This is a genomic window from Brevibacterium sp. UMB1308A (assembly GCF_030230605.1).
Lineage (GTDB): Bacteria > Actinomycetota > Actinomycetes > Actinomycetales > Brevibacteriaceae > Brevibacterium.
Genome location: NZ_JASPDO010000021.1, coordinates 1 through 50,145 on the forward strand (window position 1 = coordinate 1; position 50,145 = coordinate 50,145).

Annotated in this window: 43 protein-coding genes and 1 tRNA gene; 25 read left to right on the forward strand and 19 right to left on the reverse strand. The window is 58.2% G+C overall.

What is annotated here, in order from left to right; genetic code table 11:
• Positions 1-80: 80 nt before the first annotated feature.
• The gene (locus QP868_RS09200) at positions 81-1,514 is read right to left on the reverse strand and encodes a purine-cytosine permease family protein (RefSeq protein ID WP_284926269.1); all 1,434 of its coding nucleotides are present in this window, start codon (positions 1,512-1,514) and stop codon (positions 81-83) included.
• Positions 1,515-2,565: 1,051 nt separating this feature from the next.
• Positions 2,566-2,649 (reverse strand) — tRNA-Leu (locus QP868_RS09205).
• 323 nt (positions 2,650-2,972) lie between these two features.
• Between QP868_RS09205 and QP868_RS09210 the strand changes: the two genes are divergently transcribed.
• From QP868_RS09210 to pknB, 7 genes are all read left to right on the forward strand, one after another.
• Positions 2,973-3,860, forward strand: coding sequence for a DUF3662 and FHA domain-containing protein (locus tag QP868_RS09210; RefSeq protein ID WP_284926270.1), 888 nt, complete (start codon positions 2,973-2,975; stop codon positions 3,858-3,860).
• A complete protein-coding gene (locus QP868_RS09215) occupies positions 3,857-4,387 on the forward strand; it encodes an FHA domain-containing protein FhaB/FipA (RefSeq protein ID WP_284926271.1) in 531 nt (176 codons plus the stop codon). The genes QP868_RS09210 and QP868_RS09215 overlap by 4 nt, the downstream gene beginning before the upstream one ends.
• Positions 4,384-6,063 carry a PP2C family protein-serine/threonine phosphatase gene (locus QP868_RS09220; protein ID WP_284926272.1) on the forward strand — a complete coding sequence of 560 codons (1,680 nt, stop codon included), beginning with the start codon at positions 4,384-4,386 and terminating at the stop codon, positions 6,061-6,063. The genes QP868_RS09215 and QP868_RS09220 overlap by 4 nt, the downstream gene beginning before the upstream one ends.
• Positions 6,060-7,652 carry an FtsW/RodA/SpoVE family cell cycle protein gene (locus QP868_RS09225; protein ID WP_284926273.1) on the forward strand — a complete coding sequence of 531 codons (1,593 nt, stop codon included), beginning with the start codon at positions 6,060-6,062 and terminating at the stop codon, positions 7,650-7,652. The genes QP868_RS09220 and QP868_RS09225 overlap by 4 nt, the downstream gene beginning before the upstream one ends.
• Complete coding sequence (locus tag QP868_RS09230) at positions 7,649-9,118, forward strand: peptidoglycan D,D-transpeptidase FtsI family protein (protein ID WP_284926274.1); 1,470 nt, start codon at positions 7,649-7,651, stop codon at positions 9,116-9,118. The genes QP868_RS09225 and QP868_RS09230 overlap by 4 nt, the downstream gene beginning before the upstream one ends.
• Positions 9,115-10,740, forward strand: a complete 1,626-nt coding sequence (locus QP868_RS09235) for a protein kinase domain-containing protein (RefSeq protein WP_284926275.1) — start codon at positions 9,115-9,117, stop codon at positions 10,738-10,740. The genes QP868_RS09230 and QP868_RS09235 overlap by 4 nt, the downstream gene beginning before the upstream one ends.
• A 78-nt stretch (positions 10,741-10,818) precedes the next feature.
• The gene (gene pknB / locus QP868_RS09240) at positions 10,819-12,690 is read left to right on the forward strand and encodes a Stk1 family PASTA domain-containing Ser/Thr kinase (RefSeq protein WP_284926276.1); all 1,872 of its coding nucleotides are present in this window, start codon (positions 10,819-10,821) and stop codon (positions 12,688-12,690) included.
• Between the two features lie 104 nt (positions 12,691-12,794).
• Here pknB and QP868_RS09245 read toward each other — a convergent pair whose 3' ends face one another.
• Genes QP868_RS09245 through QP868_RS09255 form a run of 3 tightly spaced genes read right to left on the reverse strand, consistent with a single transcriptional unit; the run spans position 12,795 to position 14,865 of the window.
• Positions 12,795-13,445: an anthranilate synthase component II gene (locus QP868_RS09245; protein WP_284926277.1), complete on the reverse strand. Its 651-nt coding sequence runs from the start codon at positions 13,443-13,445 to the stop codon at positions 12,795-12,797.
• Positions 13,442-13,642, reverse strand: coding sequence for a hypothetical protein (locus QP868_RS09250; protein ID WP_005886075.1), 201 nt, complete (start codon positions 13,640-13,642; stop codon positions 13,442-13,444). Before QP868_RS09250 ends, QP868_RS09245 begins: the two co-directional genes overlap by 4 nt.
• Positions 13,642-14,865: a class E sortase gene (locus tag QP868_RS09255; RefSeq protein WP_284926278.1), complete on the reverse strand. Its 1,224-nt coding sequence runs from the start codon at positions 14,863-14,865 to the stop codon at positions 13,642-13,644. Before QP868_RS09255 ends, QP868_RS09250 begins: the two co-directional genes overlap by 1 nt.
• Positions 14,866-15,043: 178 nt before the next feature.
• Between QP868_RS09255 and QP868_RS09260 the strand changes: the two genes are divergently transcribed.
• Entirely contained in the window at positions 15,044-15,748 is a 705-nt protein-coding gene (locus QP868_RS09260; protein WP_284926279.1) for a cell division protein CrgA, read from the forward strand.
• A 24-nt stretch (positions 15,749-15,772) separates the two neighbouring features.
• Positions 15,773-16,432: a membrane protein YczE gene (gene yczE, locus QP868_RS09265; protein ID WP_284926280.1), complete on the forward strand. Its 660-nt coding sequence runs from the start codon at positions 15,773-15,775 to the stop codon at positions 16,430-16,432.
• 74 nt (positions 16,433-16,506) lie between these two features.
• Here the strand turns inward: yczE and QP868_RS09270 are convergent, their stop codons facing one another.
• Both QP868_RS09270 and QP868_RS09275 read right to left on the reverse strand, forming a co-directional pair.
• The gene (locus QP868_RS09270) at positions 16,507-17,313 is read right to left on the reverse strand and encodes a rhomboid family intramembrane serine protease (protein ID WP_284926281.1); all 807 of its coding nucleotides are present in this window, start codon (positions 17,311-17,313) and stop codon (positions 16,507-16,509) included.
• A gap of 9 nt (positions 17,314-17,322) precedes the next feature.
• On the reverse strand, positions 17,323-17,856 hold the full coding sequence (locus QP868_RS09275) for a peptidylprolyl isomerase (protein ID WP_284926282.1): 534 nt from the start codon (positions 17,854-17,856) through the stop codon (positions 17,323-17,325).
• Between the two features lie 25 nt (positions 17,857-17,881).
• Between QP868_RS09275 and QP868_RS09280 the strand changes: the two genes are divergently transcribed.
• The 7 genes from QP868_RS09280 (at position 17,882) to QP868_RS09310 (ending at position 25,995) form a co-directional block, all read left to right on the forward strand.
• A complete protein-coding gene (locus tag QP868_RS09280) occupies positions 17,882-18,091 on the forward strand; it encodes a hypothetical protein (protein ID WP_284926283.1) in 210 nt (69 codons plus the stop codon).
• Between the two features lie 36 nt (positions 18,092-18,127).
• A complete protein-coding gene (locus tag QP868_RS09285; protein WP_284926284.1) occupies positions 18,128-19,009 on the forward strand; it encodes a hypothetical protein in 882 nt (293 codons plus the stop codon).
• A gap of 695 nt (positions 19,010-19,704) precedes the next feature.
• Positions 19,705-21,615 (forward strand): acyl-CoA dehydrogenase, encoded by a 1,911-nt coding sequence (locus QP868_RS09290; protein ID WP_284926285.1) that lies wholly within the window; start codon positions 19,705-19,707, stop codon positions 21,613-21,615.
• Between the two features lie 118 nt (positions 21,616-21,733).
• Positions 21,734-22,507 carry a DUF5058 family protein gene (locus QP868_RS09295; RefSeq protein WP_284926286.1) on the forward strand — a complete coding sequence of 258 codons (774 nt, stop codon included), beginning with the start codon at positions 21,734-21,736 and terminating at the stop codon, positions 22,505-22,507.
• A gap of 13 nt (positions 22,508-22,520) precedes the next feature.
• The gene (locus QP868_RS09300) at positions 22,521-23,231 is read left to right on the forward strand and encodes a hypothetical protein (RefSeq protein WP_284926287.1); all 711 of its coding nucleotides are present in this window, start codon (positions 22,521-22,523) and stop codon (positions 23,229-23,231) included.
• A 67-nt stretch (positions 23,232-23,298) separates the two neighbouring features.
• The gene (locus tag QP868_RS09305) at positions 23,299-24,534 is read left to right on the forward strand and encodes an amidohydrolase (protein WP_284926288.1); all 1,236 of its coding nucleotides are present in this window, start codon (positions 23,299-23,301) and stop codon (positions 24,532-24,534) included.
• A gap of 39 nt (positions 24,535-24,573) precedes the next feature.
• Positions 24,574-25,995 (forward strand): amidase, encoded by a 1,422-nt coding sequence (locus tag QP868_RS09310; protein ID WP_284926289.1) that lies wholly within the window; start codon positions 24,574-24,576, stop codon positions 25,993-25,995.
• Positions 25,996-26,275: 280 nt separating this feature from the next.
• Here QP868_RS09310 and QP868_RS09315 read toward each other — a convergent pair whose 3' ends face one another.
• On the reverse strand, positions 26,276-27,457 hold the full coding sequence (locus QP868_RS09315) for a phosphotransferase family protein (RefSeq protein ID WP_284926290.1): 1,182 nt from the start codon (positions 27,455-27,457) through the stop codon (positions 26,276-26,278).
• Complete coding sequence (locus QP868_RS09320; protein WP_284926291.1) at positions 27,454-28,254, reverse strand: SDR family oxidoreductase; 801 nt, start codon at positions 28,252-28,254, stop codon at positions 27,454-27,456. The genes QP868_RS09315 and QP868_RS09320 overlap by 4 nt, the downstream gene beginning before the upstream one ends.
• Before the next feature lie 240 nt (positions 28,255-28,494).
• Here QP868_RS09320 and QP868_RS09325 point away from each other — a divergent pair, with 240 nt between their 5' ends.
• From QP868_RS09325 to QP868_RS09335, 3 genes are all read left to right on the forward strand, one after another.
• Entirely contained in the window at positions 28,495-29,127 is a 633-nt protein-coding gene (locus QP868_RS09325; RefSeq protein ID WP_284926292.1) for a TetR/AcrR family transcriptional regulator, read from the forward strand.
• A 249-nt stretch (positions 29,128-29,376) separates the two neighbouring features.
• Positions 29,377-29,616, forward strand: a complete 240-nt coding sequence (locus QP868_RS09330; RefSeq protein ID WP_284926293.1) for a type II toxin-antitoxin system Phd/YefM family antitoxin — start codon at positions 29,377-29,379, stop codon at positions 29,614-29,616.
• A 201-nt stretch (positions 29,617-29,817) separates the two neighbouring features.
• Positions 29,818-30,639, forward strand: coding sequence for a crotonase/enoyl-CoA hydratase family protein (locus QP868_RS09335; protein ID WP_284926294.1), 822 nt, complete (start codon positions 29,818-29,820; stop codon positions 30,637-30,639).
• Between the two features lie 79 nt (positions 30,640-30,718).
• Here the strand turns inward: QP868_RS09335 and efeB are convergent, their stop codons facing one another.
• The 8 genes from efeB to QP868_RS09375 form a co-directional block, all read right to left on the reverse strand.
• A complete protein-coding gene (efeB, locus tag QP868_RS09340; RefSeq protein ID WP_284926295.1) occupies positions 30,719-32,026 on the reverse strand; it encodes an iron uptake transporter deferrochelatase/peroxidase subunit in 1,308 nt (435 codons plus the stop codon).
• Positions 32,026-33,276, reverse strand: a complete 1,251-nt coding sequence (gene efeO / locus QP868_RS09345) for an iron uptake system protein EfeO (RefSeq protein ID WP_284926296.1) — start codon at positions 33,274-33,276, stop codon at positions 32,026-32,028. Before efeO ends, efeB begins: the two co-directional genes overlap by 1 nt.
• 45 nt (positions 33,277-33,321) lie before the next feature.
• Positions 33,322-34,326: an iron uptake transporter permease EfeU gene (gene efeU / locus QP868_RS09350; RefSeq protein WP_284926297.1), complete on the reverse strand. Its 1,005-nt coding sequence runs from the start codon at positions 34,324-34,326 to the stop codon at positions 33,322-33,324.
• 252 nt (positions 34,327-34,578) lie between these two features.
• Positions 34,579-35,385 (reverse strand): amino acid ABC transporter ATP-binding protein, encoded by an 807-nt coding sequence (locus QP868_RS09355; RefSeq protein WP_284926298.1) that lies wholly within the window; start codon positions 35,383-35,385, stop codon positions 34,579-34,581.
• On the reverse strand, positions 35,378-36,304 hold the full coding sequence (locus tag QP868_RS09360; RefSeq protein WP_284926310.1) for an amino acid ABC transporter permease: 927 nt from the start codon (positions 36,302-36,304) through the stop codon (positions 35,378-35,380). Before QP868_RS09360 ends, QP868_RS09355 begins: the two co-directional genes overlap by 8 nt.
• On the reverse strand, positions 36,304-37,245 hold the full coding sequence (locus QP868_RS09365) for an ABC transporter substrate-binding protein (protein WP_284926299.1): 942 nt from the start codon (positions 37,243-37,245) through the stop codon (positions 36,304-36,306). The genes QP868_RS09360 and QP868_RS09365 overlap by 1 nt, the downstream gene beginning before the upstream one ends.
• A gap of 23 nt (positions 37,246-37,268) precedes the next feature.
• Positions 37,269-38,102 (reverse strand): nitrilase-related carbon-nitrogen hydrolase, encoded by an 834-nt coding sequence (locus tag QP868_RS09370; protein WP_284926300.1) that lies wholly within the window; start codon positions 38,100-38,102, stop codon positions 37,269-37,271.
• A complete protein-coding gene (locus tag QP868_RS09375) occupies positions 38,102-38,950 on the reverse strand; it encodes a substrate-binding domain-containing protein (protein ID WP_284926301.1) in 849 nt (282 codons plus the stop codon). Before QP868_RS09375 ends, QP868_RS09370 begins: the two co-directional genes overlap by 1 nt.
• Before the next feature lie 205 nt (positions 38,951-39,155).
• On the opposite strand from QP868_RS09375, the gene QP868_RS09380 reads away from it, so the two are divergent.
• Positions 39,156-40,538: an aminotransferase-like domain-containing protein gene (locus tag QP868_RS09380; RefSeq protein ID WP_284926302.1), complete on the forward strand. Its 1,383-nt coding sequence runs from the start codon at positions 39,156-39,158 to the stop codon at positions 40,536-40,538.
• Positions 40,539-40,720: 182 nt separating this feature from the next.
• On the forward strand, positions 40,721-41,656 hold the full coding sequence (locus QP868_RS09385; protein ID WP_284926303.1) for a 3-hydroxyacyl-CoA dehydrogenase NAD-binding domain-containing protein: 936 nt from the start codon (positions 40,721-40,723) through the stop codon (positions 41,654-41,656).
• 17 nt (positions 41,657-41,673) lie between these two features.
• Here the strand turns inward: QP868_RS09385 and QP868_RS09390 are convergent, their stop codons facing one another.
• Complete coding sequence (locus QP868_RS09390) at positions 41,674-45,336, reverse strand: bifunctional proline dehydrogenase/L-glutamate gamma-semialdehyde dehydrogenase (protein WP_284926304.1); 3,663 nt, start codon at positions 45,334-45,336, stop codon at positions 41,674-41,676.
• A gap of 385 nt (positions 45,337-45,721) precedes the next feature.
• Between QP868_RS09390 and QP868_RS09395 the strand changes: the two genes are divergently transcribed.
• From QP868_RS09395 to QP868_RS09410, 4 genes are all read left to right on the forward strand, one after another.
• A complete protein-coding gene (locus QP868_RS09395; protein ID WP_284926305.1) occupies positions 45,722-46,483 on the forward strand; it encodes an SDR family NAD(P)-dependent oxidoreductase in 762 nt (253 codons plus the stop codon).
• 165 nt (positions 46,484-46,648) lie between these two features.
• Positions 46,649-48,013: a magnesium transporter gene (mgtE, locus tag QP868_RS09400; RefSeq protein ID WP_284926306.1), complete on the forward strand. Its 1,365-nt coding sequence runs from the start codon at positions 46,649-46,651 to the stop codon at positions 48,011-48,013.
• Positions 48,014-48,065: 52 nt separating this feature from the next.
• On the forward strand, positions 48,066-49,106 hold the full coding sequence (locus QP868_RS09405) for a threonine aldolase family protein (protein ID WP_284926307.1): 1,041 nt from the start codon (positions 48,066-48,068) through the stop codon (positions 49,104-49,106).
• A 7-nt stretch (positions 49,107-49,113) separates the two neighbouring features.
• On the forward strand, positions 49,114-49,527 hold the full coding sequence (locus tag QP868_RS09410) for a hypothetical protein (protein WP_284926308.1): 414 nt from the start codon (positions 49,114-49,116) through the stop codon (positions 49,525-49,527).
• 104 nt (positions 49,528-49,631) lie between these two features.
• On the opposite strand, the gene QP868_RS09415 is transcribed toward QP868_RS09410, so the two are convergent.
• The gene (locus QP868_RS09415) at positions 49,632-49,976 is read right to left on the reverse strand and encodes a YceI family protein (RefSeq protein ID WP_284926309.1); all 345 of its coding nucleotides are present in this window, start codon (positions 49,974-49,976) and stop codon (positions 49,632-49,634) included.
• Positions 49,977-50,145: the final 169 nt, after the last annotated feature.

The following is a 50,145-nucleotide window of genomic DNA, read 5'->3' on the forward strand; positions in this document are numbered from 1 at the left end:
CAAAGCGAGCGAAACTGCGCGTTATATTGCGCAGTTTCGCTCGCTTTGCGCCGTTGGGCTTAGTTCCACGCCGAGGTGGTTCAGTCCGCCTCGGGATAAATTGTGTGAGCGGGTGCGACGTTGGTCTTCTTAGCCCACGGGTAGTAGATCGCCGTGGTGACAATGATGCCAATGATCCAGGAGACATCCGCGCCACCGAGCACCTCCACCAGGGGACCCGTGTAGATCGTCTGATCCATAAACGGAATCTGCACCGCAACACCCACTACGTACGCAACCAAGGCGCCGACGTTCCAATCCCCGTAACGACCTCGGCGGTCATACAACGCAGGAATATCAAAGCGGTCCTTGGACACAAAGTAGTAGTCCACCAGGTTCACCACGCTCCACGGCGTGAACACCATGAGTAGCGCCAGAACAAAGTTCTTGAAGTTGGCCAAGAAGTCAGCGGACGCGAGCAAGGCCACCACAATGGTCAGCGCAACAATCGTGACGACGAAGATCGCGCGGGCAACCTTGGTGACACTCACTCGGTTACGGAACGACGTGACAATCGTCAGCACGCACATGAACGCGCCGTACGCGTTGAGGGTGTTCACCGTGAGCTTGCCCAACAGGATCACAATAAAAATGAGCAAAGCCAGCACTCCACCACCGGCCAGGTCACCAATAAAGCCAACCTGGTTGTCCAGAAATGCATCGCCGCCCTGTGACATCGCCGTTGCCGCGATCAGGACACCCAGGGTCATGGACCACTGCGAACCAATGACCGAACCGCCGAACGTGAACCAGAAGGTGGCTCGGCGCGGGGTGCTTTCAGGCAGGTAGCGCGAATAGTCCGCCACATACGGGCCGTAGGTGAGCTGCCATCCCGCCGACAGCGCCACGACACTCAGGAACACTGGCGCGCTGAACTCGCTGTTAGCGAGGACGGCAGGAACGTCGACAGTGATCACCACGATTGCAGTGAGGTACAGGAAGCCAAGCAAACCAGTGACAGATGAAATACGCCCCAGCACGTGAATGTACTTGTACCCCAGAAGGGCAATAATTGCCGTCAGAATACCGAAGATGACGATACCCACCCAGCTGAACTCTTTAGCGGTGATCCCCAAGATTCCGTTGACGGCTTGTCCTGACAGCACCGCACCCGTAGACGCGAAGCCGATGTACATGAGCACAACCAGCACCAGCGGGAAGATCGCTCCGATCACACCGAACTGTGCGCGCGAGGAAATCATCTGCGGCAAACCGAGCGTGGGGCCCTGCGCCGAGTGCAACGCCATGATGGTTCCACCCAAGATGTTCCCAACGAGCAGGGCGATGATGGCCCATAGAGCGTCGGACTTGAACACGGCAATTGCGAGCGCGCCATCGACGATCGCGGTGATCTGCGTGTTCGAACCAAACCACAGGGTGAACTGTGAAAACGCGGTTCCGTGCCGCTCATTTGGAGGGACCCAGTCAATGGTGCGGTTTTCAACGAGACCGCTCGTGGACTTTGAGTCTGCCATGAGCACTCCTCACTGTGTTGGGTTGGTATTTGGGTTGCAGCCCGAACTGTTGTTGAGACTGGATTTGGTCCTGTATTGAGCTGTTACTGCACGCGCATTTACGCGGTAGGAACGGTCAATGCTAGCACGTGACCCGGCTCACAAACCGCGATTTCTAGGGGCTCCGGAGAGTAACTTTTGTCCAGCACAAGAAACTATCCACGGTGGCGGACAGAAGTTATTGGGGTGGTTAGGAGTGAGCGGTTTTGCATGTTAGAGCGGGCCCCCGAGGTGGGAACCAGCGCACGTGAGCTTACTCCCCTGCCCGAGGTGGGAGAAAGTTGCGGGAGGGCCAAAACCCTACTGCAACGCTTCCGCACCGGCGGACTCGAAGCACTCCAACCACGCTCCACATCACTCATGAAGCTAAAATAGCGACATACCCTACGGAAACACATCCTCTGGCGGCCCAGCCGTTAGGCACCGTAGCGTTAGGACATTACATGGGTCCCCCGGTTTAAATCGTGGGACCCATTGTCATATCGCAAGGCCACCGTCACATGGAGAGCCAACCCCAGACGAAACGGCGCAAAGCGAGCGAAAACCAGCCGCACTTTCACCCCGCAGGCGCAACGCCGTCGCACGCGCACAAGAACCGTTTACCCAACACAGCTCAATCCAATGTGATGACTAAACACCCATTTTGTTCGTTTTGGTCACGTTTTCGGCCATAAAACGGCTAGTTACCCAACACAGCAAACGAAAGACAGCTCACGCGTGGTGGGTAACCCGCGGTAACCGCATTAACACGCAGGGCATCCCCCACCTCGGCCCCCTAGAACACTTTTGGATACAGTCCAATTTTTGGACTGTATCCAAATAACCCCAAAACACCCCTAACACGTGACGCACGCCACAGTTTTAGGCCCTTTTGGCTACACTCGAGCCCCAAAATCGAACTCGACTGTAGCCAAATGATGCGTCCCGCGACTAACACCAGACGAAACAGCGTAACCGCATGTGAATACAAAAAACTCGGGGCCCCACCCAAAGGTGAGACCCCGAAAAAACGTGCGCGAGGGGGGACTTGAACCCCCACGATCTTGCGATCACTGGCACCTGAAGCCAGCGCGTCTACCAATTCCGCCACTCGCGCGAGCGACAAGGCATAACTGTACACGTTCAGGCTACGAACAACAAAATCCAGTGCTTTATGCAACTAACCCGCTACCATAAGCATTTGAAGTACAGGTGGAAGTACAGGTGATTACGCCATGCGGGAGCATGCGCACACACCACTGACAGCACAGGCTACTGAGTGAACAACGTGAACAAAACCGCATGTCACATCCAACCGTGTCGCGGTTATACTGTTCGCCCAGCAGTTACTACTACGCAATTAATGCAGTTAATGCAGTTACAACGTGTGGCAGAAACAGCTAACGGCACACAGCCTGACAGCGAACAGGGGGAGCGAACGTGGGCGTACTAGACCGATTCGAAAAAGGTATCGAACGCGTCGTCAACCAAACCTTCGCAAAAGCTTTCCGCTCCCAGGTTGAACCCGTTGAGCTCGCCGGCGCGCTGAAGAAGGAAGCTGACACGCACGCCGCTGTGGTGTCTCGCGGACGCACCCTCACCTCGAACAACTACGTAATTGAGCTTGCCGCCAGCGACTTCGAACGCCTCGACTCCTTGAGCGAAGAACTCACCGCTGACCTGCGCCAAGTGGTTGGCGAGCACGCGATTGAACAGGGTTACAGCTTCGTGGGCCCGGTGACCGTCACGCTCGAACCGGCAGAAGACCTGGACACCGGCATCTACCGCGTCCGCGCCTCTACCCGCCGCCCTGACGGCACCTTGGCTGCGCAACCTTCCGGCCGAGGTGGTTACGACCCACCCAGCCGCTCCAACCCGATCGTGCCAGAGGCTTATGAAAGCGCGCAGAACGCCCACCGCACCGGCGCCAACCCGGTGGTGGCCTCCGCTGCCTCAGCGCAAGCCGCACCCGCCTCGGGAGTCCCAGCCAACCCTGCCCGAGGTGGCGGCAACCCCGTACGGGGCCGCACCGCCCCGCGTTTCGGGGTCAAAGTCAACGGACAGTTCACTCCGCTGAGGCAGGGAACTACTGTGTTCGGGCGCAGTTCGCAGTCAGCTGACTTCGTGTTGGACGACCCAGGGATTTCTCGCCGTCACTTCGAAATCACCATCGACGGTACGCATGCGACTGCCACTGACCTCGGCTCCACCAACGGCACCCTGCACAATGGCCACCGCATCACCTCCATCACGCTCACTGATGGCGTGACTCTCACCGCGGGCGATACTTCGGTAACGTTCTGTTCCATGGAGATGGGACGTCGATGACCGAATTTACCGTTGTCGCGCTACGGTTCGGCCTGTTTATTGCCATGTGGGTGTTCGTGTTCATGGTGGCAGGCGTGCTGAGTCGCGACCTGTTCGGCCCGCGCAAAGTCAAGGCGGGCAAGCGCCGCAAGCGAGCCAAAGCGCAACAGTCTGCCCCGGCGACCCAGCAGCCCGTAGGCGCAGGCGCCGCAGCAGGCACCGCCGCCCCAGACGCCCACCACCAAGCCTCTGATTTCGCAAGCGAACTGGTGGTCACCTCGGGCCCTCTTTCTGGAACGGTTATTGCATTAGGCGATGCGCCCATTACGCTGGGACGTAGCCGCGAGAACACTCTGGTCCTCGATGACGACTTCGCTAGTGGTTTTCATGCCAAGATCGGCCCGGACGGCCGAGGCGGTTGGTACGTGGAGGACCTGGGTTCAACGAACGGCACGTTCATGGGGCAACACCAACTTGAGGCGCCCACCTCGCTGGGAGTACACATGCCGGTGACTATCGGTAACACCACGGTGGAGTTACGTTCGTGACCGATTTTGTATTCAACAGCGCTGTACGGTCCAATGTGGGTCTGGTCAGGAAGAACAACCAAGACTCCGGTTATGCGGGCCGTAACTTTCTTCTCATCGCTGATGGCATGGGTGGTCACGCGGGTGGCGATGTCGCGTCTGCAATTGCGGTCGCCCGCCTAGCTTCACTGGACCACGGGGACCACACTGGCGAAAGCCTGGACTCCCTGCGCTCCACCATTTTGGACGCGAACGACCGTATTGCGCGCGCAGTTGAGGACGAACCTCAGCTGGGTGGCATGGGAACGACCGTCACTGCACTGTTGCGGTGTAACGACCGTTTGGCCCTGGCACACATCGGTGACTCGCGGGCGTACCTGTTGCGGGACGATTCGTTTTCGCAGATGACCACCGACCACACGTTTGTGCAGATGCTGGTCGACGAGGGTCGCATCACCCCTGAAGAAGCCGAATACCACCCGCAGCGCTCTGTTGTGATGCGCGTTTTGGGTGACGTGGGAGCCTCTCCTGAGCTTGACATGTCCGTGCGTGAGGCGCGCATTGGCGACCGATGGATGCTGTGTTCCGACGGTCTCACCGGGTTCGCTGACCTCGACGTCATCGAAGAGGCTTTGCGTTCGATCGACGACCCTGGCGAGTGCGCGGAAAAACTGGTCAACATGGCGCTCGAAGGCGGGGGTGCTGACAACATCACGGTGGTGATCGGCGATGTTGTTGACGCGACCGACCTCACGGATGAAGATCTGGATGCCCCCGGCCAGTTTGGCGGTTCGGTTGAGATCAACCCGCAGTTCGCGCAGCTGGGCACGGTCGACAACGACACGCAGCCCGTCGACGGCACCCAGCCGGTTGAGGATTTAGAAACTGAGGCGTTGCCTCAGGTGGATGAGGACACCGCCGAGGTGGTTTCCAACTCCCGTGACGACGAGACCCCCGCGGACGGCGCCTCCGATGCCGGGGCGGGCACCGCGACTAACTCTGAGAAGGCAAGTGACGGCGCTGATGAGGAAACCGCCGAGGCGGTTTCGGCTACCGCTGTTGGGGCGGCTGCGAGTTCGGCCGCAGCCGTTGCTGGTGACAGTAAGCGGGGCGGTCGGGGAAAAGCGCGAGCGACCAAGAGTCGCAAGCGTAAGGATCTTGGCGCTGACACTGACGATTTTGATGAGTTCTCTGACGAGGAACCTCGCCGTCGTTGGATTCCCTGGGCGATCGCTGGGGCGGTCATTGTTTTGCTTATCGTGGCCGGGTTTGCCGGGAAAGCGTTTATTCAGTCGCAGTATTACGTGACGGAAGAAAACGGCAAGGTCGCTGTTTATCAGGGGGTTTCGCAGAACCTGGGGCCGTTTGAACTGTCGAACCTGAACGAGACCACGGACATCGAAGTCCAGTACCTTCCTGCGTACACGCAGAGCAGATTGAAAGAAACGATCCCTGCGTCCAGTCACGACGAAGCCCAGAAGATCGTTGAGAATCTGCGTTCTGCAGCAGATAAGACTCGCCAGCAAAGCGTTAGCGGTGGCGCAACGGACGGCAACAGCACCGACCCTGCACCTTCTGCGCCAGGCGAGCCTGGAAACAGCCCTGAAAACAACCCTGAGCAGCAGCCGGGCCAACCTGACCAGCCGAACCAACCTCAGCAACCCGCGCAACAAGCCGAACAGGGTGAAAACCCATGAGTGTTGCCACGTGGAATGTTGACGCAGGTGAGGAACAGGGCACGTATCGAAACGCAAACGCCCAGTCACCTCAAACCAAAGGCCCGCGCACGTATCGCATTGCAGAACTTTTCCTGATTCTGCTCGCTATTGCCGTGTCCGCAGGTGCGTACGCACTGGTGGGCTTGGGAACCGACAAACAGATTCCAGCCAACGTTATCGAGTACTCAGTGTGGTTGGCCGCGTTGAGCATCATTCTTCACGCGGTCACCTGGTGGCGTGCCAAGTACGCCGACCCGGTGATCGTCCCTATCGCAGTGCTTCTCAACGGCCTGGGTTTGGCCATGATCTTTAGGCTTGACCAGGCAAAAAACACGCACGTGGCTGTCAACCAGCTCATCTGGATGACGCTGGGGGTGCTTTTGGCCACTGCCACCGTCATCTTCGTGCGCGACCACCGCATTTTGCGCCGCTGGACGTACACGTTTGGCCTGGCTGCGCTGTTGCTTCTGCTCCTCCCCCTGATTCCGGGGCTTGGAAAGACCATTAACGGTGCACGCATTTGGATTCACCTAGGCCCGTTCAGTTTTCAACCTGGTGAGCTGGCCAAAATTTTCCTGGCCATTTTCTTCGCAGGCTACCTTGTAACTTTCCGCGACCAGCTCACCGCCGCGGGCAAAAAGTTCCTGGGTCTGAGCTTCCCCCGTTTGCGCGACACCGGCCCCATCGCAATCGCTTGGGTCGCGTCAGTTGGAATCTTGGTGTTCCAGCGTGACCTGGGAACGTCGCTGTTGTTCTTTGGACTCTTCGTGGCCATGCTCTACATCGCTACGAACAAGAAGTCGTGGATCCTCATTGGCCTGACGCTTTTTGTTGCCGGTGCAGTCGTCGCCTCACAAATGTTTTCGCACGTCAACCAGCGTCTGAGCGGTTGGCTCAACGCGTTGAGCCCAGAGGAGTACAACAAGTCACCAGGTGGGTCGTACCAACTGGTCCAAGGCTTGTTCGGTATGGCTAAGGGTGGACTGGTGGGCACCGGTCTGGGCGAAGGACGCCCCAACGTGGTGCCGTACGCCGAATCCGACTTCATCTACGCCTCCCTTGGCGAAGAACTGGGCCTCATTGGGCTTTTCGTCATCCTCATTCTGTACGTCATTTTGTTCCAGCGTGGCTTCAAAACCGCGTCCGAACTTCGCGACGGATTCGGCACCCTACTTCTCGCAGGCCTTTCGTTCACGGTCGCGTTGCAGACGTTCATCGTGGTGGGTGGTGTGACGCGCCTCATCCCGCTCACGGGTCTGACCACACCATTCTTGGCCGCCGGTGGTTCTTCCCTGGTTGCCAACTGGATCATCATTGGGCTGTTTTTGCGCGCCTCGGACAACGCCCGTCGCCCTGCGGAAGAGCTCGCTACGGGTGTTTTGCGGGTTGCGCCTTCCCGTGAGTCAGAAAGTAAGTCTCGCAAGGGTACTGGGGGTTCCAACGCCGAGGCGGCCCCCACTTCCAGCGCTCGTTCTGCTTCCGCTGATGAAGAGGCCCAGACTGTCCAGACTGACCAAGCTGGGTCGGAAGCACCCACCACCGTTTTGAACCAGAAGGAGGTCGAATGAATAAGCCGCTCAAGCACGTCGCTGTCGTGGGCTTTGTGATGTTCGCGTTCCTGTTTGGTTCCACCAGCTACGTTCAATACTTCTCAGCAGAGTCACTGAATGAGAACCCCCTGAATAACCGCACAGTTCTTGAGGAACTGTCACGCAACCGTGGCCCCATCCTGGTGGATGGTGAGCCCGTGGCTCTTTCAACCCCCGTTGACGATCAGTACAAGTTCCAACGGACTTACGGATCCGACAACCTCCCAGCCAAAATGTACAGCCCCGTAACAGGTTTCTTTTCGATCACCTCGGGCGCCACCGGACTTGAACGCACGGAAGGCAGCCTGCTGGCTGGAACTGACGACAAACTCTTCTACGACCGGGTATCCGGCTGGCTCACCGGGCAGGAACCCACGGGTGCCGCCGTCGAACTGACCCTCAACCCCAAGGCTCAGCGCGCCGCGTACCAGGCGCTGGAAGGCCAGAAGGGTGCGGCCGTGGCTATGAACCCTAAGACTGGTGAGGTTCTGGCAATGGTGTCCACGCCTGGGTTCAACCCCAACGACATGGCGACGCACAACCGCAAGGACGCCGAGGCGGCGTACAAGTCGGCGCTGAAAGACCCGGACAAACCGCTGTATAACCGCGCAATCGGGGGTAACTTGTACCCGCCAGGAAGCGTGTTCAAGCTGGTGACAGCCGCAGCCGCGATCGAATCAGGCGATTACAACGAAGACACTGAAATCGACGCGCCAAACGCGCTGAAACTACCCCAGACCACTCACACCATCAAGAACGCGGGTGGTTCCACGTGTGCCGACGGGAAGAAGGCCACCCTCAAGCACGCGATCATGAAATCGTGCAACACTCCCATCGCCAAACTGGGCATGGACTTAGGTGCTGACGCGATGAACAAACAGGCCGAAAAGTTTGGTTTTGGCGACAACTTCACCATGCCGTTGCGAGTCAGCGCATCGACCTTCCCCGAATCGCCAAACGAACCAGAACTCGCACAGTCAGCAATTGGACAGTTCGAAGTGAAAACCACACCCCTACAGGTGTGCATGGTGACCGCGGCGATCGCTAACGGTGGCACAGAAATGCGCCCCAACCTGATCTCCGAAGTTCGCAATGCGCGCACCCTAGAAACCATTGAGAAGCCACGTCCGCGCGAATACTCGCGTCCGATCTCCAAAGACACGGCACGTCAACTCTCCGACATGATGGTCGACGTTGTGGATAAAGGAACCGGTACGGCCGCGCAGATATCGGGCGTGAAGGTAGCCGGGAAAACTGGAACGGCCCAGCACGCACAAGGAGCGGCACCGCACGCGTGGTTCACTGGTTTCGCTCCAGCGGATGATCCTCAAGTGGCTGTCGCAGTCGTCGTGGAATCCGGTGGAAATGCGGGGAACCAAGCCTCCGGCGGTCGAGTAGCGGGACCAATTGCGAAGAAAATCATGGAAGCGGTGGTGAACGAATGAGGCCTCAAAAGGGTACTCGTCTGGGCAGCAGGTACGAGCTCACCGGACGGATCGCCGTCGGTGGAATGGGCGAAGTCTGGCGCGGCAAAGACACCGTGTTAGACCGTGAAGTCGCCGCGAAAATCATGAAGGAAGAGTACCGGACCGAACCGGGCTTCCTGGCACGCTTTAAGTCCGAAGCCCGCTCGATGGGTTCGGTTTCGCACCCTGGAATCGCCGCCGTGTACGACTACGGCGAAGAGGACGGAGCACCGTACTTGGTCATGGAGTACGTGCCCGGTGAAGCGCTTTCCACGATCCTGGAACGTAACGGCGGGTTGCCCGAAGGTGATGCGCTCGAAATCGTGGCACAGGCTGCCGAAGCCTTGAACGCCGCGCACAACGCCGGGGTTGTTCACCGTGACATCAAGCCGGGAAACCTGCTCATCACCCCTGACTTCAAAGTCAAAATCACTGACTTTGGGATTGCCCGCGTAGCCGACCAAGCGCCCCTGACCAAGACCGGTCAGGTCATGGGAACGGCCCAGTACCTGGCCCCAGAACAGGCCACAGGTAAAGGGTCCCGCCCGCAGTCTGACCTGTACTCGCTTGGTGTCATCCTGTATGAAGCCCTGGCTGGAGTGCGCCCATTTACCGGCGAATCACAAGTTGAAATCGCAATCGCCCAGGTCAACCGCAAACACCCACCGCTTCCGCAGTCGGTGTCAGAACCTGTGCGCCGACTGGTTGACGCAACCCTGTCGAAGAAACCTGAAGGACGCCCAGAAAGCGGAAAAGCTCTAGCAACCGCAGCGCGTGCCCTCATCGCCGGTGACGTCGCTGCAGCCGAAGCAGCCGTGCCGCAGATGAACCCGCGGCCAGAAACGGCCTCGGAAGCGGTCACCCGCGTATTCAACCAACCCGCACCCACACAAGCCACCCAGGTACTCCCCCAAACCGCGGTCAACCCGGTGGTGGAAGACCCGGAGGCGGGCACCTCGGACGTGGAAGAACCCCAAAAGAAATCCAAGGGTGCAGCCATTGCGATTGTTGTTTTGTCGATCCTGGCAATTGCAGCGATCGCATGGGCCGTGTGGCAATTTGCGAAGACAGACGAAGAACCAAACCCTGAAGCGACTGCCACCGCAACGCCTACGGAAGAAAACAAAACCGTCACCATCAACCCCGACGACTACGTGGGCCAAACAGCAACCACTGCTGAACGCAACCTTGAAAACCTGGGGCTGAAGGTCAAACACGTGGACGTGGAATCCTCAGAGCCCTCCGGACGCGTGGTGAGCGTGCGCGAAGGCAACCAGGGATACACGTTCGAAGAAGGCGACACCGTCACAATCGAAGTCTCCACCGGCCCCAGCGAACCGGAACCCAAACCAGAACCCACGCAAAAACAGAAGCCCAAGCCCACGAAACAGGCGCCAGGTGACGGAAGCGACTCTGGCGATGACAACTCCGGCGACGACGGAAGTGGCGACGGTGACGGAAGTGGCGGCGTTGACAGCACCGACCCGGGCGGCGGCCAGGACGAAGGTGGCTCAGGTAACTCCGGTGACTCTGGTGACGGCAACGGGTCCGGCGGCAACGACAATGCGCCTAAACCTGAAAAGACAGCAGGTGGAAACTAGGCGTGGTCAACAGGTTAAACGTTAATGAACATGACACAGTAAAGTTGAACATTCACAAAGCGTGGTTAGGAGGTCAGTGTGAACGCCGAGCGAATTCTGTCGGGTAGATATGAGATCAAAGAGCTACTCGGCCGTGGAGGCATGGCAGAAGTACACGCTGGGTGGGACACCCGGCTGGGTCGCCGTGTCGCGATCAAACTGCTGCGCTCCGACTTGGCACGTGACCCTTCATTCCACGAACGCATCAAGCGGGAAGCCCAATCGGCAGCCCGTCTGAACCACCCGGGCATTGTAGGTGTCTACGACTCGGGTGAAGAAACCTTCACTGAAAGTGGCGGCGGGGAAGTTCAAGTTCCCTTCATCGTGATGGAGTTTGTCGAAGGGCAGACCCTCCGCGAAGTCATCACACAGCACGGACCACTCACCACGCAAGAATCTCTAGACGTGGTCGCGGGGATACTAGCACCGCTGGACTACTCCCACCGCAAGGGAATTGTTCACCGTGACATCAAGCCCGCCAACGTCATGCTCACTCCCGAAGGTGACATCAAGGTCATGGACTTTGGGATTGCGCGTGCACTGGAGGACACCAGTTCACTGACCCAAACCCAATCTGTTGTGGGTACCGCGCAATACCTGTCACCCGAACAAGCAAAGGGTGAAGTGGTTGATGCACGGTCAGACCTGTACTCAACCGCGTGCGTTCTGTACGAACTACTCACCGGGCGGCCACCGTTTGTGGGTGATTCGCAGCTGGCCGTTGCGTATCAGCACGTTGGGGAAACCCCCAAGGCTCCGTCTGAGCTCAACCACAACTTAAGCCCTGCTGTTGACCGCCTGCTCATGCACGCGCTTCAAAAGGAGCGTGACGACCGGTACCAAGACGCGTTCACATTCCGTGAAGACGTCCTGTGTGCCCGTGACGGTCGCCCTATGAGCATCGACAGCGAAGCGACCACGCAGCTGATGAACCAACCGTACGCCTCAGAAACGGCTACGCGAGTCATGGCCACTCCAGCTGAACATCAGCCGGAGTACGGTTCCGGGCCGGCACACGCCTCCCAGTCAGGGACAGAGCCAGGAATTATGACCTCGGCGGTGGCTACCGTGCAAGAGGAAGAACCGGACCCTGAGCGCGACCGCAAGAGGCGCGGGCTCATGTGGACCGGTATCGCCATGATTGTTTTGGTGCTGGCAGGTTTGGCGTTCTGGGTCTACCAAGCGTCGAAACCGCCAGAGATTGTCACCGTGCAGCTGGCTGACCTTTCCGACAAGTCGGTTGAGGAAGCTAAAACGTACCTGCAACAAAACAACCTGGTGGCTAAAGAGGAAGAGGTAGCCGACAACGACGTTAAAGAAGGAAACGTTGTCAGCACTGATCCTGGCCCGGGCACCGAGGTGCCTGAAGGCGAGACGGTCGTTCTCAAGGTTTCAACCGGGCCCGAGGACGTTAAGATTCCTGACCTCAAGGGCATGAGTGAGGCTCAAGCCCGGCAGGAGCTGGAAAAAGTGGGACTCAACGCTGGGTCTAACATTGAAGAGAATTCGCCCGATGAAGACAAGGGCACAGTTCTCAGCACTGAACCCAAGAAGGGCTCAACCGTGAAGGCTGGGTCCACCGTGGACCTGGTGCTGTCCAGCGGAAAGGTCGAAGTACCCGACGTTATTGGCATGACCAAGGACGACGCCTGTGGTGCGCTTGAAGACAAGAAGACGCAACTGAAGTGTGACGTCAAGGAAGTCGAAACAAGTGACCACACTGAAGGTGAAGTGTTTGAGCAGTCGCTGCAGGGCGGTTCCACGGCCGATCAGCACTCGACGGTGACGATCCGCGTCGCTAAGGCGCCACCACCGCCATCACCAGAGCCGTCGCAGGCACCGGAGCCATCACGCCCGCCGTTCTTCCCACCAGCACCGTCAGAAAACGACGTGCAGCAGAGGATTCCGTAGAGGGCTTGGGCTGATTAGCCCGGACGAAACGGCGCAAAGCGAGCGATACGGCGCGTTATAACGCGTAGTTTCGCTCGCTTTGCGCCGTTTGGGCTAAGTAACTGTTACTTGTTCAGCGACGCAGTTGCAACAGGCGACCGGCCCGTGGCCTTAGCTGGTGCATCGGCAAGCCCACACCTAGCCAAGAAGTTCCCCACCATGAGGTAACCGTCCTCCGTACGAACGGACTCGGGGTGGAACTGTACCCCGGCCAACGGTGCGTGACGGTGCTCAATAGCCATGATGACCCCGTCATCGGTGTGCGCGGCCGCTTCAAAAAGATCGTCGGGAAGTGTGCTGTCGACAATCGCCAAAGAGTGATACCGGGTCGCAGTCAACGGGTTCCTGCACCCGGCAAAAATGCCAGACTCATTGTGCCGAACAAGCGACGTCTTCCCATGCATCAGAACAGGTGAGTGCGCAACGGTGGCGCCGAACACCTCGGCTAGGGCTTGGTGCCCCAAACACACGCCGAACATGGGCAGCGAGTGCGCCTCACACCAACGGATCACCTGCGGGCACACACCCGAATCTGCCGGAGTACCCGGGCCGGGCGACACCAGGACCCCGTCGAACTGGGGCAGGTAGTCGTCCAGCTGGTCAGCGTCCACGTCATCATTGCGAATAACCGTGGTGGTAGCACCCAGTTCCTGCACATACCCCACGAGCGTGTACACAAAACTGTCGTAGTTGTCGATCACCAAAATGTGCGTCATGAGCCCAGTCCCGTCAAACCTTGCGCTGGGGCGAACGCGCCTTCTTCAACCGTGGCGTCGTTAAACGGCATGTACGGCGCGATCACGGGAAACACGTACTGCATGAGCACGAACACGATCCCAGCAATCAGAATCAGTGAAATCAAAGTTTTAACGAACCAGTTACCTGGCAGAATCCGCCATATTAGTTCATACATCACTGACCTCCAGCCTTCTTAAACGCCGCAGAATCCTTAATGGCATCGGGTGGCCCTTCAGATGCAGGGCGCCATTCGGTGAGCTCGGCGTAGATCACGTAACGCTCCCGCGCCGAAAACATGGGGTTACACGCCGTCAACGTCATGAGCCGTTCTTTACCCTTGTATTCCGGGAATCCGGGAACTGGGGCGAGCACCTCGGTCTGATCAGGCAAAATGATGTCGAAGTTACGCATGGTGTACGTGTAAAAGCCTTCTTGGGTCTGAATGACCACCGGGTCGCCGGGGCGCATTTCAGCGATCAAGTTCAACGGCTTTCCGTACGTCACTCGGTGCCCAGCCATCGCGAAGTTGCCCACTTCACCGGGCCGCGCGCTCGACGGGTAGTGGCCCATTCCCATGCGGTTCAGAACGGGTTCGAGCTGCACACCTTCAGCAATGGTGCGGTAGTAGTCGTCGCCAAAACGTGGCACGTACATGATCCCGAACGCCTGGTTCTCTTCTGGCGTCTTTGCGATCACGGGTGTGTCAGGGTCGTCAGGGGTCTTGTCGCGTGGGTTGTCTTTCCACTGTGTGACCAGGTTCGATGCGAGGTTTTCGTTGTCGCGGTTGGCTTCGATGTCAGTCCACCACAGCTGCCACACCACGAATAGGATCATGATCAGCCCAGCTGTGATGCACAGTTCGCCGAACGTGCGGATCGTCCCACGCACAACGCCTAGGGGTTGCCGTTCGGGTTTCTGGTTCCTGCGGTGTTGGGCGTGCGCCGCCTGGTCCTGCGCGCGTTTTTGGGCGCGAGTGGGCAGGGGCTCGTCCTGGGGGCGCTGCCCCGCCTGGTCCTGGGGGCGCGCCTGCACGGCTTGGAACGGCTGCGTTTGGTCAATGTCCCCCTGTATGCCGGGTTGCGCGCCTGGCTGGGAGTTGTGCTGCGCGCCCGGCTGGGCGTTGTAAGAGTTGTTAGCGGCCGCCGAGGTGGCATTAGGCTCCGCTGGCCGAATGAACGGCCGCGAAGCAGCAGGCGCCTGGTAAGCCGTTTGTGGGAACGTCACCGGCGAGAACTGTTGGGTGGGTTGGTCGGATTCGGGTGCGGGCCCACCGACTCCACCAGCCTCGGCCCCACTGGTCCCACCAGAGGCGGGTTGCGTCGCTTGACGGGCTTGCTCAGCTTCTGCTCGGGCACGCTCCATTTCGCGACGTTCCCTGCGGGTTCTGGGCTGTTCCACGAACACCTCACCATGCCTGTTGACTGGCATTTAGACGACCAAACGGGCACCCGGCACAACGAACGCCGAGTTTCTCACCATATATATTACGGTCTACCCTTAGAAGTCGGTGTAAACATGCGGTAATTCGACTCGTAGCAAGTACAATCTTTGAGGACTTAACGAAAAGAGGAGAATCGTGGCTAAGCCCAACCGAGTGCAAAGGACTTCGCGAAACAAGGCAACCCAGGCTTCGAGGGATGCCCAGGCAAAGGACTCTGCGAAGCAACCGGTCGATTCCTCCGTCGCTGAGGACACTGAAAACGTAGAGACCGCCGAGGTGGGAGACACCGAGGCCGAGCCTGCAACCGACGCTGACAAGGACTCAGCGGCTGGTAAGGGTTCCGAGGCTGGTAGCACGGCCGTAGGTGCCAAGGACGCCACGGAGAAGGACGACGCAAAGTCGGGAACGACCTCGGCGAAAAAAGAAACCTCTTCCAAGAAGGACTCACCTTCGAAGGACGCCAAGTCCGAGTCCGCTAAGGGCTCCAAGAGCAACAAGGCTGGCAAGGACGAAAAAGGCGGCAAGGAAACTAAGAGTGGCAAGAGCGAATCCGCGAAAAGTTCTGCCAAGCGCACCTCGAGGTCGGGCAACCCAGCTAAGCGCGCCTCGGGACGCAAAACCTCCACCTACTCCTCTGCCGACCACGGCAAGGTCAACCGCCCCAACCCGCGCTGGTTCCTGCCAGTCATGTTGGGGATCCTGTTGCTGGGTCTGGCGTGGCTCGTGGTGTTCTACATTTCGACTGGCAAGTGGCCGGTCGAGGCGTGGGGTAACTGGAACCTGCTGGTTGGGTTCGGGATCATGGTCGTGGGTCTTGGCATGTCGACTAGATGGCGATGACTCGCTGAGCTTATACTGCCCCTCGTGGGAGCTTCCGGAAAAAACTTCAGATTGCTAGCAAGCGCACCGATGTGGGTGCGCTTGCTCGCGTTGTACGGCGGACTCGTATTGTACGGGTTGTCGTGCAGGTTGTTGCTGCAGTCGGACCTAGGGAACATGCCGTGGGACGTGTTGCACCAGGGGCTTTCGAAGATGCTTGGGTTCAGCGTTGGGACGTGCACCGTCATGGTGTCGATCGTGGTGATGTTGCTGTGGATCCCTATTCGCAAGCACCTGCGCGTGGGGCTGGGCACCATTTCAAACGCGCTTCTGGTGGGCGTTTTTATTGACCTGTGGGGGCTTGTTATTCCGGTGGCGCCAAACCTGGTGTGGGCAGTGGTGCTCATGGTTGCAGGAATCGTGGTGAATGCGTTGGCGACCGCACTGTATATTGTGCCCAACTTTGGGCCGGGGCCACGCGACGGCCTCATGACGGGCCTGGTCAGTGCCACAGGCCGGCCGGTGTTCTTGGTGCGTTCAGTTCTTGAGATTCTGGTTATGGTCCTGGGATTCTTCATGGGCGGGCGGCTGTTCGTGGGGACGATCCTGTACGCGTTCTTCGTTGGGCCGTTGACTCAGATCTTCTTGCGTATGGGCGAACGGCTGATTGGTCCTGCCAGCCCGTTTGACTCCGATGATGCTTAAGGCTGAAGGACTTTAAGCAGCCGACCAAACGGCTCAAAGCGAGCGAAAAGGCGCATTATATTGCGTAGTTTCGCTCACTTAGCGCCGTTTGGCTTCATCGTCCACAGCCTGATCGCGCCCAGAACAAACCCGACGATCAATCCGCCGAGGTGAGCTTCCCACGCAATGTTCGGCTCAACGAACAGCATGAGCACGTTCAACAGCACGAACCCCGCGACGCCACCCCAGTTGCGGTCCAAACGCTTGGACGGCACCAGTAGCACGCCCACAAGCCCAAAAACTGCACCAGATGCACCCACATACAGCGCGAACGGGTGCGCAATTCCTTCCGTGGCCAACAGCCACACCATCGCCGAACCGCCCACCCCGGACAACACATACGTCACCGCGAAGAACACCGATCCCAGCGCGCGTTCCAAGAACGTGCCAAAGATCAACAGCCCCATCATGTTAAACAGCACGTGCGTGGGGCTGGGCTGGGAGTGAACCAGCATCGTGGTAGCGAACCGCCACGGCTCGTCCAAGGCCCACAGCGGCACAAACGCCAGCCGCTCCTGCACATGCCAGCCGGGAACAAACTGGGTCAACCACACCAGGACCGTCACTGCGGCGATTGTCACGGTGACAGGGCTTTTGCGTAGCGCCTCGACCGCTGGTGAGCGCCGGGTGGTGCCGTTGTGCGTGTGGTTCGGTTGGGTGTCAGCGGGCCACTCCCGAGGTGTCTGCCCGCTCCCAGCCGAACCCACCTCGGGGTTTTGAGCGTCAGGGGGACCCACCTCGGGATGATCTATGCCGCCGTGCCCCACCTCGGGCGAATTATGCGAAAACGAAGACCGCCCACCAATGGTGGGCGGCTCGTTGTGATCCGGATGTTCAGTCACAAGTGCGGTTTACTTGATGATTTCAACCGACTCGATGACAACAGGTTCCTGCGGACGGTCCATGGCGCCGGTGGGGGTCGCTTCGATGTCGGCGACAACCTTAGCGGACTCTTCGTCAGCAACCTCACCGAAAATGGTGTGCTTACCGTTGAGCCATTCGGTAGGAACCGTGGTGATGAAGAACTGCGAACCGTTGGTGCCCTTTCCACCGCGAGTTCCAGCGTTAGCCATAGCCAGCAGGCCAGGCTTGGTGAACTGAAGTTCAGGGTGGATTTCGTCGTCAAACATGTATCCAGGGCCACCAGTTCCCTGACCCAGCGGGCAGCCACCCTGGATCATGAACTGCTTAATGATGCGGTGGAAGCCCAAGCCGTCATAGTAACGGGTGGGGTTGGTGCGGCCAGCGTCGTCCTTGTATTCGCGGGTGCCTTCGGCAAGTTCCACGAAGTTCGCGACGGTTTTTGGCGCGTGGTTTCCGAAAAGGTTGAGTTTGATGTCGCCCTTGTTGGTGTGCAGGATCGCCTGCTGCGTTGCAATACTCATAGATTCATTGTGTCATGACGCGCCTGTGGCCTTGTCAAGTTTCATTCAGGGTTCCGTGGTGGGGGTTGGGTGCTGGGCGGTGCAAGGTGCGGGGGCCGGTGACGGGGACGGCGGGCGCGCAACACCTCGGCCAGCGCGGTTGGCGCGGGACACCTCGGCGCAGCACGCATACAGCAAAGACTCAGTCTCAGAAGGCCTGCTCAGGTGGCACTGCACACTCAAACACGTAGGATAAAGGTAACGAGTTTTTATTCTCGAGCTTGGGAGGGCCATGTTTAAAAAATCGCCGGCTAAAAAAGTAGCAAAGAAGTCAACCGCAACCGCAAAATCATTTTTGGAAGAGGTTAGTGACGTGGCATCGCAGATTGGTAATACGGTTCGAGAAGGTTCCGCACAGGCACTCGAGGCCACTGGCCCTGGCCTGGAGCGCGCCAACGAGTTCATTCACGACATCACCGACGCAGCTGGCCCCAAGCTGAGCCAGACAAGCGACCGTCTGCACGAGGTTGCCGACCGGGTTCGCGCCCAGGCTGGCCCGCGTCTGCAGGAACTGTCGGAGCAGGGTCGCGACCGTGCAGCTCAGGCAAGCGAACGCGTAAGCGAGTACTCCACCAAGGCAGCTTCTGACGCAAGCAAGCGTTTCGCTGACACGTCTTCGCAGGTAGCTGGCCTGCTGGCTTCCGCGTCTGCTCCTAAGGGAGTGGAAGAGTTCGTGGGTCGCGTGACCGGCGACAAGAAGGCCATCAAGAAGGCTCAGAAGGCTGCGGCTAAGCGCGCTAAGGAACTTTCGAAGCAGGCGTCGAAGACGTCGAAGGAACTGGCCAAGTCCAACAAGAAGAGCAACGGTTGGAACTGGGTCGTGTGGGTTCTGGCGCTGGGCGCGATTGGTGCCATTGGATACTTCGTATGGAAGAAGCTCCAGCCAGTGAACGACCCATGGTCAGAGCCACTGCCAGGCAACCGTCCAGCCGACGCTCGCCCGCTGGGTTCACACGACGCTGAAGAGTCCACCGCGACCGCTCCCATTGTGACCGAAGTAGAAGTTCCAGAAGGTCACGGCGACGACGAGAAGGACGCTGACGCCGAGGTCGTCGCTTCTGACCTTGAAGACGTCAAGGACGCTGACGCTTCGGGAACCCCAGGCAAGCACTGAGCGTGACGGGCTTGAGCGCTGGCGCGGGCATGAGCTTGGGCGCATTTCAGCGCCTGCCTCTCACACAGCCTTAGGTTTCCCAGCTCAATCAATAGCGCTCCAGTCAGCGCAGAGCTTGGGTGACTAGCCCTGGCATGACTAGCTCTTAAACACTGACCGGCCGTGTGCATGTGTTGCACGCGGCCGGTTTTGTGTGCTGGATCCGCTTTCCGGATGAAGTGCTCCGGGCTCTTTAGCCAAGGCCAAACCACGCAAAGTGAGCGAAACTACGCAATATAACGCGCCGTCTTGCTCACTTTGCGTCGTCTCACCTGGCCGCTCCAGTCCTATGATCGATTCGCGCAGCACCGTTTGGCTACACTCCAGTTGGATTTTGTGCGTCGAGTGTAGCCAAAATCCTCCACAATCGTGACGCGGGTCACTAAATCGGGGTGAAATGAGGTCGTTTCGCTACAGTCGAAAAGTTGGACTGTAGCCAAACGACTTTCCGAGCAGGAAGCCAGCCCGAGGTGGCCCCGTGCTCAACCCAAACTCCTTTACACCTCGGGCAACTGAACCAAGCCCAAACCGCGCAAAGTGAGCAAGACTACGCAATATAACGCGCCGTTTTGCTCACTTTGCGTCGTCTCACCCAGCACCACCTGCAAAAACTGTAGGATGACCCCATACTTAACAATCGATCGCAAAGGAGCGACATGTCCAAATCCGTGATCTTCAACGAACGCGACGCAGAGTTTCTCTTGTACGAATGGCTCAAAGTCGATGAGCTCACCCAGCGCAACAGGTTCAAGGAGCACTCACGTGAAACGTTCGACGGAATACTGGACGTGGCAAAGCAGATCGCGCTGGAGCACTTCGAACCACACTTCCAAAAGCTCGACGCGAACGAACCGCGCATGAACGCAGACGGGAAAGTCGAACTTATCGACGACGTGAAGCGCGCACTCGACGCGTTTTCCGCAGCAGACCTGATGTCAGCAGCCATGGATGAAAAGGTGGGAGGGTTCCAACTCCCTATGACCGTTGCTCGCGCGGTGTACATGTGGTTCCAGGCTGCGAACGCGTCAACCTACGCCTACGCCGGGCTGACAACCGCAGCCGCCCAGACCCTCTACCAGCACGGGTCGCAGGAGCTGATCGACCGGTTCGTTCCGCACATGGCTTCGGGCCGCTTCTTTGGCGTGATGGCGCTGTCCGAACCAGAAGTCGGTTCGTCCCTGGGCGACCTCACCACACGTGGCGAACCGCAACCGGACGGCACGTATCGACTTTTCGGCACCAAGATGTGGATTTCGGGTGGTGACCAGGAGATCTCGGAAAACATCGTGGCCCTAGTGCTGGCCCGTCACGCAGGTGACAACGCGCAGCCTGGGCCAAAGGGCTTGAGCCTGTTCGCGGTGCCCAAGTTCATCACTGACGACAACGGTGATCTGGGCGAACGCAACGCGATCACCCTGGTGGGGCTCAACCACAAAATGGGTAACCGCGGAACCACGAACACGCTCCTGGAGTTCGGCGACGACAAACACCGGCCGGTAAACGCGCAAGGTGAGCCCACCTCGGGCGCGGTGGGATACCTCATTGGGCGCGAAGGCGAGGGCCTGGCACTGATGTTCCACATGATGAACGAGGCGCGGGTGTTCGTGGGTGCAGCGGCGGCTTCGGTGGGGCAGCGCTCGCACCTGACGGCCGTGCGGTACGCGGGCGAGCGGCGCCAGGGCCGCCTCCCGCAGGACAAGGGGCAGGGTGGGCCCATGGTGCCTATCGTGGAGCACGCGGATGTGCGGCGAATGTTGCTGGCGTCGAAGTCCTACGCCGAGGTGTCAGTCGCCCTGGTCATGTTCTGCTCCCGGTTGCAGGATGAGGCGCAGACGGCGGAGCGTGAGGAGGACCGTGAGGCGGCAGCGCTACTGCTTGATGTGCTGACGCCTATCGCTAAATCGTTCCCGTCGCAGTACGCGGTTAAGGCGTCTGACCTAGCCATTCAGGTGCATGGTGGATACGGGTACACGCGGGATTTCCCGGTGGAGCAGTTGTATCGGGACAATCGGCTCAATCCGATTCACGAAGGTACGCACGGCATCCAGGCCAACGACCTGTTAGGCCGCAAAGTGGCCATGCGTGGCGGGGCCGGGCTGGATCTGCTGGTCAGGCGCATTGCGCAGACGTGCGAGGCGGCAGGTGGTGGGGCGGGTGAGGCTGCGGCCGGGGCCGGGGCCGGGGCCGACACCCAAGCGTGGGCAGCCAAACTACGCGCCGCGGTTGAGCGGGCAGTTCAGGTGACGCGCACAGTCCACGGCCGTGACAGCGCCAATGCTGCACTGAAGGATGCGGCGCTGTACTTGGAGGCGATGGGGCACATCGTTGCGGCATGGCTGTGGCTGGACATGGTGAACACGATTGACAGCGCCAGGGCTGGTGAAGGCGCTGGTGAGGGTGGCGTCGCCTCCAGTGCTGGAGCCGGAAGCGACGCCACGTTCTATGCAGGGAAGCGAGCGGCGGCGCAGTACTTCTTCGAGTATGAACTCCCCCATGCGTTGACACTGCTCGATGTGATGGAGAACGCGTCGGACGTGTTGCTCGACGTAGACCCCAAGAGCCTGTAGCGCTAAGGGTTATAACCCTAGGTCAGCCTCAAATTTTACCGTCCACCATGTGGCCTCCGCTCCCCTAACGTATAAGTCGTTGCTACTGTGACTTAAATCGCAATGGAGCGGAGGGTACATGCACCACCAAACGAACTATGGGTTTCTTGCATCCAGTAGTTCACAGAACGCTGGACCAAGTGTCACCGAAATCGCCAACAACCCCATTCTGTGGGTTCTGGCGTGCTCTGTACTTTTCGTCATCCTAGTGCAGTCGGCGATCTACATGCGCGCGGTTCGCCGAAATGCTGAAGCGGCTGACATGACGCAGGCTGAAGTTTCAAAAGCGTTCCGAGCCGGTGGTGTTGCAGCTATCGGACCATCGCTGGCAGTCGTTTTGGTTGCTGTAGCGCTTCTCCCTTTGTTCGGCACGCCTCCCGTTTTGGTCAGGATTGGTCTGATTGGTTCTGCCGGCACCGAGGTCGCATCCGCGTCCGTGGCGGCAAACACCGCAGGAGCCGAATTGGGAGGACATGGCTATGACGCCAGCACATTCGTGATCGCGCTGGCCGCCATGAGCCTTTCAGGAGCTGGGTGGATGATTGCCACCCTAATTCTGACGCCTATCTTTCAGAAAAGTGAGGCGACGTTGCAGAAAGTAAATCCTGCGCTGATGACTATCGTTCCAAGCGCAGCTCTTCTTGCGGCTTTTGCCAGCCTTGCAATTACTGAAATCCCTAAATCCAACGTGCATTTCGTGACTGTTATTGCTTCTGCTGCTGTTATGGGGCTGTGTTTGTGGATCGCTAAAGCACTAAACCAAACATGGTTACGTGAATGGGGTCTGGGGTTCGCTATTCTCGTTGGTCTCTCAGTCGCGTACTTCGCCCACTACAACGGGTTGAACGGCTAGGAGGAGGACGATCATGTCACATACACCATCGCACGCCGCTTACCAGAAGACCACCTTCATCTGGGGTAACCTCACCCTCGCAATTGGCCTGCTCATTTCCACGTCGTTGCCGTTTTACCTGATGTATTTCGCAGACGTTAATGTCACTTGGCCACAGATCCTCAAAGCATTTCTGGCTGTTTTCGCCGTTTACGGGGTTTTCTACGTGGTAGAGCCTCTTACTTACTACCCGATCCTAGGGCCAGCTGGAATGTACCAGGCATTCATGATCGGCAACATTGCAAACAAATTGTTGCCATCTGCCATCGTTGCCCAGGCAGCTATCAATGAGAAGCCCGGATCGCGCAAAGCGTCTTACGCAGCAACAGCTGCCATATGTGGCGCTGCTTTCATCCACGTGATCAGCATGCTCCTGCTCGTCGGAGTTTTGGGAACCTGGCTGGTCACGGTTATTCCTGACCACATCACCGATATAGCTCGGCTGTATATCATTCCCGCAATCTTGGGCGGTGTAGCGGTTCAATTAATTGCCACAGTAAAACAACTACGCGCAACGTTGATCGCTTTGGCGTGCTCCGCGTTTGTGGTCTTTGGACTCACTGTCTGGATTCCTGCCCTAAAAGCTGGCGCAGTGGGTATCGCAGTGCTCATGACCATTGTTCTCACCTGGTTTCTTCGTAAACGTGACGATTCCGCGAACATGAACGCAGCCACAATTAACTAACTTCTAATCACTCAAAACACTTCATTCACTCGCGTGCATTGCACGCCAACTGACACAAGGAGAAGACATGCCAGCAACGACCTCGGCCATTATGAGTCAGGTTCCGGAGTTCGCAGACTATTTTGTGGAACTCTACAAAGAGTTTCACCAACACCCAGAGCTATCGATGCGGGAAACGTGGACAGTAGAACGCATCGAACAGGAGTTGAAGTCCTACGGCCTCGAAGCCACCCGCGTGGGCGGAACTGGCACGGTAACGATGATCGAAAACGGGGACGGGCCTACCATCGGGTTCCGCGCCGACACTGATGGTCTCCCCATGGTTGAGAAAACGGGCGTGGATTGGGCGTCAACCGTAACCACCTCGGACACGGACGGAAACAAGGTGGGTGTCATGCACGGATGTGGCCATGACACCCACATCACGTGTGCACTACTCCTAGCAAAGCTCATGCACGAAAACCGTGACGATTGGGCGGGCACACTCATCATTATTTTCCAACCCGGTGAAGAAATCGGAGCAGGTGCCAACGCAATGGTCGAAGACGGCCTGTGGGAAAAATTCCCCAAACCAGAAGCCATTTTCGGTCAGCACATTTGGCCCGGACTGGCCGATGAAGTTACCTTGTCCCACGGCACCGCAATGTCCATGGCAGACTCACTCAAGGTCACCGTGCACGGCAAACAGGCTCACGGGTCGCAACCAGAAAACGCAATTGACCCAATTGTGCTTGGGGCACACATGGTCACGCGACTACAGACCGTGGTTTCCCGGGAAGTCGCAGGCTCAGACATGGTGGTGCTCACAGTGGGCACGTTCAATGCAGGCACAAAAGAGAACATCATTCCCGAAACTGCAACATTCAAACTGAACATTCGCACACAGGACGAAGCCGTCCGTGAACGCGTGCTAGAAGCAGTGGACCGCATTCTGAAAGGCGAAGCGATTGCCTCGGGGGCACCGGAACCAACAGTTGAGCCGATGTACCGTTTCCCCCGTTGCGATAACGACGTGCAACTGGCAAAAGACCTTGAACAGAGCTTCCGCGAATCGCTAGGCGAAGACAAGGTCAACGTCAGCGGGCCAGCTACCGGGTCTGAAGACTTTGGCATTTTGGGCGACTCCGTTGACGTGCCATACGTGTTTTGGTTCTGGGGCGCGTACTCGGACGCAAAATACAAAGGTCCCGGCGGTGTTGCAGGAAACCACTCACCGTTCTTTGTCACAGATGTACCAGAGCAGTCCTTAACAACTGGAATCAAAGCCGGTCTCACCGCAGTTCTATCCCGATTGGGCAAGTGAACTGCGCGCAAAAGACCCCACTAGAACCCAAGAAAACCCATGGATACCTATACCTACACCTCACTCCGCGACACCGCCCAGGCACTGAACCGCAAAGAGGTCAGCGCAACGGAGCTGGTGAACGCGCATTTCGCTCGGATTGACGCGATCAACCCCCAGGTCAACGCCGTGGTGACGCTCGATCAAGACCGCGCACGCCAAACCGCACAACAGATCGACAACGACCGCGCCTCGGGCAAAACCTTGCCCCCGCTCGCAGGTGTCCCCATGACCCACAAGGACACTCACGAAGTGGCGGGCATGCGCACAACCTGGGGCTCCCCCATCTACAAGGACTACGTTTCTCACGCCGATGACCTCATCATCGCCCGCATGCGCGATGCCGGCATCATTCCCACCGGGAAGACCAACGTGCCAGAATTCGCCGCCGGCGCTCACACGTTCAATCCCGTTTTTGGCACAACGGTGAACCCGTACAACACGGCGAAGTCGGCGGCCGGTTCGTCAGGTGGTGCGGCCGTGGTGATCGCGGCAGGGGTTCAGGCAGCCGGCGACGGGTCTGACATGGGCGGATCGTTGCGCTTCCCTGCGTCGTTTAACAACATCGCGGGCCTGCGCCCATCGAACGGATGGCTCCCGCACCTAGCCCCCAAGAACCCGTACGGCTGGATTGCCCAGTCGGGCTTCATGGCTCGCGAGGTGGCCGACATTGCCCTTCTCATGAAGCTCACCTCGGGCCCGCACCCTGCCGGTCCTGTGGCTGTTCCGCCCGGGTCCTCGACGGCATGGGATGACGCCTTCACGGCAGAAAACCTCACAGGCGTGCGCGTCGGATTCTCCACTGATCTGGGCGGCCGGGTGCAGGTTGATGCGCAGGTGCGCCAGGTTATTGACGCCCAGGCCGAGGTGTTCGCAGGCTTGGGCGCTCACGTCACCGATGCGTGCCCTGATTTGGATGTGGCTCGCCGTTTGTTCAGGCTTGAGCGAGCATTTGAGTTCGCTTTTGGATTCCGTGAAGCCTATGAATTGCACGGCGACTTAATGAAGGAATCGCTACGCACCAACATCGAAGCCGGTTTGGCAATGACACCTGACGAGCACTTTGAGCGCGTGCGTTTGCGCGGTCTCATGTGGCCTGCCCTTGCGGAGTTCTTTGACACGCATGACGTGTTCGTGTGTACGACGTCTCAGGTTCTGCCATTTGATGCTTCGGAGGAGTTCCCCACGCGCATCAATGGTGAAGCTATGGAGGACTATTTGTCGTGGATGGAGTCAGCCACGTTGATTTCTGCAACTGGTTGCCCCGCTATCAGTGTTCCTGCCGGGTTCAGCGCGGATGGTTTGCCGGTTGGTGTGCAGATCGTGGGACGCCCTGGGGCTGATGCACATGTTCTGCGAGTTGCGGCTGCCTATGAGGCTGCGACGAAACACGCGTGGCACCACCCGCAGCTGCAGGTGTAACACCACAAACATCACGCCCGCCTAAGCCCGAAGGCCACATGCATTTTGGCTACAGTCCAGAAATTGGACTGTATCCAAAATGCCCCTTTTCACCCTAAATTAGTGATCCACGCCATACTTTTTGGCAGTTTTGGCTACACTCGGGCCTCAAAATCGAACTGGACTGTATCCAAACGACTTTCTAAGCAAAGAGCTCCGCACGATTTAGCCAAACCCACACAGCGCAAAGTGAGCGAGACTACGCAATATAACGCGTAGTCTCACTCACTTTGCGCAGTACTTACACCCACTCAAGCCCGCGGACGGCCAGCTGCGGAACTCCTTGCTCCAACCTCGGCGCAAAATCGTCACCGGGACGTTCGCCAGCCTTCCACCGGGTGAACATCGCCTCGAGGAACACGCACGACTTGAACAGCGCCAATGCCTTATACCAGTCGATCCGGGACAGGTCAGGGGCGCTGCCTGACACCTCGGCGACCTCAGCGCTATAGCGCTCCACCACCTGGTCTGGGGACAGATACCCTTCCGAAGTGGTCACCCGCGACAGCTCCATGACAGTCATCTCTCGGCCGCCGGGTTGCCCGGCACCGGGCTCAGCATAGGTCGCGAGGAAGTACCCCAGGTCGGCCAGCGGATCACCCAGCGTGGCCATCTCCCAGTCCAGGATCGCCATGACGTCCGGCGCCCCAACTGGCCGCACCATCACATTGCCCAGCCGGTAGTCCCCGTGCACAACGGCGTGGCTTTGTGAGGTGGGGATGTCGGCGGCAAGGCGACGGCCCAGCTCAACCACATCGGGCACCTCGCGCTTGGAGTTGACCTCCCACAGGCGCGTAAACGTGGCCACCTGACGCTCCAGGTATCCCTCCGGCTTACCCAAGCGAGCCACATCGGGGTCTTCCACGTCCACCGAATGCAGTTTCACCAGCGAATCCACGAACGACTCCATGACGTGCGCGCGATCCGCAGGCGTGGTGACGTTCGCGGGCTCGGAGGAATCGATGACGAACCCATCCAGGAACTCCATGATGTAGAAGTTCACGCCCAGGATCGACTCGTCTTCACCCACCGCCAAAATCTTTGGCACCGGGACGCCCTGCGCGGCGACGGCCTGCTGCACGCGCGCCTCGCGCACCATGTTGTGCGTGCCCTTGGGCAGTGGCGGACGGGGCCCGCGCCGCAACACGAACTTCTCCCCACCGCGCGACAACACGAACGTGATGTTGGACTGCCCGCCGCCCACGCGCTCCCACTCGACGGGGCCTGCACCCAGGCCATGTTCGTCCAAGAACGCTTCGATCCGGTCTAGCACCAGCACTGGGGCGGCGGATCCGGTGGGGACGCCGTCAAAGGTGGGAACGACCTCGGCCGAGGTGGCACCAGGCTTCTCCGAGGTGTCCGCCTTTTGTGCAGATTGGTTGGCTGCTGGCGTGTTCTGCGGGTTTGAGGTGGTGTCGCTCATGCTGTGCCTCCTGCTGCGGTGAGGCCGCCGTCGACCAGCAGCACCTGTGCGGTGATCCAGCTGGCGTTGTCAGAGACGAGGAATGCGACGGCTTGGGCGATGTCGGCCGGTACTCCCAGGCGGGCCATGGGGTAGGCGCTTGCGACTTCTTCTTCTTTGCCTTCGTAGAGGGCTTTTGCGAAGTCGGTTTTGACCACGGCGGGGGCGACTGCGTTGACGCGGATGTCGGGCCCAAGCTCCACGGCAAGTGTGCGGGTCAGGTGCGATACAGCCGCCTTGGTGACACCGTAGAAACCGATTCCGGGCGGAGGCGTTTCACCGGCGACGGACGACAGGTTCACAACTGAGCCCTTGCGCTCGCGGAACTTCAGGTCCGGGTGCTTCAGCGCCGCCTGCACCCACGCCAGTTGCGCGAGCACGTTGACTTCGAAGATTTTGCTGGCGGCACCCAGGTCCAAGTCTTCAAGCTTGCCGTAGATCGGGTTGATGCCAGCGTTGTTGATGAGGATGTCCAGACCGCCGAACTCTTTAGCGGCGGTGTCAAGAACCTGGGCACGGTGTTCGGGGTCGTGGGCTTTTCCGGCGATTCCCAGGGCGGAGCCTCGCGGCATTGTGCTCACGGCCGCGTCAAGGTTTTCTTGGCCGCGCGCAGTGATGATGACGCGAGCGCCCTGTGAGACCAGTTCCTGCGCGATCGCCAAACCAATTCCGCGGCTACCGCCTGTAACGACCGCGACCTTCCCGGCCAGAGCGTTTGAGTCGCCTGCAGCGCTTGAGCCGTTTGAAGCGTTGTCCATTGCAAATCTCCCTTGTTTTGCTGTGCCTGGCGTGGGTGCGCCCGCGGGGGTGGGTGCGGAAACACTCCACTCCAGCTACACTGATCGACCAGACACTACACCGATCGATCGCTCGGTGTCCTTCAAATACTTATACTCTGACCATTAGGGCGATTCCTTGTCAACCGACGATTACCAGTCAAACACCTCGGAACCACCCCGCAGAGTCCCACTCACAGTTACACTCCGATCGAGAAATGCATGAATACCGAAGCCAGCCCCAACAAAGCCAACCCACCCGCCATGTGGCGCGACTACAGTGACAACCCGTGGACCCCAGTACAGGGGGCGGCGCTTAGGTGCTTTGCACGGGCTGGCTACCACGGCACGTCGATTCGCAGCATCGCGACGGAAGCGAACCTGTCCGTGCCTGGGTTGTATCATCACTGGCCATCCAAACAGGCAATCTTGCAAGCACTCCTTGCTCAGGGCATGGAAGAGCTGTGGTGGCGCACCGAGCTTGCACGCGAAGAAGCTGGGGACGATCCGTTGGCCCAGTTCACCAACGTCATGAACTGCATGCTGTGGTTCCACACCGTGCGCAAAGACGAATCACTGGTCAACGCTTCAGAAATCAGGTCATTGGATGCTGAAGGTTTAGCGGCGCACCGGAAAGATCGTTTACGGCAGCAGAAGCAGATCGACGACATTGTGGTCGCCGGAGCCAAGGCAGGAGTGTTCACCACACCTTACCCGCTCGATGCGTCACGAGCCGTGGTGTCTATGTGCGTTTCGGTTGCCTCGTGGTTCCAGCCCGACGGCGAACTGACCGCAGCCCAAGTTGTGGACCGCTACACGGATTTATGCCTACGCACCGTGGGGGCCGTTCGGTAAGTCGGTGAGCACACCGGGGGCTTAAGTGAAGCTTCACGGTGGTTTTGTCTACAACCCAACGCGCTTTGCCCGGAGAGGTGTAGAGTAACTCGCCGATTTTGGGCCAAAAACGTGAACAAAACGAACAAAAGTGGTGTTTACTCTACACGCCGGTTCGAGGTTTGTAGAGTAATGTGGCTCCGCGTCGATCGTCGCTGAAAGAGTTACTGCATAATTGGTTGCACAGCGATCTGTTTGAGGAGCACCCACATGAAAGCGATGAGCTATACGGAATCACGCGCAAACTTCGCAAAGGTTCTAGACGCCGTCGTCAACGACCGCGTAGAAACGATCATCACGCGTTCCGGCCACGAGCCCGTCGTGATCGTTTCCCTCACTGAGTACGAATCGTTACGTGAAACTGCGCATTTGCTTGGAACACCGGCCAATGCCCGCCGCCTACTTGACTCAGTCGAAAGGCTTGAAGAGCGCGACCAGGCGAAGGCATGACCTGACCGAATGACATGAGTCGGCACACCGTTGACACGCGCGGCTGATTCGCGAACCCTAGCCGGGCCCTCACAAACTGGCCCACACCTCGGCACCAAACCCGCGTCACCCCATACACTCTGTGAGACAGCGCACACAAAAATAGCTCGGGGCGCAACTCACCGCATAGGCTGGACGAAACCCTCGATCGAAGGAGATCCAATGACCCAGAACGAAAACCCAGCGACCACCTCGGCAGACGCCCCTGCAACCAACGCAGAAAACCAGGTAGTCCTCACCGAGGTCGTTGACAACGTCCTCGTCATCACCCTGAACCGTCCCGAGGCCAAGAACGCCGTCAACAAGGACGTGGCCCAGGGTGTCGCCGCCGCGATTGACCGCTTCAACGACGATGACGCACTGGCTGTGGCCGTGATTACGGGGGCTGGTGGGACGTTCTGTTCGGGCATGGACCTCAAGGCGTTCGTGCGCGGGGAGTCCCCGTCCGTTGAGGGTCGCGGGTTTGCAGGCCTGACCGAGGCGCCCCCAGCCAAGCCGCTCATCGCAGCTGTCGAAGGGTTCGCGTTGGCGGGCGGGTTTGAGACCATGCTGGCGTGCGACCTCGTGGTGGCCGCGGATAACGCTAAGTTCGGGCTTCCCGAGGTGAAGCGCGGTCTGGTTGCTGCGGCAGGTGGCGTGTATACGCTTCCGGAACGCACGCACCGGGCGATCGCAATGGAGATGGCACTGACCGGTGACCTCTACCCCACCGAGTTTGTGGCCGGTCACGGGCTGATCAACCGGGTTGTTCCCGCAGGTCAGGCACTGGAAGGTGCGCTTGAACTGGCTCGTACGATCGCGGCTAACGGGCCGTTGGCGGTGCGCACGTCCAAGCAGATCATCGTGGAATCCGCTGACTGGGCAAGCGACGAAAAATCGGCCAAGCAGGAACCACTCACACGCGACGTGTTCAACTCGCACGACGCGATCGAAGGATCAAAGGCGTTCGCTGAAAAGCGTGCACCTCGCTGGACTGGTAAGTAAAGGCATTGCCGACAGGCGGGCTGACGGGCAGGGACCCGCAGCCCGCCCCAACAGGCAAGCCCTTCGCCAAGCATCGCCCCTACGCTTCCAGAAGCGACTGCCCCACATACCCGTCTGAGCCCGCTCCCGGCGGAATCAAGAACACGCCAGAACCTGTGGTCTTGAGGTATTCCACAAACATTTCGTCGCGTGACATATTGCTGTGCACGTGCGCGAACCGACCGGGGTCGTTGACGAACGCAATGAAGAACAGTCCTGCGTTCAAGCGACCCTGGTCGTCGTTTCCGTCGACAAAGTTATAGCCGCGACGCAACATGCGGATACCCCCGTTGTTGTCTGGGTGTACGCGCGCCACGTGGGAAGTCTCTTCCACTAACGTGCGACCTCGGCTGTCGAGTTTATGGAAGTCCACGGGCGTGAACTCGTCTCCACCGGAAAGCGGGGCACCGTCGTGTTTGAACCGCCCGGTGACGCGCTCCTGTTCGGCGAGTTGGAGCGTGTCCCACACTTCGATGGTCATGTTGATACGCCTGGCAACCAGGTAACTACCACCGTGAGCCCAGGCAGGACCGGAGTTGATCCACACGTGCTCGTCCAGTGCTGCCGTGTCCTCCGCTTTAATGTTTGCCGTTCCGTCCTTTTGCCCAAAGAGATTTCGCGGAGTCTCCTGACTACGGGTGGTCGAGGATGTGCGCCCAAACCCCAGCTGCGACCACTTGATGCGGGTCTTGCCCACGCCTATCCGCGTGAGGTTTCGGATCGCGTGAACTGCCACCTGCGGGTCGTCCGCGCACGCTTGGATGCACAGATCACCGTCGGAGCGTTTAGGGTCTAGGAAATCATTGGTCATGACGGGTAGATCAATGAATTCTTTTGGCATGTGTTTGTGCAGGCCAAAGCGGTCTTTGCCATTAGCGGTGACAAACAGCGAGCGCCCAAACCCAAACGTCAGCGTGAGGCCGGCGGGGTCCAGACCGAATGCTTCACCTGTGTCATCGGGTGGAAAGTTGGGGCCGCCCCCAAAAGCACCGCGCGCTGAAACCTCGCCACCTATGACCAAGCGACGCGCGGCTTCGGTCCACTCTTCGAGGAGTTCAATCAGGTCTTCACGCGTGGCCCCGTCTGTGAGGTCAAAGGCCGCGAAGTGCATGCGGTCTTGTGCTTCGGTGGTGATTCCTGCCTGGTGATCACCTTCGAACGGGAAAGTCTTTGGCGCCGAGGTGGTGGGCACCTGTGCGCGTTCGCGTCCCCACGCGAACCCGGACACCCCTCCCAGAGCGAGCCCGGCCGCGCCGGCGCCCATGGCGCCGAGCAACCCGCGGCGGCCCACACCTCGGGCAGACTCTGGTGTTTCCTCTTCACCATTTTGTTCCTGGTGTTCGACCATTACTTGATCTCCAAAACCGTTCCAGTCAGCTTGGACAGCGGTTCGCGCAGTTCGTCGATCTGGTGGGTGAGTTCGGCCTGCTGTTCGGCGGTGACGGTGTCGTAACTGACGAAGCCTTCGTCCAGGTTGCCGTATTCGCCCAGCAGCTTGTTGAGCTCGCCGTACTCTTGCTCGATGTCTTTGACTAGTTGCTCACCTTCGGAGCCTTTACGTTCTGCAATGGGCTTGACCAGGTCAAACGCAATCTTCGAGCCTTCTACGTTGGCAGCGAAGTCGTAGAGGTCGGTGTGTGACCACCAGTCTTCTTCACCTGTCACCTTGCTGACGGCAACTTCTTCGAGCAGGCCGGAAGCTCCGTTGGCAACGGTTGCAATGTTGATCTGCTGGTCTTCGATGAAGTTGTCCGCGTCCACGGTTTCGCGCAACTTGTGCACATCTTTTTTGAGGGTGTCCGCGATTCGTTTCCGGTCTTCGGGGCTGGACGTCTTCCACCCGTCGAATGCATCAGCACCATCTGCGTTCTTGTCGCCCTTCTTGGGTGGGAAGAGGTCTTTTTCCATTCGGTGGAAGCCCAACCATTCGGTGAAGGTGGGGTCGTCCTTTTTCAGAATGTCGGCTTCGGCCAGGTAGTCGACTTCGCGGTAGTCGATGCGGGGGTCCAGCACACCCAAAGCCTCAGCAATCGGTTCGATGCGTTCGTAGTGTGTGCGGGTTGTGGCGTACAGTTTCCGCGCTTGTTCGTCATCTCCCTTTGCGTAGGCGTCAGCGAATTCGCCCACTTTTGGTTCAAGTTCGGCGACTTCGTTCTTCACGAACGCGATGTAGTCCTTTACCGCTTTGTCGAACAGTTCTTTGTCTTCGCCGGAGACTTCGACGGGTTCGCCGGTGACGGTAAATTTAGCTTCGCCAACGTTCTCACCGCGCAGTCCGGGTTTGCACGCGGTGAAGTAGGTGCCGGGTTGCAGCGAAACTGACAGTGTAGCTTCTGAACCGGGCGCAATGTTTTCCTTTTCGGCGACAATCCGCAGTCCGTCTTCACCCAGCAGATAAAACTCGGTGACGATGTCTCCCTCGTTTTTAATGGTGAATTCGCGGGTTCCCGACTCAGCCGTGTCGGCTGACACTGCGCATTCTGTGTTCGTTGCTTTTACGTTGAGTGCGCCGTCGGTTGCGTTGGGTTCACACGCGGCTAGGGCTGTGACAGCGAGTGCTAGAACAGGCACTGCAGACATGCGGGCAATCTTTTTCATGGTTGTCTCCTTGCTGGTTAAAACGGGTGTGGATGGTGCGCCCATTTAGGGGGTGGGGGCTGGTTGAGGGTTGGTGCCCGAGGTGTCCGCCACCGGACGCGTGTGTGGATCCTCATGCGCACTGGCGGTTGCCACCTTCGCCGAGGTGGTGTGCTTGTTTTCGCGGGCTCGTCGAATAAATCTGGGAATCACAAGGGCCATGTAGACGAACCATGCGAGCACTTCGAGCCAAGACATTTGCGGAACGAAACCGACTGTTCCTTTGAGGAAGGTGGCGAGCACGCCGGACGGGTCGATCACATCGGAGACGTTGAATGCCCAACCGAACGGAAAGGCGGCTCCCCAGAACGGGTAGGTGAAGAATCCGGTGAGAACTTCGCCGGTGCGTGGGTGTGTGGGGGTGATGGGCGCTCCTGAAAATGGCCCGGGGAGCACTGCGGCTTCTTGCAGGTCATGGATGCCGTATGCCAGCACTCCGCCGGCGACCACGATGAGGGCCGCTCCGGACCACGTGAAGAAGGTACTCAGGTTGAATCGAATGAGTCCTTTGAAGAGTGCCCAACCGAGCACGACCGCAAGAGTGACTCCAACGAACGCTCCAATGATAGCCAGTGGGTTGTTGACCCACCCCCACAAAATGATGGTGGTTTCGATTCCTTCGCGGGCTACGGAAACGAATGCAACAGCGAAGACTGCGAAGCCTACGCTCATGCGACGAGCGCGTGCCTTTTCGATGTCACCTTCGAGTGCGGCCCTCATTTTCTTGCCTGCGCTCATCATCCAGAAGATCATTCCGGTGATCATGATGACTGCCAGGATCGACATTGATCCGCCGATGATTTCCTGGGTCTTAAATGACAAGCGAGAGTGCCCAAACGTGCTGACTGCGCCTATTACTGCGGTGAGTACGACAGCAATGGCCACTCCGCTCCACATGTGGCGGATGGTTTCGCGGCGGCCGAGTTTGCCAAGGTATGCAATCAGGATGCCGATAATGAGCGAGGCTTCGAGGCCTTCGCGCAGCCCAATTAAAAGTGACGCTAGAAACATTGAGATCCGAACTCGTGATTGTGAGTGTACGAGTCCGGGGACTCGCAACAGCAAGTATTTAGTTAAGGTTGGCCTTTCTTATTTAGGTAAGGCTCACCTACAATACCATGAAATTTCTGCGCCCTTCGCTTACACGTTTCAGGACGTAGATTGGGAGTATCCCTGGCGAGGCGATGCGTGCGGTAGGTAAACACGCTAAAGGGCGCCATGGTGTTTACCATGGCGCCCTTCACTATTGCTCAGATGTTCCCGTTATAAGAACCGCTTCAGGAACTCTCTTGTCCGTGCATGTTGCGGATTGTCAATAACTTCCTCTGGGGGTCCTTGCTCAACGATTACGCCACCGTCGATAAAGACCACGCGGTCAGCTGCTTCACGCGCGAACGCTATTTCGTGAGTCACAACTACCATCGTTAGGCCACCCTCTGCCAGAGCGCGCATCGTGCTTAGCACCTCGCCGACTAGCTCGGGGTCAAGCGCAGACGTCGGCTCATCGAACAACACGAGAGCAGGATCCATTGCTAAAGCTCTTGCAATGGCTACACGCTGTTGTTGACCACCAGAAAGTTGCTCAGGGTAAGCATCCTCACGCCCTGCTAAGCCCACCATTTCAAGAAGTTCTGAAGCCCGCTTGTTTGCGCTACTTCGCTTCTGCCCTAGTACACCCACAGGGCCCTCAGTAATGTTTTGAGCGACTGTCATGTGCGAGAACAGATTGAACTGTTGAAACACCATGCCAATACGGGCACGTCGCCGGGCTAGTTCACGTGGCGAAAGTTCGTGAAGACGACCGTTTTTGACCGTATAACCGACGTCTTCACCATTGACAAGGATTCTTCCCCCGTCTGGTTGCTCGAGAAGATTTATGCAACGGAGAAACGTAGACTTACCTGACCCAGAAGGGCCAAGTATGACTACGGACTCACCTTCAGCCACTTCAAGGTCAATCCCCTTGAGAACTGTTGCATCACCAAAACTCTTCTGCACATTAATGGCAGCAAGAACAGGGGAACCATCGCCAGAGCGGGTAGCTTCACGTGATTTCATGCTGTTAGGCATCGACCGTTTTCTCCTTGTTCCTACTAAAGATACGACCGAATGAAGATTGCCAGCCTGACGCGGACTTCGGCAGATCCGATTTACCATAGTGGCGCTCAATGTAGTGTTGACCAACGTTCAAAATAGACGTCACCACTAAGTACCAAATACACGCCACAATAAGTAACGGAATTGTCTGGAACGTGCGGTTGTAAATTGCTTGCGCCGAATACAGCAGGTCTGCAAGAGCAATGACGCTCACTAGTGCCGTACTCTTCACCATAGAAATCACTTGATTGCCTGTAGGTGGAATAATGAACCGCATCGCTTGGGGCAATATGATCCGCCTAAAGCTCCTGAACGGCGACATCCCTAAAGCAGCGGCAGCCTCACGTTGGCCCTTCTTAACCGACAGCAACCCACCGCGAATAATCTCAGCCATCAGAGCAGCTTCATTCAACCCCAAGCAAAGAATTGCAGCTAGAAACGCCGTGACAATTCTATTGGTAGGAGCTTCGACAAATGTTGGACCCCCAAAAGGCACACCAATAGCAAGAACGGGGAAGAGCGCCGAAAGGTTGTAGAAAAAGATCAACTGAATCAGCGTTGGAGTCCCGCGAAAGAACCAAATGTAAAAAGCAGCGAGTGGCTTCAGCACCGGATTATTGGACATTCTGCAAAGAGCAAGAAGAATTCCAAGCAGGATACCTATAGTCATCGCAATTACGGTCAGAAGTAACGTCACTCCCAGACCGCGCATGATCGACTTCTCGAAGAGGTACAACGCGACAATATCCCAACCGAAATTTGGGGTTGTAAACAGTAGGTATACAACTTGAGCCGCGAGAATCAATGCAACGAGAGCCCCAACAATCTGCCAAGGATGTTGCTTTTTTCGAGCGTTACTGATGTCCAGGGTCGTCGACTTGTCAGTCATCATCACTTCGCCAAGTTAATGCCGGGAGTGTCGAGCTTGTTTCCGTCGAGATCCCACTTGTCCATGATTGCGTCATACGTGCCGTTTTCGTGAAGTTCTTTAAGACACTCCAAGATGACGTCAGTGAGCTCAGAATCTTTCGGAACCATGATGCCTTGGTATAGGTCATCAAAGCCGTTTTGGGACTCTGTTCCTACAAGTTCGAGCTTTCCGTCCGACTCATTGACGAAGTAAGTGAGTGGTGCGCGTGATGAAAAGAAAGCATCTGCGCGACCGGACTGCACGGAAAGAATAGCGCTCGGCTGGTCCTTGTAGGACTGAACTTCGAGTTTTTCCTTTCCGTCACTCTCACACTTCGACGCCTGCTCTTTGATCACGGCTTCTGCCGATCCGCCAGCCTGCACAGCGACCTTGGTGCCACAAGTAGTGTCTAGACCGTCGATTTCATGCGGATTACCTTTTGGAACCGCAAAAACCACATACTCCTGAACCCAGTCGATAAACGTTGCTTGCTCTTGACGCTCCGGGAAATCGCCGGTTGGACCGATACTCAGATCGTAACGGCCAGCCTCCATACCTGTAAGTACGCTCGCTAGCCCGTCAATCGTTTTGTGCTTGATCTGCACATCGAGCATTTGACCCAAAGCCTCTGCCAAGTCAGCACTTGCCCCGGTTACCTTGTTTTCGCCATCCACAATTGTGTAGGGCGGGAATGACCCGGTATTCACTGACGTAATCGAACCCGCCTCCAAGATATCCTCAGGAAGCTGATTGCGAAGCTCTTCGTTCACTTCTTGCTTCTGAATTTCACCACCCGTGTTCTTGTCCGTATCAGACGAATTCACCTTTGATTCATCGACTGTGCAGCCAGCTACTACAGCTAGTGCGGCAACTACCGAGAGTGCCTTCCAGATCGATTTACGTGGCTTCGTGTTTGTAGTCACGGCTTGCTCCCTTCCCTGGTTGCCTAGTTACGGCAATTGTTTTTAATAGGTGTGAAACGTAAAGAAAAGCGTCGGTGTTCAAGCACAGGAAGCTTGGTGCGGACGTCTTGCAGATGCTGTTTGCGAAGATCTGCTACGGCAAGACTCGTTACCTCTGTGCATGCAGCGAGTGACGAACCTAAGGGGTCGACGATCTTCGAATTTCCGACACAGGAAGGACCTGATTCGTCTGAGGCCACAACAAAAACTGTTGCGTCGAGTGCTCTGGCTGACACAAGGGTCGCCCACTGAAATTCTTTGGTTCGTCCAACTGCCCAGGCGGCGGGTAGAGCGATAACCTCTGCGCCACGATCTGCTAGGTCTCGAGCCTGCTCTGGAAAACGAACGTCGTAGCATGTCATCAGCCCAACCGAGAAGCCGTCCACCGTGATAATTGGTGCAAGTTGATCACCTGGCTGGACGTTGTCAGACTCAACTGCCCCAAAAGCGTCGTACAGGTGTAGTTTCCGGTAGACGTCGATTATCTGCCCGTCACGGAGAACCACCAGGGTGTTGAAAGGTCGTTCTTCATCTGAACGTTCATGCACACCAAAGACAACTGTCACACGCTTGTTACGGCTGTGATCACGCATCGCAGCGACGAAGGGACCTTCAAGTGGTTGTGCTGCTTCTCGAATTTTTTCTTTTCGATCAATGAATCTCGTCATAATACCTTCAGGCAAGACGAGAAGTTGAACACCGTTGCTTTCAGCTTCATCAATAAGTCGGCCAGCTACTGAAGCATTGGTTTCCCAGTCCTCCACTACTGGAAACTGCCCAACAGCAGCACGCAATACTTCGTTATTCCGTGACGTCATTAATCTCCACACTCCCCATCTAGTGCAAACGGAAAAAGTTCGGATAGAGACGGAACTTGCCCGACTAATCCCTGTTCCTGCATATGACAGATGAAGTCAGCCAACATGCGCTCATTTGCCTTCAGCCCTATTGGGCTAGCATCCGAAATGCCAGTGCCGTCGAAGAGATCAATTGCCTGGTTAAGCCACGGTGTAACATCTTGGAGTTTGCGATGACGCTTTGACGCTATTTGTGCTGACTCGCTGAACATCCGGCCGAGTTCACGAGGCACATCCGGTGAAGTCTTCAGCAGTTGCGCGCGAACTCCGAGGATATGTATTCCGGGAATGTACTGCTTCTCTTCGAGGAACTGCTTTTCTGCTTCAACAACATCGTTAAAAAGCAAACGCATTTGACTATTTGGCGAAGAAAAGTTGGGTGGCAAGAACGGGGTGAAAACTGCATCGAGTTCGCCATCGGCTAATGCATCCACCATAGGTTTTTCATCCGAGACCACAGAGAAACGTGCGTCTGGCACCACACCATCGAAGCGGTCGACAATTGGGTGATCAGCTGTCAGCCTGCCAACAGTCCATCGAATTTCAGCAAGGTCCACGTTTGCTTCCGTGAGAAGCGCGCGCGTCCATGTGTTTCCTGAGTCTGGCCAGCCGGTGACACCGATGCGTGCACCTTCTAAATCACGCAGACTGTATAAGTCCGACGCTGAACTCACGATCATGCACCTGTGGCGGAATCCGCGCATCACAAAGATTGGCAATCCAACTATGCTGTCATCGCCTTCAGCTCTGCGGCGCACATACTTGCTCAACGAAGTCTCGCCAGCATCAAACTGCGAGTCAGTCCACAAGTTTGGAGTTTGCTCCAACCTGGCCAGGTTCACTGCGTGCCCCATAGTCGGTCGCACATCGCCCAGCGCGATCGGAAAAACGTGGTCCCATTGACGAGTACCAACCGTTACCAAACTCAACCATCGCTCCTTTCATCGAGCGCTCGCGCATAAACGTGATTGGGACAACATTAAGTTCAGCACGTCAGAAAAACAATGATTAATATTGTTTCTGAACAAAGGAGTGCATTGGATGCAAGAACAAGACGACATCACAGCTATCGAAATTGCCAATTCACTCGTGGAAGCATCTGCTAGTGGCATTTCGGCAACTGTCGTGAAACTTATCCGCAGTGGAAAAATCACCACGGGCACGCGCCTCCCGAAAGTACGTGACTTGGCGCGTGAGTTGCACGTAAGTAGTGCGACCGTATCGGCAGCCTGGAAAAATCTGCGCTCGCGGGGTTACATCGATGGAACCGGGAGACAGGGGTCCTGGGTATCCTCCGCGGCTCCCCGGATCGGCCCACGCAGGTTTGACTTCTTATCGAACTATCTTCCAGACGGCGCGGTTGACATGACTTATGCAAGCCCCGACCCACACCTTTTGCCTGATTTACGTCAAGCGTTTTCATACGCTTTAAATATTGATCCTGAACTCCACAGTTATACGCGACAAGCCATTACCCCAGCTCTTCAAAGAGCTATCGCCCCACACTGGCCTTTCAAAGCACAGCAATGGCTTGCGGTGAGTGGCGGTTTCGAAGGACTTCACCTGCTTTTACAAGGCATTTCGTCGCCTGGTGAAAAGTATGCTGTGGCGGACCCAGCGCCACCACGAATTCTCGACATTCTAGACCGCTGTGGGCTACGACCAGTACCTGTGGAGACAGACAAACACGGACCTTCACCTTCTTCTCTTGAACAAGCGCTAAATGGTGGAGTGGCTGGATTCATCTACGAACCTCGGTGCAGTTCTCTTCTAGGCGTTTCGATTACGAACAATCGTCGCGAGGAACTCGTTCCTATACTCAGAAAGCATGAAGCCATAGTCATTGAGGACGACGGGGCCGGTGACATTTCCGAAAAACCGCTACTGAGCTTAGGGACCTTCCTCCCTCAGCAAACGGTCCTTATCCGAAGCTTTTCAAAGGCTTACGGACCTGATCTGCGGATTGGCGTCATGGGTAGTGCCAACCCCCGCCCCATTGAGTTAGCGCGCGAGACATTGAAATTTGGAGCTGGCTGGGTGAGTCGAATCCTACAGAATAGTCTGGCGCATCTGATCGCCGATAAAGAGTCAATACGTACGGTTTCTGTAGCGCGTGAAACGTATGGACGGCGCAGGACACTACTGGCTCGCGCACTCACTGAAAGAGGAGTCTCTCCTCTATCTCACGACGGTTTAGTGATGTCTGTTCCCGTCCTGAGTGACGCACGATCACAGCTTGTACTGGCAACCCATGGATATGCAGTAACAACTTCAGAACTCACTCGAATTAGTCATAAGCAACCGTTCATTCGCCTAACCGTGGGAGTTCTAAGCGAAGAACAGCTATTAAAAGCAACCGACGCGATTGCCCTAGCCGCGAGTGCCCCCGCAGTGTAGGTCTTCGTTCAAGTCGCCTTCGCAGATTAAGCAATGAGACAAGCCTCTTCCGCACATCTCAAGGCGTAAAGTGGAAGTACCGCCCACATAGCGGGTCGCATAATCTCGGAGTTCTATAGCCCGGTTGTACAAAAGCGTTCATACAGACTGGTTCGGCCCGCCCCCATCCAAAAGGAGTTGTTGTGAAGAAAATCGCTGTTGTAGGTTTCGGAGTCATCGGTCAATCGTGGGCACGTCTATTCGCCAAGAACGGGCTTGAAGTCACGGTCTCTGACGTTCGTGAGGACCTCGACCAGGTCATCACCAACATCAACGCAGACCTCCCCGACGACGCGCAACTCACAACCGCGCCCCTCGAGGAAGCCGTTAAAGACGCCGACCTCGTACAAGAATCCGGCCCCGAACGCGAACAGATCAAAAAGGACCTGTACGCAACCATGACGCAGGCAGCTAAAGACACCACGATCTTCGCTTCTTCGTCCTCGGGCATCCCTTCATCCGTTGTGGCACAGGACCTACCTGCCGACGTGGCCGCCCGCATCCTCATCGCCCACCCCTTCAACCCGCCAGAGCTCCTACCCCTGGTCGAAATCGTGCCCAACGACCACACCTCGGAAGACGTACTCAACACCGTCACCGACTTCTACACACAACTGGGCAAAGTGCCGGTCCGGCTCAACCGCGAAATCCCCGGATTCGTCATCAACCGCCTGCAGTGGGCAATCATGAAAGAAGCGTCCTACCTGGTCAAACAGGGAATCGTGAACCCAGCCCAACTGGACACCGCAGTGCGCAACTCAGTGGGTGTGCGCTGGGCGTCCGTAGGCCCATTCGAGGCATTCCACCAGGGCTCGGATCACGGATTCCGCGGCCTGGTAGAACACGTCTTGTCCACCTTTGACTCCTTCGACACCGAAGCCACCACGTTTGGCGACGACTCCTACACCCCCGTCGTCGAAGCCGTCGAAGAGTCCTACGGCACCACGGCAACACAAGAGTCAAAAACGGCCCGTGACCGTCGCCTCATCGCGGTAAGTGACGCCCTGACCAAGGCCGACGGCAACAACCGCCTCGCCGCAGTCACGGAAACCCAGAACCAAGCAGACGACGAAAACTAGCGGGGCGACCAACGCCTCTACCTCAGCCGCTTGGCTAGCTCCTGGAAGTCGCGGTCCGCGTTTCCAAACCGGTGCATGGTCATCGACACGGCCTGCTCGCGCACGTAGTACCGCTGCTCAACCCGGCCGCTCACGGTCACCGGCTCGGCGATCAGCGTGACGTTGATGTGACGCGCCGCCGCCTCAACCAGTTCCTGCGGCACGTCACCGATCATCCGCACGCGCACACCCATCGGGTCACTCACGGCATCCAGGCGCGCGGCGAACGTGGCAGCGTCACTGACGTCCACCTCGGGCGCCATCACACCGTCATCCACGCCCGCGCGAAGTTCCTCAATGACACCCTTGACCTGCGGGAACACGTCCTCATCCACTGACCATTCAATGGGCGCACCCACTCGCGCAGCCGCGAGCGCACACCGGCGCATCTGCGCCTCCAAGCCGGCCGTCACCTCAGCGGTTTCCCCTGCGGCCCCTGCAGCCCCGGCAGCTCCAGGAGTCCCAGCCCCCGCACCCACGCGCAGGACCACTGGGCAGGGCCGGTACCGCAGAATGTTCGCCTCGGACTCAAAACCGTTGGGGTCGTGTGCCACGCCAAACTGGGTGTCCCACGCCTCCCGGTCGCTTTCCAGCGCCCGATCCACCCACGCCGAGGTCGCCGCCGCCCCGTCTGTCCACGCGCCTAGCATCATGAGGTAGTTCGGGCCACCAGCCTTGGAACCAAGCCCCACCGTGGATTTCTTCCACCCGCCAAAGGGTTGCCGTTCCACAATGGCGCCCGTGATTGACCGGTTGACGTACAGGTTGCCCGCGTCCACACGGTCCAGCCACGTTTCGACCTCGGCGGTATCCAGGGAGTGAATCCCTGCCGTGAGCCCGTAGTCCACGGCGTTCTGGAGCTCGATCGCGTGGTCCAGCGAATCGGCACGCATGAGCCCCAGCACCGGACCAAAGCATTCGGTGAGGTGGAAGAACGACCCCGGCTTCACACCGGTCTTCACCCCCGGCGACCACAAGCGCCCGGAGTCATCCAGCTGCCGTGGCTCAACCAACCACTCTTCACCCTCCTCCAGCTGGGTGAGTGCGCGCAGGAGTTTTTCCGACGCATCTACCGTCAGCGGCCCCATCTCCGCACGCAGGTTCGTGGGCACGTCCACCACCAGCGACTGCGCGGCGTCAACCAGTTGCTTCCGGTAGCGTTCGGACTCATATACCGAGCCCACCATGATCCCCAACGAGGACGCTGAACACTTCTGCCCGGCGTGCCCAAACGCGGAATATACCAGGTCGGCCACGGCCAGGTCACGGTCCGCAGACGGGGTAATGACGATCGCGTTCTTCCCACTGGTTTCCGCGTTGACCTGCAAGCCGGAGCGGAACGACTTAAACAGTTCCGCCGTTTCCGAGGCACCCGTGAGGATCACCCGGTCGACCGCCTTGTGCCCAATCAGCGCCCGCCCCAGGTCGCCTTCCAGCGACGGCGCCAGCTGAAGCGCGGACTTGGGCACCCCGGCCTCCCACAGACATTCGGCAATGAGGGCGCCGCACCGCGCGACCGCCCCGGCCGGTTTGAGGATCGCCGAGGCGCCCACCGCCAACGCTGCCACCGCACCTCCCGTGGGGATCGCCACCGGGAAGTTCCACGGCGGGGTAACGATGACCACGCGGTCCGGTTCAAAGTGGACGCCGTCGCGTTCCTGGATGCGTTCGAGTTCGCACGCCTGCCGCGCGTAGTAGCGGATGAAGTCGATTGCTTCGGAGACCTCGGGGTCCGACTGCGCCAAGGTCTTGCCCGCCTCATGCGCCATGACGCTTAAGAACTGCCCACGTTTGGCGGCGAAGATGTCTGCCGCTCGGTCCAAGACTTCCAGCCGTTCCGCAGCACTCAGGGAACGCCATTCGTGCTGGTCACGGGCGGTTTCAACGCACCTGTTGACGTCCTCAACCGAGATAAAGGGTTCGGCTTGTGGCTGGTCTTCCAGCCAGCCTGGCGCGCTCGACTTTTCCATGAACTCCCGGACCCACGCCTGGTTGGCGGGCAGGGAAATGTCGGTATCGGGTTCGTTACGGAAGCTGGCGGGGCTCCCAGCCGCGCCTCTCCCAGCCTTGGCTTCCTTCCCCCGGTCCTGCTTCCGGTTGGGAGTGGGCGGCTCGCCTGCAGCCAACAACTCGCCGAGGTCGTTCACAGACGCGCGGAACCTCTCCTCTTCCTTCTGGAAGGCTGGGCTGCCGTTGGCGATCTCGAAAATTGAGGCCATGAAGTTCTGTGGCGAAGTGTTTTCTTCAAGCCTGCGCACCAGGTAGCTCACGGCGGCGTCGAACTGATCGGGATGGACTGCCGGCACGTACAGCAGCAGGTCACCCACGTCAGCCGAGATCACCTCGGCCTGCTTGGTAGCCATCCCCTGCAACATCTCAAACTCAACGCGGTCCGTGAGCCCGCAAGCCACGCTGAGCTCATGGGCGAACGCGATGTCGAACAGGTTGTGGCCGGCGACCCCTAAGCGCAGTCCGGCAGTGTTTTCCGGGGTGAGCGTCCAGTGGAGGATGCGTTTGTAGTTGGCGTCGGTGGCCTGCTTGGTGGGGTTGACGGTGAGTGGCCAGTTGGCGAGTTCTGCATGAACCCGCTCCATGGCGAGGTTCGCGCCCTTCACCAGTCGCACTTTGATTTCCGCGCCACCAGCCTCAACACGCGAGCGCGCAAACTCGCTCAAGCGCTGGATCGCGGGCAGGGCGTCCGGGAGATACGCCTGAATGACGATCCCGGCTGACAACTGGTGGAACTCTTCTTCCGACAGCAGGCGCATGAACACGTCAATCGTGAGGTTGAGGTCGTTGTACTCCTCCATATCGAGGTTGATGAACTTAGCGCCCCGGGCCGCTTCTTCCTCACTCCCCGCCTGCTCCATTGCCTGCCGGTACAGCGGGCGCAACCGGTCCACAACGTAGGTGACCGTTTCGTCATAGGACCACATGTTGATGCGGCTGGCCACGGACGACACCTTAATGGACACGTAGTCAACATCGTCGCGGGCCAGCAGATCGTGGGTCTGTTCCAAGTGGTTGTCGGCCTCTTCTTCACCCAAGACAGCTTCACCCAGCAGGTTGATGTTGAGCCTGTGGCCGCCACGTTTCAGGGTGGCCACGGTTTTGCCGAACTGCTCCGGGCGAGCATCCACCACCATGTGCCCCACCATGTTGCGTAGCCGGGCGCGGGCTGCGGGGATGACAAGGTCGGGCATCGCGGTGGCGAGCGCAGCACCTGCCTGGATCTGCGCGCGATCCGCAAGTGACATGCTCTCTGGGGTCAGGCGGGCCACTTCCGTGAGTGCGCGCGCGGCGGCTTTGGTGTCTTCGATTCGGATGACTCGGTCCACAAAACCGCTGGTGAATGGCAGCCCGTTGGGGTCAGACAGCACGGCGGCCAGGCGTTGTTCTTGTTTGAGCGCTTGAGTGCTTGCGTTCTGAGGTGAAGACCACCGAGGTGAGCCAGAGTTTGCCGCGTTCGTGGACTTGGGTGCGAGCCAGCCGGACTTGGCTGGTTTCGCTGTGGACAGTCGCAACCAGCGTCGCACCCGGTCAACGGCTTTGTTCGCGAGTGCATCCAGGTCTGTGTTTGTGGGTTCGCTCAATTCACTGTTGGCGTGATCAATTGGGACCTGTTGTGGGTCGCGCGGCATGTTTGGAGCGTGGTTCACAGTGCATCCTAACTGGGTCACTCACCCCGTTGAGCACCGCTCATGAGTAGGTCCTACCAGCGGTTTGACCAGCAGTCCTACCTGTGGGGATAAGCCTCCCGTATGTCGTTGATTCGCCATTAAATCGTTTGCTCGAACGTTCGGTTATCGTTCAGTTCTCCCAGGCTACCCCTCAACTCCGCAAATGTGGTGGAGTGGCGAAAGACTTTTCTCTGAGTAGTTGCCCAGATGGCGCAAAGCGAGCGAAACTACGCATTATATTGCGCAGTATCGCTCGTTTTGCGCCGTTTCGCCCACGCACCACCCCCAAAAACCCAGCCGCGATGGTAGCGTCAGAACTGGCATTGGACTGTATATAGGAGTAGCCATGACAACCCTGTCCAACCGTTCAATCATCATCACTGGCGCTGGTTCCGGAATCGGGCGAGCAATCGCCCAAGAAGCCGCCGCAGCTGGCGCCCACGTCATCGTTTCAGACCTCAACCAAGACACCGCTAACGAAACTGTCGAACTCATTCAGCAAGCCTCCGGGCAAGCAACCGCCGTCGCTGGTGACGTCTCCTCGCAGGAGGTCGTCGACCAGCTGGTAGCTGCTGCCACCTCGGCGGGCCCACTGCTGGGACTGGTCAACAACGCCGGAGTCATGGACGACTTCGCAGGTGCCGCAGAAACCACCGACGCCACGTGGGAACTGTGCATGCGCGTCAACGTGACTGCACCGTTCATGTTGACCCGCGCGGTTCTTCCACACCTGCTGGAGGCTGGTAAAGGTTCGATCGTGAATATGGGCTCCGAAGCCGGCCTGCGCGGAGGCGCTGCCGGAGCCGCGTACACATCGTCGAAACACGCGCTCGTGGGGCTCACCAAGTCCACGGCGTTCCAGTACGCGCGTCAGAACGTGCGCGTCAACGCGATCATGCCCGGCGGTGTGGAAACCAACATCATCGAAACGGACTACACCAAGCTCAACCAGGCGGGTCTCGCCGTGATGGGGCCACTGCACCAGACGGCAACCCGCATGGCCCAGCCAAGTGAAATTTCGGCCCTGGCAGTGTTCCTCCTGTCAGACGCGGCTTCTAACGTCAGTGGCGCAATCATTCCATGTGACGCAGGCTGGTCCGCAGGCTAAGGCCAAAACACAGCCCCAAACGAGCAAGACTACGCAATTTAACGCGCCGTCTTGCTCGTTTTGCGCCGTTTCATCCTAATGCCCTACACAAAATCGTCGCGGACGCCCACCCCCGCCCTCTCAACAGGCACATAAGATGAATGTGGTCCAGTGGGAGGAGCAGGCATGACAGTGGATATGCACGCTGCAATTGAACAGCTCGAAGACGAGCTCGCAAGCTCGCATCTTGACTCAGCGCACCTCGATGTCATTAATAGTCTTGCTAAACAGATTCCCACCCACGAACTGACGCGCCTGGTCAGCAACCGACCCATCGTGCAGTCGGCCGTACTGTTCCGGGTGCTTAAAAAAGATGAAGCCCTTGCCGTCTTCGAAAACCTCCCGCCCAGCTACCAGGCTGACTTAATCCAGGCGCTCCGCGGCCCCGATGTCGCCGAAATCATCGAAGGTCTGGACCCCGACGACCGCGCCGAACTCTTTGGCGAACTCCCCGCAATCGTCGTGAAGTCCATGATGAAGGGGCTGTCACACGACGAACGCACCAAAACGTCGATCGTGTTGGGCTACCCGCGTGAGGCGATCGGCCGTTACATGTCACCTGAGGTCCTGTCGCTCCACGACGACTGGGACGCCCGCCGCGCCTTAGAGGTCGTGCGGGAACGCATTTATGAACCGGAAACCGTGTACCTCCTGCCCGTCCTCGCCCGAGGTCGCACCCTAGCTGGCGTTGTGTCCTTGCGTACGTTGGTGGGGGCTTCACCTGATACACCTGTCACTGAGCTGATGCGTGAACCGTCGTCCGTTGAGGCCATGACTGACCGTGAAGATGCGGCGCGTAGCTTCTTGGATCAGCGGCTTATTGCAATGCCTGTGGTTGACGCTGAGAACCGCCTTTTGGGCATCCTGACCATGGATGACGTTCTTGACATTATTGACGAGGAAGACGCCGAGGACGCCGCCCGCGGATCTGGTTCGGAACCTCTGGACCGGTCCTACATGTCCTCGACCATCATGCAGATCGTCAAGAGCCGCATTGTGTGGCTGTTGGTGCTAGCTGTCTCAGCCGTCCTGACCGTGCAGGTGCTTGACCTCTATGAGGACCGCCTGGCTCAAGTGGTGGCCCTGGCACTGTTCATCCCGCTGCTCACGGGTACTGGTGGGAACGCTGGCAACCAGGCAGCAACCACGGTGACGCGCGCGTTGGCCGTTGGCGAGGTGCGTGTGCGTGACCTGATGATGGTGATGTGGCGCGAGGTCCGCGTGGGTGCCTCTCTGGGACTGGTGCTGGGAAGTCTGGGGTTCCTGATTTCTGGCGCCATTTACGGGTTCCAGCTGGGTTCCGTCATTGGGCTCACCCTGCTGTGTATCTGCACGATGGCCGCGTCCGTGGGCGGGCTCATGCCCATCCTGGCGAAAAAAGTTGGCGCCGACCCGGCCGTTTTCTCCAACCCGTTCATTTCGACATTTTGTGACGCAACAGGCCTCATCATTTACTTCACGATCGCTACTGTAATTTTGCGCCTGCACTAGTAACGTCGCGCCCGTACTAACCCGCCAACACTGACCCACCCAGGAGGAAACCGTGAAACAACTGCACAACAGCGAACTCGTTCATTTTGGGTCGGATAACTACGCGGGAGCCCACCCCGAGGTGCTCGAGGCTTTGAGTGTCGCCTCGGGCGGGCACGTGCCTGGGTACGGTGAGGACCCGTACACGGAGCGTTTGCGTGAGTGGACCCGCGAGACCTTTGGGCCAAATGCCCTCATCTTCCCCGTGTTCAACGGCACGGGCGCCAACGTCGTTTCGCTTGCCGCGCTCAACCCCAGGTGGGGGCATGTGATCGCGGCACCGTCGGCACACATCAACACCGATGAAACCGCGGCCCCTGAGTCTTCTGCCGGCCTCAAGGTCAAGCCGGCACCCGCCGTTGACGGCAAGCTCACCCCCGAGGCCGTCACCAGCACCCTGTCCAGCCGCGATTTCGTGCACGAGGCCCAAACCACCTCGGTCAGCGTGTCCAACTCCACTGAATTGGGCACCGTCTACCAGGTGGAGGAGTTCCGGGCCATCGCCGAGGTGGCCCACACCTCGGGCTTGTCTGTCCACCTTGACGGCGCACGGCTTGCGTGCGCGGCGGCCGCAACGGGGGCGGGGCTGGAGGAGCTGACTCGCGGCGCGGACGTGATCTCGTTGGGTGCGACCAAGAATGGCGCCTTGGGTGCAGAAGCGGTTGTGGTGCGCAATCCCGAGGCGGTTTCCGGCATTCAGTATTTGAATAAGTCGTTGTTGCAGTTGCCGTCGAAGGCGCGCTTCATTTCAGCGCAGTTGCTGGCGCTGTTCGATGGGGACTTGTGGTTGCGCAACGCCAAGCACGCGAACGCGCAGGCAGCGAAGTTGGCCACGGGGCTCTTAGAGGCTGGTTTTGATGTGCCGGTGAAGACGCAAGCGAACGCGGTGATCGCAAGTGTTGAGCCTGAGGTGGTGGAGCGCGTGCTGGCGCAGGGTGTGATTTTTTATGCGTGGCCGTTTGTGGAAAACGGGATTCGCCTCATGACCGCGTGGGACACTCCAGACTCTGCAATTGATGAGCTGATCAGCACTTTTGTTGCTGCTCGGGGTTAAGGACATCATGGCAGCACAGAATCATCCAGCTCACCAATCCACACCCATGTTTCACAGCTTTGAGGCGTCGGAAGAGCAACCGCTTGAGAACAAGTGGATGTACACGTTCGACACACAAAACTTCTACCAGCTCAAAAGCGCGTCACAGATCATGGACTTAATTCAGGGTCTGCAGCGCGACGCATTCCTGACCGTTGAGAACGTTCAAGACCCATCGCGCTTCACGCAATGCAAGCGCCAGGACAGTGGATTCATGGCTGAAGCAGCCATGCCTCACCAGCTCACCGGCTTTGGCGACAGCCCTGAACGTTTAGTTGTTTCCATGGCCACGTGCTACCAGATCATGTCCCACTACGTGACCACCAACGGGAGCGCACCAGCATTTGAATCGCTGTACACGTTCCCCATCGAAACGTATTAGCCACAAAAAGTGGGTCGGAGCGGCGTCACTGCGAGTGACCGGCCGCTACAACCCACCTACATGGCACTGACTGTGCGCCTTGGTTGGGCTATGCCGTGATTGACTCAGGCCTTGACGAGCTCTACGTCAATTTCCAGGTTGACCTTGTCTGCGACCAGCAGGTCGCCGCCTGGCATGGTGGCGCTGAAGCTCATGCCAAAGTCCTTGCGGTTGATCTTCGCGGTTGCTGATACACCGGTGATCTGGTTGCCGTTGGGGTCTTCGTTTGCACCCAGGAATTCAGCGTCAAAAACGACTTCCTTTGTCACGCCAAGCAAGGTGACCTCGCCCTTGAGCGTGAAGTCTGAGCCGTCGAAGTCTTCCACATTGGTGGATTTGAACACGATTTCTGGGTGTTCTTCGGTCTGGAAGAAGTCACCAGACTTCAGGTGCTCTGGAGTGCTCCCCATTAGTTGGACTGAGGAGGATCAGTTGTCTACTAGTGAGGAGTATTTCTTTGCGTGCAGATAGTACTTTGAGTGAGAGTCAGCGTGAAGAGCTGGTGGCCTTGTTTGAGCAGGGTTTTAGCTACGGTGCTGCTGCTAATCGTGTCGGGGTTCGTCATGGTCCTGCTCAGAA

Coding starts and splice junctions, on each gene's coding strand:
- QP868_RS09200 (WP_284926269.1), bottom strand. CDS start 1,514: ATGGCAGACTCAAAGTCCACGAGCGGTCTCGTTGAAAACCGCACCATT.
- QP868_RS09215 (WP_284926271.1), top strand. CDS start 3,857: ATGACCGAATTTACCGTTGTCGCGCTACGGTTCGGCCTGTTTATTGCC.
- QP868_RS09225 (WP_284926273.1), top strand. CDS start 6,060: ATGAGTGTTGCCACGTGGAATGTTGACGCAGGTGAGGAACAGGGCACG.
- QP868_RS09230 (WP_284926274.1), top strand. CDS start 7,649: ATGAATAAGCCGCTCAAGCACGTCGCTGTCGTGGGCTTTGTGATGTTC.
- QP868_RS09235 (WP_284926275.1), top strand. CDS start 9,115: ATGAGGCCTCAAAAGGGTACTCGTCTGGGCAGCAGGTACGAGCTCACC.
- QP868_RS09245 (WP_284926277.1), bottom strand. CDS start 13,445: ATGACGCACATTTTGGTGATCGACAACTACGACAGTTTTGTGTACACG.
- QP868_RS09250 (WP_005886075.1), bottom strand. CDS start 13,642: ATGTATGAACTAATATGGCGGATTCTGCCAGGTAACTGGTTCGTTAAA.
- QP868_RS09275 (WP_284926282.1), bottom strand. CDS start 17,856: ATGAGTATTGCAACGCAGCAGGCGATCCTGCACACCAACAAGGGCGAC.
- QP868_RS09285 (WP_284926284.1), top strand. CDS start 18,128: ATGTTTAAAAAATCGCCGGCTAAAAAAGTAGCAAAGAAGTCAACCGCA.
- QP868_RS09290 (WP_284926285.1), top strand. CDS start 19,705: ATGTCCAAATCCGTGATCTTCAACGAACGCGACGCAGAGTTTCTCTTG.
- QP868_RS09295 (WP_284926286.1), top strand. CDS start 21,734: ATGCACCACCAAACGAACTATGGGTTTCTTGCATCCAGTAGTTCACAG.
- QP868_RS09300 (WP_284926287.1), top strand. CDS start 22,521: ATGTCACATACACCATCGCACGCCGCTTACCAGAAGACCACCTTCATC.
- QP868_RS09305 (WP_284926288.1), top strand. CDS start 23,299: ATGCCAGCAACGACCTCGGCCATTATGAGTCAGGTTCCGGAGTTCGCA.
- QP868_RS09310 (WP_284926289.1), top strand. CDS start 24,574: ATGGATACCTATACCTACACCTCACTCCGCGACACCGCCCAGGCACTG.
- QP868_RS09315 (WP_284926290.1), bottom strand. CDS start 27,457: ATGAGCGACACCACCTCAAACCCGCAGAACACGCCAGCAGCCAACCAA.
- QP868_RS09320 (WP_284926291.1), bottom strand. CDS start 28,254: ATGGACAACGCTTCAAACGGCTCAAGCGCTGCAGGCGACTCAAACGCT.
- QP868_RS09325 (WP_284926292.1), top strand. CDS start 28,495: ATGAATACCGAAGCCAGCCCCAACAAAGCCAACCCACCCGCCATGTGG.
- QP868_RS09330 (WP_284926293.1), top strand. CDS start 29,377: ATGAAAGCGATGAGCTATACGGAATCACGCGCAAACTTCGCAAAGGTT.
- QP868_RS09335 (WP_284926294.1), top strand. CDS start 29,818: ATGACCCAGAACGAAAACCCAGCGACCACCTCGGCAGACGCCCCTGCA.
- efeB (WP_284926295.1), bottom strand. CDS start 32,026: ATGGTCGAACACCAGGAACAAAATGGTGAAGAGGAAACACCAGAGTCT.
- efeO (WP_284926296.1), bottom strand. CDS start 33,276: ATGAAAAAGATTGCCCGCATGTCTGCAGTGCCTGTTCTAGCACTCGCT.
- efeU (WP_284926297.1), bottom strand. CDS start 34,326: ATGTTTCTAGCGTCACTTTTAATTGGGCTGCGCGAAGGCCTCGAAGCC.
- QP868_RS09355 (WP_284926298.1), bottom strand. CDS start 35,385: ATGCCTAACAGCATGAAATCACGTGAAGCTACCCGCTCTGGCGATGGT.
- QP868_RS09360 (WP_284926310.1), bottom strand. CDS start 36,304: ATGATGACTGACAAGTCGACGACCCTGGACATCAGTAACGCTCGAAAA.
- QP868_RS09370 (WP_284926300.1), bottom strand. CDS start 38,102: ATGACGTCACGGAATAACGAAGTATTGCGTGCTGCTGTTGGGCAGTTT.
- QP868_RS09390 (WP_284926304.1), bottom strand. CDS start 45,336: ATGCCGCGCGACCCACAACAGGTCCCAATTGATCACGCCAACAGTGAA.
- QP868_RS09395 (WP_284926305.1), top strand. CDS start 45,722: ATGACAACCCTGTCCAACCGTTCAATCATCATCACTGGCGCTGGTTCC.
- mgtE (WP_284926306.1), top strand. CDS start 46,649: ATGACAGTGGATATGCACGCTGCAATTGAACAGCTCGAAGACGAGCTC.
- QP868_RS09410 (WP_284926308.1), top strand. CDS start 49,114: ATGGCAGCACAGAATCATCCAGCTCACCAATCCACACCCATGTTTCAC.
- QP868_RS09415 (WP_284926309.1), bottom strand. CDS start 49,976: ATGGGGAGCACTCCAGAGCACCTGAAGTCTGGTGACTTCTTCCAGACC.